37 protein-coding genes and 2 pseudogenes (1 of these 39 only partly in view) are annotated in these 57671 nt (G+C 64.0%); 30 read left to right on the top strand and 9 right to left on the bottom strand.

The genetic code is table 11. The annotated features are described in order from the left end of the window. Positions 1-166: 166 nt before the first annotated feature. From AC1Y2B_RS06120 to AC1Y2B_RS06105, 4 genes and pseudogenes are all read left to right on the top strand, one after another. Positions 167-1168 carry an IS110 family RNA-guided transposase gene (locus AC1Y2B_RS06120; RefSeq protein WP_482252179.1) on the top strand — a complete coding sequence of 334 codons (1002 nt, stop codon included), beginning with the start codon at positions 167-169 and terminating at the stop codon, positions 1166-1168. Positions 1169-1507: 339 nt separating this feature from the next. Next, positions 1508-2793, top strand: a pseudogene (locus tag AC1Y2B_RS06115) (IS3 family transposase). Positions 2794-2914: 121 nt separating this feature from the next. Beyond that, complete coding sequence (locus AC1Y2B_RS06110; protein ID WP_482252178.1) at positions 2915-3841, top strand: aldo/keto reductase; 927 nt, start codon at positions 2915-2917, stop codon at positions 3839-3841. 11 nt (positions 3842-3852) lie between these two features. After that, entirely contained in the window at positions 3853-4683 is an 831-nt protein-coding gene (locus tag AC1Y2B_RS06105; RefSeq protein ID WP_482252177.1) for an SDR family NAD(P)-dependent oxidoreductase, read from the top strand. Positions 4684-5074: 391 nt separating this feature from the next. Here the strand turns inward: AC1Y2B_RS06105 and AC1Y2B_RS06100 are convergent. Next, positions 5075-5290, bottom strand: a pseudogene (locus AC1Y2B_RS06100) (ATP-binding protein); the annotation flags it as partial. A gap of 313 nt (positions 5291-5603) precedes the next feature. On the opposite strand from AC1Y2B_RS06100, the gene AC1Y2B_RS06095 reads away from it, so the two are divergent. From AC1Y2B_RS06095 to AC1Y2B_RS06085, 3 genes are all read left to right on the top strand, one after another. Then, positions 5604-6257 (top strand): hypothetical protein, encoded by a 654-nt coding sequence (locus AC1Y2B_RS06095; protein WP_482252176.1) that lies wholly within the window; start codon positions 5604-5606, stop codon positions 6255-6257. Between the two features lie 42 nt (positions 6258-6299). Then, complete coding sequence (locus AC1Y2B_RS06090; RefSeq protein ID WP_482252175.1) at positions 6300-6494, top strand: hypothetical protein; 195 nt, start codon at positions 6300-6302, stop codon at positions 6492-6494. Positions 6495-7221: 727 nt separating this feature from the next. Further along, entirely contained in the window at positions 7222-7860 is a 639-nt protein-coding gene (locus AC1Y2B_RS06085) for a response regulator (RefSeq protein ID WP_482252174.1), read from the top strand. A 172-nt stretch (positions 7861-8032) separates the two neighbouring features. Here AC1Y2B_RS06085 and AC1Y2B_RS06080 read toward each other — a convergent pair whose 3' ends face one another. Continuing rightward, positions 8033-8197, bottom strand: a complete 165-nt coding sequence (locus AC1Y2B_RS06080) for a hypothetical protein (protein WP_482252173.1) — start codon at positions 8195-8197, stop codon at positions 8033-8035. A 302-nt stretch (positions 8198-8499) separates the two neighbouring features. Here AC1Y2B_RS06080 and AC1Y2B_RS06075 point away from each other — a divergent pair, with 302 nt between their 5' ends. From AC1Y2B_RS06075 to AC1Y2B_RS06065, 3 genes are all read left to right on the top strand, one after another. Next, the gene (locus AC1Y2B_RS06075) at positions 8500-10278 is read left to right on the top strand and encodes a ShlB/FhaC/HecB family hemolysin secretion/activation protein (protein WP_482252172.1); all 1779 of its coding nucleotides are present in this window, start codon (positions 8500-8502) and stop codon (positions 10276-10278) included. Positions 10279-10285: 7 nt separating this feature from the next. After that, the gene (locus tag AC1Y2B_RS06070; protein ID WP_482252171.1) at positions 10286-10858 is read left to right on the top strand and encodes an invasion associated locus B family protein; all 573 of its coding nucleotides are present in this window, start codon (positions 10286-10288) and stop codon (positions 10856-10858) included. An 85-nt stretch (positions 10859-10943) separates the two neighbouring features. Beyond that, entirely contained in the window at positions 10944-16016 is a 5073-nt protein-coding gene (locus tag AC1Y2B_RS06065; RefSeq protein WP_482252170.1) for a beta strand repeat-containing protein, read from the top strand. 33 nt (positions 16017-16049) lie between these two features. Here AC1Y2B_RS06065 and AC1Y2B_RS06060 read toward each other — a convergent pair whose 3' ends face one another. After that, on the bottom strand, positions 16050-16625 hold the full coding sequence (locus AC1Y2B_RS06060) for an alpha-L-arabinofuranosidase C-terminal domain-containing protein (RefSeq protein WP_482252169.1): 576 nt from the start codon (positions 16623-16625) through the stop codon (positions 16050-16052). A gap of 184 nt (positions 16626-16809) precedes the next feature. Here AC1Y2B_RS06060 and AC1Y2B_RS06055 point away from each other — a divergent pair, with 184 nt between their 5' ends. The 5 genes from AC1Y2B_RS06055 (at position 16810) to AC1Y2B_RS06035 (ending at position 21972) form a co-directional block, all read left to right on the top strand. Then, a complete protein-coding gene (locus AC1Y2B_RS06055; protein WP_482252168.1) occupies positions 16810-17109 on the top strand; it encodes a hypothetical protein in 300 nt (99 codons plus the stop codon). Between the two features lie 173 nt (positions 17110-17282). After that, complete coding sequence (locus AC1Y2B_RS06050) at positions 17283-17510, top strand: hypothetical protein (protein WP_482252167.1); 228 nt, start codon at positions 17283-17285, stop codon at positions 17508-17510. 345 nt (positions 17511-17855) lie between these two features. Next, complete coding sequence (locus tag AC1Y2B_RS06045) at positions 17856-20024, top strand: peptidase domain-containing ABC transporter (protein ID WP_482252166.1); 2169 nt, start codon at positions 17856-17858, stop codon at positions 20022-20024. Between the two features lies 1 nt (position 20025). Further along, on the top strand, positions 20026-21324 hold the full coding sequence (locus AC1Y2B_RS06040; protein WP_482252165.1) for an HlyD family type I secretion periplasmic adaptor subunit: 1299 nt from the start codon (positions 20026-20028) through the stop codon (positions 21322-21324). Between the two features lie 27 nt (positions 21325-21351). Next, on the top strand, positions 21352-21972 hold the full coding sequence (locus tag AC1Y2B_RS06035; RefSeq protein ID WP_482252164.1) for a class I SAM-dependent methyltransferase: 621 nt from the start codon (positions 21352-21354) through the stop codon (positions 21970-21972). A gap of 732 nt (positions 21973-22704) precedes the next feature. Here the strand turns inward: AC1Y2B_RS06035 and AC1Y2B_RS06030 are convergent. Next, a complete protein-coding gene (locus AC1Y2B_RS06030; RefSeq protein WP_482252163.1) occupies positions 22705-24564 on the bottom strand; it encodes an O-linked N-acetylglucosamine transferase, SPINDLY family protein in 1860 nt (619 codons plus the stop codon). Between the two features lie 274 nt (positions 24565-24838). Between AC1Y2B_RS06030 and AC1Y2B_RS06025 the strand changes: the two genes are divergently transcribed. Then, positions 24839-35812 carry a beta strand repeat-containing protein gene (locus AC1Y2B_RS06025; protein ID WP_482252162.1) on the top strand — a complete coding sequence of 3658 codons (10974 nt, stop codon included), beginning with the start codon at positions 24839-24841 and terminating at the stop codon, positions 35810-35812. Between the two features lie 102 nt (positions 35813-35914). On the opposite strand, the gene AC1Y2B_RS06020 is transcribed toward AC1Y2B_RS06025, so the two are convergent. Then, the gene (locus tag AC1Y2B_RS06020; protein ID WP_482252161.1) at positions 35915-36862 is read right to left on the bottom strand and encodes a calcium-binding protein; all 948 of its coding nucleotides are present in this window, start codon (positions 36860-36862) and stop codon (positions 35915-35917) included. A 419-nt stretch (positions 36863-37281) separates the two neighbouring features. On the opposite strand from AC1Y2B_RS06020, the gene AC1Y2B_RS06015 reads away from it, so the two are divergent. From AC1Y2B_RS06015 to AC1Y2B_RS05985, 7 genes are all read left to right on the top strand, one after another. Next, positions 37282-38625 carry an NAD(P)-binding domain-containing protein gene (locus AC1Y2B_RS06015; protein ID WP_482252160.1) on the top strand — a complete coding sequence of 448 codons (1344 nt, stop codon included), beginning with the start codon at positions 37282-37284 and terminating at the stop codon, positions 38623-38625. A gap of 242 nt (positions 38626-38867) precedes the next feature. After that, complete coding sequence (locus tag AC1Y2B_RS06010) at positions 38868-40643, top strand: trimethylamine N-oxide permease (protein ID WP_482252159.1); 1776 nt, start codon at positions 38868-38870, stop codon at positions 40641-40643. Between the two features lie 168 nt (positions 40644-40811). Further along, a complete protein-coding gene (locus AC1Y2B_RS06005) occupies positions 40812-41948 on the top strand; it encodes an aminomethyl transferase family protein (RefSeq protein ID WP_482252158.1) in 1137 nt (378 codons plus the stop codon). 59 nt (positions 41949-42007) lie between these two features. Then, a complete protein-coding gene (locus AC1Y2B_RS06000) occupies positions 42008-42625 on the top strand; it encodes a dimethylamine monooxygenase subunit DmmA family protein (RefSeq protein ID WP_482252157.1) in 618 nt (205 codons plus the stop codon). Continuing rightward, complete coding sequence (locus AC1Y2B_RS05995) at positions 42622-43584, top strand: PDR/VanB family oxidoreductase (protein WP_482252156.1); 963 nt, start codon at positions 42622-42624, stop codon at positions 43582-43584. Before AC1Y2B_RS06000 ends, AC1Y2B_RS05995 begins: the two co-directional genes overlap by 4 nt. 9 nt (positions 43585-43593) lie before the next feature. Beyond that, positions 43594-44658: a heme-dependent oxidative N-demethylase family protein gene (locus AC1Y2B_RS05990; RefSeq protein ID WP_482252155.1), complete on the top strand. Its 1065-nt coding sequence runs from the start codon at positions 43594-43596 to the stop codon at positions 44656-44658. 16 nt (positions 44659-44674) lie between these two features. Further along, a complete protein-coding gene (locus tag AC1Y2B_RS05985; RefSeq protein ID WP_482252154.1) occupies positions 44675-45688 on the top strand; it encodes a GlxA family transcriptional regulator in 1014 nt (337 codons plus the stop codon). Here the strand turns inward: AC1Y2B_RS05985 and AC1Y2B_RS05980 are convergent. Next, positions 45685-46515: a DMT family transporter gene (locus AC1Y2B_RS05980; RefSeq protein WP_482252153.1), complete on the bottom strand. Its 831-nt coding sequence runs from the start codon at positions 46513-46515 to the stop codon at positions 45685-45687. The genes AC1Y2B_RS05985 and AC1Y2B_RS05980 overlap by 4 nt on opposite strands. 94 nt (positions 46516-46609) lie before the next feature. Here AC1Y2B_RS05980 and AC1Y2B_RS05975 point away from each other — a divergent pair, with 94 nt between their 5' ends. The 7 genes from AC1Y2B_RS05975 (at position 46610) to AC1Y2B_RS05945 (ending at position 55234) form a co-directional block, all read left to right on the top strand. Next, positions 46610-48979, top strand: a complete 2370-nt coding sequence (locus AC1Y2B_RS05975; RefSeq protein WP_482252152.1) for a trimethylamine N-oxide demethylase — start codon at positions 46610-46612, stop codon at positions 48977-48979. An 8-nt stretch (positions 48980-48987) separates the two neighbouring features. Next, complete coding sequence (locus tag AC1Y2B_RS05970) at positions 48988-49362, top strand: group II truncated hemoglobin (protein WP_482252151.1); 375 nt, start codon at positions 48988-48990, stop codon at positions 49360-49362. An 88-nt stretch (positions 49363-49450) separates the two neighbouring features. Continuing rightward, complete coding sequence (locus tag AC1Y2B_RS05965) at positions 49451-50701, top strand: sarcosine oxidase subunit beta family protein (protein ID WP_482252150.1); 1251 nt, start codon at positions 49451-49453, stop codon at positions 50699-50701. Positions 50702-50710: 9 nt separating this feature from the next. Then, complete coding sequence (locus AC1Y2B_RS05960; RefSeq protein ID WP_482252149.1) at positions 50711-50995, top strand: sarcosine oxidase subunit delta; 285 nt, start codon at positions 50711-50713, stop codon at positions 50993-50995. Continuing rightward, positions 50992-53937 carry a sarcosine oxidase subunit alpha family protein gene (locus AC1Y2B_RS05955; protein ID WP_482252148.1) on the top strand — a complete coding sequence of 982 codons (2946 nt, stop codon included), beginning with the start codon at positions 50992-50994 and terminating at the stop codon, positions 53935-53937. Before AC1Y2B_RS05960 ends, AC1Y2B_RS05955 begins: the two co-directional genes overlap by 4 nt. Beyond that, positions 53930-54493 carry a sarcosine oxidase subunit gamma gene (locus AC1Y2B_RS05950; protein WP_482252147.1) on the top strand — a complete coding sequence of 188 codons (564 nt, stop codon included), beginning with the start codon at positions 53930-53932 and terminating at the stop codon, positions 54491-54493. The genes AC1Y2B_RS05955 and AC1Y2B_RS05950 overlap by 8 nt, the downstream gene beginning before the upstream one ends. A gap of 84 nt (positions 54494-54577) precedes the next feature. Next, entirely contained in the window at positions 54578-55234 is a 657-nt protein-coding gene (locus tag AC1Y2B_RS05945) for a helix-turn-helix domain-containing protein (RefSeq protein ID WP_482252146.1), read from the top strand. A gap of 184 nt (positions 55235-55418) precedes the next feature. Here the strand turns inward: AC1Y2B_RS05945 and AC1Y2B_RS05940 are convergent, their stop codons facing one another. The 3 genes in view from AC1Y2B_RS05940 to AC1Y2B_RS05930 are tightly spaced (at most 56 nt apart) and all read right to left on the bottom strand, a layout consistent with a single transcriptional unit that may run on beyond the window. Further along, entirely contained in the window at positions 55419-55697 is a 279-nt protein-coding gene (locus tag AC1Y2B_RS05940; protein WP_482252145.1) for a hypothetical protein, read from the bottom strand. Then, positions 55694-56389 (bottom strand): hypothetical protein, encoded by a 696-nt coding sequence (locus AC1Y2B_RS05935; RefSeq protein ID WP_482252144.1) that lies wholly within the window; start codon positions 56387-56389, stop codon positions 55694-55696. The genes AC1Y2B_RS05940 and AC1Y2B_RS05935 overlap by 4 nt, the downstream gene beginning before the upstream one ends. Before the next feature lie 56 nt (positions 56390-56445). Then, positions 56446-57671: the 3' portion of an APC family permease gene (locus AC1Y2B_RS05930; RefSeq protein ID WP_482252143.1), read on the bottom strand. It continues 214 nt past the right edge of the window; the window shows 1226 of its 1440 coding nt (coding positions 215-1440); its start codon lies off the right edge, out of view; the stop codon is at positions 56446-56448.

Raw genomic sequence — 57671 nt, 5'->3', positions numbered from 1 at the left:
GCAGGTCGTCAGGCCGCAAGTGGCATTGAGTTGTCGGTCCCGAAGTCAGTGTCATCAACTCACATGCGGTGAAGGATCACTGCGCTTGACCTAATGGGATGAACTGCCTTCCCGCCCAACCGCATCTATAGTTGCGGTCATCGGTAGTACAGTAAGGAGGATTCCGATGGAAATCGCGGTTCTTGGAATTGACTTGGGCAAGACGATCTGCAGCTTGGCGGGAGTGGACGGCACTGGTGCTGTCGTGATACGCAAACGTCTTCAACGCTTTCGGCTTTTGGAGTTTCTTGGGCGGTTGGCGCCTTGTGTTGTGGCCATGGAAGCCTGTGGCGGCGCCCATCACGTTGGGCGGTTTTGTTTGCAGTTCGGTCAAAAGCCTCGCTTGATGTCGCCACTTTATGTTCGGCCCTACGTGAAAGTGCAGAAGAACGATGACCGTGACGCCGAGGGCATCGCAGAGGCCGCAACTCGCCCGACAATGAGCTTCGTGCCGATCAAGTCGGAAGAGCAACTTGATTTGCAAGCCCTCCATAGGGCGCGAGAGCGGCTTGTGCAGGATCGGACCCGACTGATCAATCAGGCCCGTGGTTTTCTGATGGAGCGCGGTATTCGTCCGGCACAGGGGCGGCATGTGTTCCAGAAATTTCTGACAAGGCTCGCCGAAGATCACAAGGACGACCTGACGCCGAGGATGATGGCGCTGCTGGCGGACATGGCTGCCGAGTTGGGCACGATCAACGATAAGGTCGCCGCACTGGATAGCGAGATAAAATCGGTTGCAGGAGCTGATCAGGACATGCGCCGGCTGATGGAAATCCCTGGCGTCGGGCCTACGATCGCGACTGCACTGGTGGCGGCCGTCGGCAATGGGAAGACTTTTGGCAAGGGGCGAGATCTTGCGGCTTGGCTCGGCCTCGTTCCCCGGCAAGTTACGACAGGAGGCAAAGCCAAGCTGATCGGCATATCCAAACACGGCAACACGTATTTGCGAAAGCTGTTTATTCACGGGGCCAGAACCGTGCTGCACCTGGTCAAGGACAGGTCGACCCCACTCGCCAGCTGGGTCGACAGCTTGAAAACCAGGATGCATGTCAACGTCGCTGCTGTTGCGATGGCCAACAAGTTGGCGCGCATCGCATGGGCAGTGCTGACAACGGGCGAGCGATAGCGTTCAGTCGCCGCGGTCAGCATCTAGCAGCGCGCTTTAGCGGGGAGAAACACAAGAATCTGCAAGTGAAACGGAGATGGACCAACGACCTGATCGGCGTCCTGCAAGTCTGACGGGGGGCATGGCATTTGAAGGCCGATGAGCTAACGAGACACAGGGCGCGCGACTTCCCATCTTGGTCAGGGGCAAACAGAAGGGCCCCAACATAGACCGAATACATAGGAGCAGGGTTAGCGGCGCATCAACAAATCACTTGCAGGGGAAGGCAGTTCATACCTGCCCCCCGAAAGTTCCCTCGGTCTGATGTAGAGTCTACCCAACTCTGAAGGAGCAGACGACATGAGGAGACGCCGTTTTACGGAAGCGCAGATTATCGGGATGATCAAAGAGCAGGAGGCAGGCTTGCCGACGGCTGAGCTCTGCCGCAAGCATGGCCTCAGCCCAGCGACGTTCTTCAAGCTGAAGGCCAAGTATGGCGGGATGGACCTGTCGGACACCAAACGCCTGAAGCAGCTTGAGAAGGAGAACGCCAAGCTGAAGCGCCTGGTGGCGGGTGTCATGCTCGACAACGTGGTCCTGAAAGACCTGCTGGGAAAGTCCTGACGACGCCGATGCAACGGCGGGACGCGATGCTGCGGGCGATGAAGGGTCATCCGATCTCTCAACGCCGGGCCTGCGTCCTGATCGGTGCGGGTCCGAAGACCGTGCGGCGCGAGCATCCGCCTGATACCCCGGAGATCCGTCTGGAAATGAACAAGATCGCCGAGAAGCGCCGCCGGATTGGCTATCGGCGCATCTGTGTCATGCTGGAGCGCAAGGGCATGGTAATGAACGAAAAGAAGCTTTACCGGATATACCGTGAAGACGGAGGAGGATCAGAAAACAGTCCGGGGGACTGTTTTCCCGACGACGCTGTCGGTGCGGCGCAGGCGTGGCCGCAAACGGGCGAGAGGCAGCCGCAGACCGATGCCAATGCCACTTCGCCCGAACCAGCGCTGGTCTTTGGACTTTCTGTCCGACCCCTTCGGGGCCTGCCGGAGGTTCCGCATTCTGGCTGTGAACGATGATTGCTGCCGTGAAAACCTCTGCCTGATCGCCGACACCAGCATCTCGGGGGCCAGGGTCGCACGAGAATTGGACGCTCTCGTCCGGATCTATGGAAAACCCGCCTGCATCGTCAGTGACAATAGGACCGAGTTCACCAGCAAGGCGATCCTCAAATGGGCGAACGACAACAAGGTCGAATGGCATTACATCGACCCCGGCAAACCGCAGCAAAACGGATACATCTTGCGTCGGGGGAATTGATCCACTGGATCAATTTCTGATCCCTCCTCACATTCAACGGAAGCCTGCGCGACGAATGCCTCAACGAGGAGATATTCGACAGCCTGACCCAATCGTCGGGAAAACAGCGCCCCGCGCTGTTTTCTGATCCTCCTCATACCCGCCGCACGTTGGCCCTCTGGCGCTATGACTACAACACCGTCAGGCCGCATTCCTCGCTGGGCAACAAGACCCCGACAGAAGCGCGCCGGACGCTTGAGCTGCTTGATGGCACCGCGCCCGGCGCGCTTGCCAGACCTGAAACCAATGCCTATCAACCCCAAGGACTCTCGTTATGAACGAGGGACGACCGGGGAGCAGGTCAATGCAAATGCTGCAAACAGGGATCTGATCGCTACATTCCGTTTGAAAGATCAACGGCAAGACCTCATCCTGACCCCAAATCAACGGAGACAAGAGTTGAAACAGACGAAAGTGACCGAGGGCTTGGCCCCTTCTGCCGTTATCCTTGGCTTGATGCGCATCGCCAAGATGGACGATGCGGATATACGCAGTCTTTACGACACCGCGCGCGAGGTCGGGATCACCATGTTCGACCACGCCGATATCTATGGCGGCACCCCGCATTTGTGCGAGGCGCGCTTCGGCACGGCGCTTGGCCTGAGCCAGTCCGAGCGGGAGGGCATCATCCTCCAAAGCAAGGCGGGCATCCGCAATGGATTTTTCGACTTTTCCAAAGAGCATATCCTGACTGCAGTCGATGGCTCGCTGGCTGCCCTGAAGACGGACTATCTGGATGTCCTGTTGCTGCACCGCCCTGATACCTTGGTCGAACCCGATGAAGTGGCCGCCGCCTTCGATGCGCTGGAAGCTGCGGGCAAGGTGCGCCATTTTGGCGTATCGAACCAGACACCCGGCCAGATCGAACTCTTGAAGACGGCGGTGCGCCAGCCCTTGCGCTTCAACCAAGTGCAATTGTCGATCACCCACGCCAACCTGATCGCGCAGGGTGTGGCCGTCAACATGGATGGGCTGGATCAGTCGATCAGCCGGGACATCGGTCTTCTGGATTATTCCCGGGTGAAAGGGATGACCCTGCAGGCATGGTCCCCCTTCCAGAAGCGTTTCTTCGACGGAGTCTTTCTCGGCGACCGCGAGGCCTATCCCGAGTTGAACGACGTGCTGGACGAACTGGCCGAGACCCATGGCGTGACGCCCACCGGTATCGCCGTGGCCTGGATCACCCGCCATCCCGCCGACATTCAGGTGGTTCTGGGCACGACCACCCCCTCCCGCGTGCGCGAAAGTGCGGCGGGTGCCGAGGTCAGGCTATCGCGCGAGGCGTGGTATCGGCTCTTCCGCGCCGCCGGGCACAAAGTGCCGTGATGGAGCACGTCTTGTACGGACAAACCGCCGTCGTGACCGGGGCGGGGCGCGGCATCGGTCGCGAAATCGCCCGGGAACTCGCGCGGCGCGGGGCCAAGGTTGCGGTCCTCGCCCGAACAGCGTCCGAGATTGACGAAACCGCCGCGCTGATCGCCGCCGATGGAGGCCAAGCCATTGCCCTGCCGGTCGATCTGGTCGATTTGGCGGCGGTGGAGGTCGCCCTTAGACGCGTGGTTCGCGATTTGGGACCGGTTGATCTTCTCGTCAACAACCACGGCTCTTTTCGAGCGTTCGGTCCGGTCTGGGCTTGCGATCCGGAAGAATGGTGGGCTGATATCGAGATCAACCTGCGTGGCAGCTTTCACACGTGCCGGGTGCTCGCGCCCCAGATGCTGGCCCAAGGACGGGGCCGGATCGTCAATCTGGTCGGCGGTGGCACCGGTGGCAGCTTCCCGCACGGCTCTGGCTATGCCGCCAGCAAGGCCGGGCTGATGCGCTTTACCGAATGCCTGAACGACACCACCTTGTCCGGCGGTGTCCGCGCCTTTGCGCTGGACCCCGGGTTGGTGCGAACCGCGATGACCGAATTGCAATTGCAGTCCACTGCCGGGCAGACTTGGCTGCCGGGCATTGAAGCACTGTTCGAGCAGGGCATCAACGTACCCCCGACCTTTGCTGCCGGTGTCGTGGCGGCCATTGCCGAGGGGCGATTTGACGCGCTGGCAGGGCGGATGTTGCGGGGTGTGGACGATCTGGGCGACCTTCAGACGCAAATCCCCCGCATCCTTGCCGAAGACTTGCGCAGTTTGCGCCTGACCGGTGTCGACCTGCCCAAGCTGTAGGGCTAAGGCAAGTGCCATGATGCCGCGCCTTCAGCCAGTCCGTCGCTTTGGGACGTCATGGGCCCGGCCGGCACCGGCTTCTTGCCGATGACCAACTGACCCTTACAAGAAATCGCTCCCAGCGTGACTCTTTTCCGACCGCTCGGGCGTTCTTGAAGAGAAAGCCCCAAAAGATGGGTCGCATCCGGGAAAGACAGATGGACCTCGCAGGTGACCGTCGTGGCGCGGGGGGGCCAAGGCCCTCGCCGCCGCCAAGGAACGGTTTCTGTCAATCGGCGGGGAACACTGACCGCCACCGGCATGCAATTTCGCCCCCTTGGGGCTGTTTGGATCGGGGATTGAGCCTCCGGAGCTGATCAAGTTGTGAAGGCGGGTCAGGCCCTGATCGGGGTCAGGCACGGTTTTTGAAGCGCCATGACTTGTTGCCGGCTTCGATGATTTCGCAGTGGAGGGTAGGGCGGTCGAGCAAGGCCGTTGTCATTTTTGCGTTGCTGAAGACGGCGGGATCTTCGGGGAAGGCGAAGTCGAGGCCGGTGAGAAAGTCGGCCATGCGGCCTTGCTGGCCACCACGCATCTCGGTCTCTGGCAGGTTCACAAGATCGATGACCGGCGTGCCGCTGGTGCGAGAATAACGTGCCGCGCTGCAGGCCCTTCTGCTGGCCCGACCGCTGGCAATGCCACACGGCGGCCCGGCACCGGACTTCAAACTGAGGCGCGCCGCCCGGCACTGGGGTGTTCGGCGCAATTCGTGCCCTGACAGGGCGATGGGCCGCGCTATCGAAAGCCGCAACCCGCGCTGTGCGTCCGGCCACCTCCATGGACAATCCGGTATATCTTTTGCGCAAAGATTGCAGCGTAGGAGTGTTTGATCGGTTCCCCCAGTCAGAATAAGCATGGTTGGAAGATCAGGGGACGTGAATATGCATCAAACATGGCAGATCGATCGCCTCTCGGGACTTCCCAAGATTGCCGGGAGCTATATCCGATCCTGTTTTACATGGCCGTCTGATGTGACGGCGCAGCGGTCCGGTGGCGCAACAATCGATGCGCCGCTGCATTGGGCCATGAGCGCGCATTTCGACATCCTCAATGCCAAGGCGGACAAGCTTGATGCCAAATCGCTTGCCGTGATGGAAGGCTACGACATCAGGCCGATGCTGTTTGTAGGCGGCGCGAAGTCGTTTCGCGAATTGCGGAATTGGTTGGCGGATCAAGGTCAAAGGATTGATCACCATGCCTGTCTTGGCGAAGCCGTCGACGATTTGATATCCAATGGCGACCGTTGGTCCTTTGTAATCGTGGATGTCGATGACTTCGGCGGTATTGCTGCTGCTGTTGATGCGCTGCTGCTGTTGCGCAAGGCATCCGGTGATCGTCCGGTTATTCTGATCAGCGCCGAGGTCGCAGCTGATGATCTGACGGCCGAACGGCTGGTTCTTTGCGATGCGACATTGCGACTGCCGCTGACGGTCACGCGGTTTGAATTGGGCGTGGCGGAGGCGACCATCAACAATGGCGTCTGGCATGACAGAAGATTTCAACTCGGCCTGTCCGATTACGAACGCGCTCTCTGAAAAGATGGCGCGAGCAAGCAAAATTCGAATAACAGGTGCAAGATGTTGAGAACGATTCAGGTCGGTAATTACCAGTTCATTCAGGGTGAATACCTGAAGGATATTGGTGACGGTAAAATTGCCGTGCGGGTTTATGGGACCGTCCATGTCGGGCGTCCGGTCACTTCGTACCTGCGCGAAATATCGGGCCGCGGGGCAGCCAATCCCAATTGGAACGACGCAAAACTGGCGAGCTGAACGGCGCGTGGGTGGGGTGCTTGGCACCCCAGTCTTCCGGGATCGGCAAGGCCCGTCGAAGACCGCAAACACCCGCAGCGAATCACGGAGTGGCTGCCGGATCAGGGCGCGTTCGGCCGTGGGTTCGCGGGGAAAGTGCGTTTCGAATCCATAATTTGCCCGCGGCGCCCAAGGCGTTTTCCGAAAGCAGACGGTCGGATTTGGCGGGTTCCGGGCCGTCTGGTCGTCATAGCCGCGTCCGGTTGATGCCCATCAAACGGCAGCTCCGAACGCGGCAGGTTTCGGGCTGACTGACGCGCGCGTGTCGATTGCGCGATGGTTGCTTCACGCGGTCGAGTTGCCGCTAAACGGGCCAATTTCAACGTATATTTGCAGTTTCAGAATTTTCTGGCCGGTTTGAGTCGCGCCCTTTCGGGCGCCGTCGTGGCGGCACCGATCATCTTCTCACCCGGGGTTGATTTGTCCTTGCGCGTGCCCAGGTCCGAAGGGGAGAGATGTGCGATATGCTTTCGCGCAGACGACTTCAGGAACATATCCTAAAGCGTATCTTCAGATCCTGAAAGCCAAGTGTTAACCTATCCATCGAAGAATTGGCGCACCCGACTTTCTCGGTTTCATGGAGGAGGTATCTTATATCGTCTCTTCCTGCCTCTTGCAGGAGCGGTTCGGTACAGGGACCACGGTGCTTTCGTGCAGTGAACCGCAAGGTTTGATAATGGGAAGTAGAATGGAACTGTCAAAGAAGCCAAAGGTCTTGGTCATTGATGACCACAAAATGGTTGCAGAGTTGCTGTCTGAACTTCTGGCTGCGAACGACACCATTGAAGTGCACCACGCCTTCAGCCTGCCGTCCGCTTTGACGGAAATCACCAATGCGGGGCCTTATGACCTGATCCTGCTGGATTACCATCTTCCCGATGTCGTTGGTCTGAACGCATTCTACGCCATTCAGGCCGCGTCTCCGAAAAGCCGCATCGTGATCATTTCCGGTGTGATGCGGAAATCCATGATCACCGAGGCGATGAATGCCGGCGCCGCAGGGTTCCTGCCAAAGAGCTTTCCTGCCAAGGCGCTGGATCAGGCCATCAGCTTGATCATGTCCGGCGTGGATTTCATTCCCGCAGACATGAGCGATGTTCTCGATTCTGACGTGAAAGAGAAACCCGCTGGCATCAAGGGCCTGAACGAGATTGAGACTTCGGTCCTCAAGGGTCTGGTCAGTGGCTTGACCAACAAGACGATCGGCAACCAGCTGGGCCGCACGGAAGTGACGATCAAGATGTATGTGCGCAAGATTTGCAAGAAGTTGAACGTCGCCAACAGAACGCAAGCTGCGATGGTGGCGCGGGATATGACCTTCGAGTGACGCCTGTGCGTCGGCGCGGGTCTTGTTGACACGTTTTTGAGTTTGATAAGCTGCTGGCCTTCGTGGCCGGCAGGTTTTTGTTTTGGTCTCGTGGGGCCGTTCATGCACGCGGGGTTCGTCCGCTTCCGGGCCGCCCTTTGTTAAAAGGGCCGGCGCACCGGATGGCAGCAGGTCAGTCCTGCTTCTTCGCCTCGGCGGCGGCTTTCATGCGCGCCAGAAGTTCTGCCTTGGTTTCGCGGTGGAAGTAGGGGTTCTTGTCGGTGCCTTTGGCGTTGTGTTCGACATGGCGCGGGATGCCCTTGCCGAATTTCGCATTGCCGGATTTGGAATAGTCCATCGTCTTGCCCTTTTCTGCACGAGGCGCTCTGCCGCGCTCTTGCCGCAAAGTGGCCGCCGCCACAAGGCGCTGGCAGGGGAGCGATTATCCGGGCGCCCAGCTTTTGCGCAAGTCGTGCCCTTGTCGCACCGGCCGGGGCAGCGGTTCTGTGCCCAAAGCTCAGGGTGCCGCGTCAGGCGGGAAAATCGGTGTGTCAAAGTGGGTTGGATTGTCGAAACGAAAGAGTATGGTTAATACTTTAGAAGCACAGGCGGGGTGCTGCGCTGGGTCAGGTTTCAGGTAATTTCATCCGGGGAAAGCCCATGACAAAAAGGTCTGCTGCGACGTCGGCGCGCACCATCCTGTTTCGGCGGGTTTTGCTGGCGTCGGCGGTCCTGACCGGTGGCTTTGGTTCCGCCGGGGCGCAAACGGTCGAGCAGCATCCGGCACCTGTGTTGCAAGGGGCGCAGACGGCCGCGATCTCGACCGCAGCTTTGGAAAATCGGCTGACCGATCCGACACCCTTTGGCGTTACCTTGTCGGGTGTGATGCTGGTTGATACCCATGCCAATGGTGTGAAAGCACGGGCCAAATCCGGCAGCGTCATTGACACAAGTCTGGCCGGTGCCACGGCGCAGGAGCCCGCTTTTCGGGCCGTTTTGCAAAAATACATTGGCCAGCCGCTGTCCTATCAGGCGATTGGCGCGATGGAGGCCGAAATCACCAAGTTCTACCGCGACCATGGCCGCTCGCTGGTCTTGGTGACGGTGCCGCCGCAAGAGGTAACCTCAGGCCGGTTGCAGATCAACGTCAACACCTTCGTGCTGGAAGAGACGGCGGTGACGGGTGCCGTGCCGGGGGCCGCGGGCTATGTTGCCAGCCAGATCCGGGTGAAGCCGGGGCAAGAGGTCGATACCACCACGCTTCTGGCCGATGTGAACTGGCTGAACCTCAACCCGTTCCGCCATGTTTCGGTGGTCTTTGAACCGGGTGCCGCACCGGACAGCACCAAGCTGACCCTGCAGGTGCAGAATGGTCGGCCGTGGTCGGCCTATGCGGGCGCTTCGAACGCGGGCACCCGCGACACCGGGTTGGGCCGGATCTTTGCCGGCTTCAACATGTCGGCGCTGCCGTGGCAGGACCACCAATTGTCCTATCAGTTCAACGGCGCGCCCGGCAGTCTGGGCAAGGGCGATCTGTGGGACACGCACAAGGACAAGGGCTATCTCAGCCACGCGCTCAGTTATTTCATCCCGGTTACCCTGTCGGACGGCTTCCGCGTCAAGATCAAGCTGGGGCTCAGCCATATTTCCAGCTATTCGGTGCCGGGCAGCGGCTTCACCTCGTCCACCACCACCAATGGCGCCACGGCAGAGCTGGCCTTCCCGCTGGCCACCACCAGCGGCACCTGGAAGATGACGCCCGAGGTTTTCCTGGGATGGGCGGGCAACACCTATGACCGGGCGCAATTTCTGGGGCCGGTACAGTTTTCGGGCGAGAATACCCATCTTCAGCATGTCGAACTGGGCCTGCGTTCGGCCCTGAATGGCGAGATGTTCGGTAAGCCGACGCATGGTGATTTCGCGGTGTCGCTGGTGTCAGGGCATCTGGATCAGGATATTGACGGCACCAAAACCGCCGGGTCCTACAGCTATGCCAAGGCATCGATTGCGCAAGAGATCATGCTGGACCCCTCGCATTCGGTGGCATTGCGGGCGGGGGGGCAATATTCCGGCGATGCCCTGCACCCGTTGGAGCAGTTGTCTTTGGGCGGAGATGGCACCGTCCGCGGCTATCCGACCAATGGGGCCGCGGGGGATTCGGCGGCCTCTTTCAGTGTCGAATATCGCTCTGCGCCGATCAGCGTCCCCATTGCCAAGATGGTTGGCCAGTTCCGCCCGCATGTCTTCGCGGATTTCGGGGTGGCCGATGCCAAGGCCAGCGGCAAGGTCGAGCATCTGGCCGCGATCGGGCTGGGCGGCGATTTCACACTGGGGGACAATCTGGTGGCCAAGATCGACATTGCGCAGACCTTGACCGCGGCAGGCTCGACCAAGGCGCATGAAATGTCGGTGGCCTTCCAACTGACCGCGCGGTTCTGAGGTGGACATGTCAACATGGCTTGGAATGACCTTGGCTCTTGTCGCGGCAGTGCCCGGGCTGGCGCAAACCGCGCCCAGTGCCACCACGGCGACCTATGGCGCCTGGACGGTGGGCTGCAGCATGGTGGCGCAGGCCGATGGCACTCCCGCCCAGCAGATGTGCGAGATGACGACCCGACTGAACCTGAAGGGGCAGGACGGTCAGATGCGACCCTTACTGGCCTGGACCATCGGTACGCCGCCCGGGGCCAAGGTGAAACGGTTGGCGCTGCAGGTGCCGACCGGCGTGGCACTGCGCGATGGGATCAGCCTCAGCCTTGATCAGCCGGCACCGGCGGGCGCTGATCCTGCGGCGCCCAAGCCGCAGGATCAGATCGCTGCCCTGACCTACGTCACCTGCACGGCGCAGGGCTGCGTGGCCGATACGGACGCCGCGGACGACCTTCTGGCCCGATTGGGCGCGGTCAAGACGGCCAATGTCAGCTTTACGCTGATGCAGGATGGCAAGCGGATCGTGGTTCCCGTCTCGCTCGACGGGTTCGGGGCCGCCTTGGCGGCCCTGCAGGTGAATGGGAAGTGAACTTCGGGTCAGCAGGTTGTGACAAACTTGCTCGACCGTAGGGCGTGACGTCGCGAGAGACTGTACAGACGAAGCGAGGGGTATGATGGCGCACAATCGCGTTTTGGCGGCCTATCTTCTGGGGGTCAGTTTTCTGCCCAGCCTGCTGCCCGGGGCCGTCTTTGGCCAAAGTTTGCCCAGCGATCCCAAGGTGCTGGCGGGCGATGTTGCGATCAGTTCCCCCTCGGCCGCATCGCTTCTGCTGCAACAAAGCAGTCAGTACGGCATCGTGGATTGGGGTGCCTTCTCGATTGGTCAGGGCTTTGGGGTACAGGTCAACAATGGTACCGGGGTGACGCTGAACCGGGTGACGGGGGGGGATGCTTCGTCAATTCTGGGCAGTCTGACGGCGACCGGCTCTGTCTATCTGGTCAATCCCAACGGCATCGTGGTGGGCAGGACCGGGGTGGTCAACACCGGCGGGCGTTTTGTGGCGACCACGCTGGACCTGTCGAACGCGGATCTGTTGAACGGCGGAGATGCGATCTTTGCCGGGACCTCGGACGCCTATGTGGTCAATCTGGGGCAGGTCGCCTCTTTGGGCGGCGATGTTGCACTGCTGGCGCGCAACGTGGTGAACCAAGGCAGCCTGTCCGCCCCGAACGGCACGGTGGGCGTGATTGCGGGCCGCGAGATCCTGATGCGCGACGCGGCGGTGGCGGATGGGCTCTTCTCGGTCAAGGTGGGCGGCAGCGACACATCGGCCAGCGAGTCTGGCGCGATCCGGGCGGCGGCGGCAGAGTTGCGCGCCAAGGGTGGCAACGTCTATGCGCTGGCCGGCAACACCCAAGGCACCATCGAGGCTACCGGCGTGGCCAAGGTGGCGGGACGGGTCTTTCTGACGGCAGGCGATACTGGCAAGCTGACCATCGCCAAGACGGCGAAGGCGCAGAACGCCGATGGCAGCGGTGGCACCATTGTCGCGACAGGCGGCACGGTGGACATGGCCGGAACGCTGGACGCCTCGGGCACGGCGGGCGGCAGGGTCACGCTCAAGGCGCAGGGCGAAACTCAGTTTGACGGCCAGATCTTTGCCAAGGGGGGCGAGGGCGGCTTTGTCGAGGTTTCGGGCGGCCATATCTCTTTTGCGGGCGCGGTGGATTCCGGTGGCGGCACCTTGCTGATCGACCCCGACAACCTTGAGATTTCGGTCAACAACTCCGCCGTTTTGGTCGGCAACTCGGCCGATGCCACCCTGATGCTGCCCAGCGACATCACTGATCTTCTGGGGTCGCAGGATGTTGTCCTGATGTCCACCGACACGGCCGGCGAGGCCGGGTCGATCCTTGTTACCGACGCCGTCAGCTGGAGCACAAGCCACAGCCTGACCCTGCTGGCCAGCGGGGATATCATCTTCAACGCCGCTGTGCAGAACAACGATGCCACCGGGGGAGATCTGAACGTGGTGGCCGGTTGGGATGGCAGCACGTCGTTTGACGCCGCCACCTTCAATTCCGCCACTTTGGCAAGCCAGACCCTGTTTGGCGCGCAGAACGGCGTAACTTACACCATCGGCGGCGTGTCGCACGCGGCCAGCGGCTCGGTCCAGATTGCCGATCCGAATGGAGTGAATGCGGTGGCGGTCGGGGCCAGAACCGGGGCCACGCGGGTTTACGCCAACAACCTGACCCTTTCGGGCGGCACCGGATCCAGCTCGACCGGGGTTTCTGCCGAACTGGGCTTCAACATTGGCGGCACCGCAGATCAGGGCACCGTCAGCGGCGACATTTCCGTCAGGGCCACGGGCGACGTCACCCTGATGGCCGGCACGCTGGCCCAGACCGGGGCGCAGATCGGCCATATCGGCATCAATCACACCGTGGGGCTGGTTTCGCCCGCCACAGCCGTGGCCAGTGGTGCCATCTCGGTCGAGGCGGGTGGCTCGGTCGATCTGGAGGGCGCCACGACGGGGGCGCCGACCACGTCTTATGCCATGATCGGGCACGGGTCGCTGGACCTCAATTCCATCCTGCTGACGGGGGGGACCCGGTCTGGCAATATCGACGTCACGGCAGCCGGAAGCATTGTCCTGAAACAGGGCGACACCAACACCAACGCCGCCCTGATCGGACATTCCGGCGCCGCCGGGGCTGCGGCCACCACCTCGATGACGGCGGCCGGGTTCTATCAGTCGCAAGCGGATTTGTCGGGGGGCATTGCAACGGTTTCGGTCCCGATGCTGGTCAATGACACGGCCTTCGGCGATGTGCGGGTGACCACGACGGCCAGCGGATTGGACCTGATCGGCACCACGGACAACGGTGGGTGCGAGTGCAGCACCATCTCGACACCGGGCAGTCTGATCGTCCAGACCTCTGGCGATCTCACGTTGGGCACGTCGGCCGGCGGGGATTTCCTGTACTCCAATTCCGGTGGCGGCAGTTTGGTTCTGGCCAGCGGCGGCAATCTGATCAACCATGCCGGAGCGAGCGCCATTGGCGCGATGGGCCCCGGCCAATGGATCACCTATTCCGACCGGCCCGACCACGACACGGGCACTTTGGGTGTGCTGACCCCGGACGAGTTGTTCTTCGACACCACATATAACCCGGCCGATCCGCTGGACCCGGGGCAACTGACCGGCAATAACGCAATGGTCTATCGGCAAGCGCCTGTCGTGATCGTCTCGGGGGCCACGCTGACCTATGGCGACACCTATACGCCCGGCACGATCAGCATGACGGTCAAGAACAGCGGCGAGGTGATCTCGGATCCTGCCGCCTGGGGATTTTCGCTGAGTGCGGCTTATGTGGACGACAGCATCGCCAGCTTCTCTGGCGATGGCTTCGTCAATGCCGGGCATTATGTCGATGCCTTGAAGACCAATGTCACGGCGACGGCGTCTGGCTTTGTGAACAGCTATTCCGTGGGCTACGGCATTCTGGATGTCAGCCCGGCCACCATCACCGTCGGGTTGGCCGATCAGACCAAACCCTATGACGGCGTTGGCGGCTATACGCTGACACCAACCTACATCGGCTGGAAAGGCACTGATGGCACGGGGCTGATCAGCGCGGGCCCGACGCTGGCTTACAGCGGTGGCGATGGCTCGGCCGGGGTGAACGCCACCCGGCCGGCGAATCCCTATACCGTGACCGCCAGCGGACTGACCGAGACCAGCGGCAATTACGTCTTTGACACGACTGACACCGCAAGCCTTGCCATCACGCCGCTGGACCTGACGGTGGGCATTCCGGGGTCCATCGACAAGGCCTATGACGGCACCTCGGATGCCACGCTGACGGCGGCAGATTTCAACCTGACCGGGTTCATCAGCGGCGAGGGGGCGACGGTGACGCAAACCCTTGGCCGCTACAGCCAGACGAATGCCGGGAGTGGGCTGACGGTTTCTGCCAATCTGGCGTCAGGGGATTTCACGGCGAACTCCGGAACCTTGCTGTCAAACTATGTGCTGCCGCTGTCCGCCTCGGGCTTTGGCAACATCGACCGCCAGGCGCTGTCGGTTGACATCGTCGGGTCCATCGACAAGGCCTATGACGGCACGGCCAGTGCCACGCTGACGGCGGCGGATTTCACCGTGACCGGGTTCATCAGCGGCGAGGGGGCGACGATCACGCAGACCCTTGGCAGCTATGGCCAGACCAACGCCGGCAACGGGCTGACGGTTTCAGCCAATCTGTCGGCCAGCGACTTTGCGGCCAACGCGGGGACCCTGTTGACGAACTACATCCTGCCGGATTTCGCTGCGGGCCTGGGCAACATCGACCGGCAGCAGTTGTCCGCCGGACTTCTGGGCTCGATCGACAAGACCTATGACGGCACGGCTGATGCCACCCTGACGGCGGCGGATTTCAACCTGACCGGATTTGCCAGCGGTGAGGGGGCGACGATCACGCAGACCCTTGGCAGCTATAGCCAGACCGACGCGGGAAGCGGGCTGACCGTAACGGCAAATCTCGCAGATGGCGACTTTGCCGCGAACTCGGGCACCTTGCTGTCGAACTATATCCTGCCGGTGTCCGCCTTGGGCCTTGGTACGATTGACCGCCGCCAACTCTCGGTCGCCTTCACGGGGCGGATCAACAAGGTTTTTGACGGCACCGCGGATGCCACGTTGACGGCGGCAGATTTCAACCTGACCGGATTTGTCAGCGGACAGGGGGCAACGGTGACGCAAACCCTTGGCACCTATGGGCAAAGCCACGCCGGCGACGGGCTGGCGGTCAGCGCGACCTTGGCCGCTGGCGATTTTGCGGCGGGATCGGGGACGGCGCTGTCGAATTATGTCTTGCCCGTCATTGCCAGCGGCGAGGGGGCGATCGCGCGCAAGGCGCTTGATATCACCATCGTCGGCACGCCGACCAAGCTGTTTGATGGCACCACCCTTGCGACCCTGACCGAGGCCAATTTTGCCATCGACGGCTTTGTGCTGGGCGACAGTGGGGTGGTGACGCAGACCGCCGGCCTTTATGCGGCCGCCACCCTTGGGCCACATCAGGTCACGGCAAATCTGACCCCATCTGACATAAGTGCGGTCGGGGGAACCGACCTGACGAACTATAGCCTGCCCGACGTCGCCACAGGCCCCGGCCTGATTGCGCCGCAGCCCGTGGCCCCGCCGCCGGTCACGCGCAGCGTCGATCCCTTCTCGACGACGCCCCTGGGCAACCCGACCGGGCCAGCCGATGTGCTGCAGGTGATCAACACCGAGACGACGCAACAGATCCTTGACGAAATCACCGCCGGCGCGAATTTCTGCCGCGCCTTCGTGCAGCAGGAATATGCCATCGACTGCCTGAGTGACCGCTTGCAATCGGTGGCGGATGGCCTGTCCGGGGCGGGGGAATATTCCGAGGTGCGGGCCGCGCTGGAAAACGCTGCGCGCAAGCTGCACGCCTTGGCGATTGCCAATGCCTCCTCGGTCTTGTCGCAGGCGGTGGCACGGTCCACCAGCGGCCCCTTGCGGACCTCGTCCCGCCCGCTGACCGCGATTTCGGCTGATCAGCTGCTGACCGCCAATGCCGAGGCGCGGGCGATCATCGCCTCGACTGAAGTCGTGCTGCTGCGGTCGGGTGCGGATTCGGCACGGCGGCGGGTGGCGTTCCAGCAGGTTGGCCAGATCGTTGGATCGACAGCCACGCTGTTGCGATCATCGTGACAGAAAAGGCGCCGGGGCTACCGGCGCCTACCGTCAAGTGCAGGTCATCTTTGGATGATCCGCTACCACCCTGTCGGCAAATCGCAGAAGCGAGACCTCTGTCACCAGATCATCCGTCGCATAGCGGTTGACCAAAAAGAACGTGCCTAAGCCCGCCTTTGCATCATGGGTACCGGCGATGTCGATGCAAGGCACGGTGTCGGCCATTTCGGCACCATATCCGGGCCATTTCACCGACAACTTCAGCGCCGTACCGTGCCCGAAGGTCCAGTCGAAGCGATCAGGATAATAGATCGTCTGCCGCCGGGCAGCCCCACCCGGCTCTGTCATGATCGCGGCAATCACGTTCACCGGGTGCGCTCTGCAGGCGATCTTCACCACATTTGACGTGCGAATGAAGGTGACGAGGGTGGAAGCGCCCTGCAGGACATCTTCGAAGGTGTAGATACACTTCAGCAGCCGCGGCGCGGTCCTGCGCGTTGGAATGAAACCAGACGTTCCACTCAACAAAGCGAATGCTGATTGCGGGCATCGGCTTGGTGGCGACCCTTGTCGCACAAGCCGATGAACTCCTGCACGCCGACCGCGGTGCTGTCTGACGTGTGCCATGCAAGGTCCAGCCGTATCGGCCGGTCTTCCCGTCGTCAGACGCCGTTTTCCCATTTGCCGCCCTGATGGCGCCCGCCAGGAATGTCAGGCCGGCATTCTCAATCGCCTGAAGACTGGATGAGGGCGAAGATTGCAGCAGTGCCAGCCGCGAAGCGATGTCGCTGACGTTGAGGGCGCCGGCGTCATGCAGCACCTTCAGACTGGCGATCCTTGCGGGCGAAGCGAACGCCATGAGAATCTCGATCCCGCCATGGGGATTCACGATCAGGAATTGGCGGCGCGTGGTCAGGTCCTTGGACCGCGGATCCAGGGCCGCACGAATATCGGCCTGACCGAGGCCGCAAAGGCGCGGCTGAAGGGGGCGATGCTGGGGGTCTTGGCGCGTGACGGCAGCCATTCCTGGATCGTGATCCGGACCCTGACCAACCAGGGCTCGCGCACCCGGCTGTGCGATGACGCGGCGCATCGGGCTTGGCTGGAATAAAGCTTTGCCGAGCTGAAGGCGCGCGATCCCGCCCGACGGATCTGCGACAATTCTGCCTGTCAGGGCAATTTCCATGTGAGGGGCGATCTGGACGACTTTCATACCTACCGTTCGGTTCGCGAACGCTGCGAGGAATGGGACGCGCTGACGCGGGAATTCACGCTGAGGACGGCGTGGACCTGGCCGCCGTTGGGCGACGGCGTCCGGCGTGGGGACGCGTCAGCTTGGGGCGTGTCGTGGGCTGGTTCCACAAACCTGTCGCCCTGATTGGCGAAAGGCGCTTGGGGCAGGGCGGTCTTGTCGCTGCGACCTTTCGTCAGAGGGCGACGGATACCCCGCAGGCCCTTGCGCTGATCGACGCTTTGGTGGCGCAGGTGGCGGCCTTGCTGACAAAGCGCTGACCGGGTCCGCTGACAGGTCGGCGATCGCGTCTCGCGAGGGATTTTTGAAGGCAGACCGGTTTGGAAGCGGTCTGAAGGCCTTGAAGACCGGTCGGCGGGGCTGGCGAGGGCCAGATCGTGGCGTCTTGCGCCGCAACGCCCGGCGCACGCATCTTGATCCCATGACGCCCGTTCAGGCCCGGCTCATCGCCAGAAGATCCAGCTGTCCCGGCGGATCAAAGCGGCGCGCGCTTCGTTCAAATCCAAGACAAAAGCCTGATAGTCTTTCGCTGGGCGCTTGTGTTGCAGGCTTGCGGCCGGTGCGCCTTCACTGGACGTTAAGGACAAGCGGCCTAGGGTCCGGGCATGAGTGTTTCAGACCCCAAACTGGCCAGAGAACTGGCGCTGCGCCATCATCAGATGTCGGCCTTGCGGGCGACATTCCTGATCGCGGCGCATCATGGTGTGGCCCTGCGGCCCGAAGATCTGCCCCGCCTGGTTGAGGGGGATATCGCACCGACCGTGGCGGCGACGCTGACGGCCTCGGGCTTCAAGGTCAAGCTGGTGGAACGCGGGACCTGGGCGAAAATCTCGCGGCTTGGCACCGCATATCCCGCCATGGTCGGCGGCAAGGACGGGGCCTGGCTGATCGCCGTGGCCATCCTGCCCAGTGGCGACATCGCCATTCTTGACCCCGCAGAAGAGGCGAAGGGTGTGCAAACCCTGACCCGGGCCCGCTTTCTGGAAATTTGGGACGGACGTATCCTTCTGGCCCGCCCCGTCCCCAAGGTTGAGGATCAACCCTTTGGTCTGGCGTGGTTCTTGCCAGCGCTGTACGCGCAAAAGGGGCTTCTGGCAGGGGTTGCGCTGGCCGTCGTCACCGGCAACCTGATCGCCTTCGCACTGCCCTTGCTGTTTCAGGTGCTGATCGACCGGGTGATCGCGCATCAGGCATGGAACACACTGGCGGCGATTGTCTCGATCTTCATCCTGCTTGCGGCTTTTGATGCGGCCTTCACCTACACCCGCCAACGCCTGATGCTGATTGCGGGGGGCAAGATCGACGCCGTGATGGGCGCGCGCAGCTTCGCGCAGCTTCTGGCTCTGCCCCTGTCGGTGTTTGAAACGACACCGGCCGGCGTCATGGCACGCCACATGCAACAGACGGAAAAGATACGCAATTTCCTGACCGGGCGCCTGTTCCAGACCCTGCTGGACGCGGCCTTCCTGCCCTTGCTTCTGGGCATCCTCATGCTTCTTTGCGGCCCGCTGACGCTGGTGGTGCTGGGCTTTGCCACGGCCATCGCGGGGGTGATCGGTGCCCTGTTGCCGCTGTTTCGCCGCCGGCTGAATGCGCTCTATCAGGCTGAGGCGGGGCGGCAGGCGCAACTTGTCGAAACCCTGCACAACATGCGGGCGGTCAAGTCTCTGGTGCTGGAACCCTCGCGCCGGAAGGCCTGGGAGGACAGTCTGGCCGGAACCCTGCGGCGGCAATGGGATGTGGGGGCGATTGCGGCGCTGGCGGCGTCGGCGACTGGGTTTCTGGAAAAGCTGATGCAGATCAGTGTGATAGGCTATGGAGCTGCGCTGGTGCTGCAAGGGCGGCTGACGACCGGCGCCCTCGTGGCCTTTCTGATGCTGGCGGGCCGGGTCACCGGACCGTTGGTGCAGATCGTCGGCCTGATCAACGAATATCAAGAGGCAGCCCTGTCGGTCCGCATGCTGGCCGGCGTTCTGAACCAAAAGCCCGAACGCGGCACACAGGCCCGCCCGGCCCGGCATCCCATCGGCGGCCGCCTGCGGTTCGAAGCGGTCAGTTTCACCTATCCCGGCGCCGTGACCCCAGCCCTTGACCGGGTCAGTTTCGAGATAACGCCGGGTCAGGTGATTGGCGTTGTCGGGCGGTCGGGGTCTGGCAAGACCACGCTGACGCGCCTGATCCAGGGCATTGAAACGCCGCAGGCCGGGCTGATCCAGATCGACGGCGTGGACATCCGCCAGATCGACCTGGACCACCTGCGCCGCAGCCTGGGCGTCGTGCTGCAAGAAAACCTGCTGTTTCGCGGCACGATTCGCGACAATATCGCCATGTCGCGCCCCGACGCCGGTCTGGAAGAGGTGCTGATCGCCGCCAAACTCGCCGGGGCGGAAGAGTTCATCCGCCGCCTGCCGCTTGGCTTTGACACGCCAATCGAAGAAGGGGCGGCCAATCTGTCGGGGGGGCAACGCCAACGCCTGGCCATCGCCCGCGCCTTGATGAGCGCGCCCAAGATCCTGGTGTTTGACGAGGCAACCTCGGCGCTGGACCCGGAAAGTGAGGCCGTGGTGAACCGCAACCTTGCTGCCATTGCCAAGGGCCGCACGGTGATCGTGGTGTCGCACCGCCTGTCATCCTTGGTCAAGGCCGACCGGATTGTCGTTCTGGATCAAGGTCAGGTCGTCGATATCGGCCCCCATGCCGTACTTGTGTCTCGCTGCGAGATTTACCGACACCTTTGGCAGCAGCAGACCGAGCATCTGACAGGGGTGAACTGACGTGAGGCTTGCCCGCGAAGCGCTGGAGTTTCAGGCCGACCTTGACCGGCTGGTGGCCGAACCCGCGCCGCTGATCCTGCGGCTTTGGCCGGCGTTGGGACTGGCATTGATCCTGTCCCTCGTGACGCTGGCCAGCCTTGTGCAGTTGGACGTCGTGGTCACTGCCCGGGGCCGGATCGCCGCCGATGCGCCACCAGCCATCCTTGCCCCGATGAGTCCGGCGGTGCTGCGCGATCTTCTGGTCCATCCGGGAGACAAGGTCGTCAAGGGGCAGGTCGTTGCCCGACTTGACCCAACCTTGCCGGATGCCGACCGCGCAGCGCTTCAGGCCCAGTTGGCGTCGCTGAACGCTCAGGCCGCACGGCTGGATGCGGATCTGTCCGGTCAGCCGATGTCCGCAGATACCGCAGATATGGTTCTGCAAGCGCAGGTACAGGCACAACGGTCCAGCCTTGCTGCCGCCCAAAGGGCGCAACTGCAAACAGCCCGGGATGCCGCCGCGGATGCACTTCAGGCCGAAGATCGCGCCGGCGGTGGTCTGGCCGACCGCCTGTCGATTGCCCGTCAGGTCGAGGATATGCATGCCAGGCTGGCGGCCAGCCAGACCGGATCGCGCCTTGCCGCGCTGGAGGCGGAGCTGGCGCGCATCGACGCCGAAGCTGCGTTGAACCAGCACGAGGCGCGGTTGAAAGACCTGTCGGCCCGTCTTGCCGGGGCCGAGGCCGCGCTGTCGGCCTATGACAGCGACCGCCGCCGCGCCGATCTTGAGGCTTTGGCTGCCCTGCGCCCGCAGATCGCCGATCTGCAGGAAGCCCTGTCGAAGGCCCGTCGGCTGGCCGCCCTGTCGGATCTTGTTGCCCCCGGCCCCGGGGTGGTGATCTCGGTCGCCCAAGGCGGCCCCGGCTCGGTCTTGGCCGAGGGCACGCCGGTGGTGGTTCTGGTTCCTTCGGATGTGCCGCTGGTCGCGGAGATCAGCCTGCGATCCGCTGACGCGGGCGCAGTGGCGCCTGGTGACCCGGTGAATCTGAAGATTGACGCCTTCCCCTGGCGTCGCCACGGCGCGTTGACCGGTCGCTTGATTGACATCTCCAGCGCCTCTTTCACGCCCGATGGCGCAACCGAGGCGCAACATCCCGCCCGCGTCAGCCTGTCGGGCAATCTCCACGATTTGGCCGATGGCACCTCGCTGTTGCCGGGCATGACGCTGGAGGCTGATGTGAAAACCGGCACCCGCTCGGTGCTTGACTACTTCCTCGACCCGCTGTTGCGCGGTCTGAACGAGGCTTTGCGCGAACCCTGAGTTTCCCTGATCCAGAAAGGACAGACCATGACCATCGTCACCACGCCGTCACTTGAAACCTCAGAGGTCGTCATGCCGCATTTCGGCCCGCCGGAGCCGAGCCGCGTGCTGCACGTGGGTTGCGGGATTGCTGACCCTTCCAAACTGCCGGCTGCCTTCTTTCCCGCCGGAGAATGGCGCGAGGTGCGGCTGGATATTGATCCCGGCGTGGCGCCCGACATCGTGGCCTCGATCACCGATATGGCCGTCGTGGCCACGGGCTCGGTGCAGGCCGTATGGTCAGCGCATAATCTGGAACATCTGGCTGCGCATGACGTGCCTTTTGCCCTGGCCGAGTTTCACCGGGTTCTGGCGCCGGGAGGGTTTGCCCTGGTCACGATGCCGGATCTGCAACAGGTCGCGGCCCTTGTGGCCGAGGGCAAGCTGGAGGATGCGGCCTATATGTCTGCCATGGGCCCGATTGCCGCCCTTGACATGCTGTACGGCCACCGTGCCTCGATCGCGTCGGGCAACCATTTCATGGGGCACCGCACCGGTTTTGTGGCCACGACCCTGGCCCGCCATCTGGAGGCCGCCGGCTTCCAGAATGTTCGCGTCCAGCGTGATGGCCATTTCGCGCTGTGGGCGTCCGGGGTTAAGGCCCTCTAGGGGCGCAAACCTCTGGGCTAGCGGGGGGTTATGCCCCTGCCGTCACGCGGTGTTGCCGCGATGAGGGTCGGCTTTCCGACCCTTGTCGATTGGGGCGAGGTTGACCGATGCCGGGCCGGTAAGGCGGCTGGTGTCGATGTATTTCACGTGTGCTGCCATGGAGGGCACCCTTGGCTTTCGCCCGGCCTTCGGGGCAAAGCTGTTCGGCGGCGTGCCCGTCGCCTGCCCGGTCCCCCGGGGTCCCTAGCTGGCGCTTCTCAAACGCGCGCCGGTCTTCTGACCGGCAGATGGCGCACGGCACGGCTGACCTTCGCTGCGTCGCAGGCGGGCAAGGCGCTGCGGTTTGCAACTGTCGCGGCCACTCCGCGTGCCGGTCGTTTACCTGCGGATGACACACGAGGCTTTTGAGATTGGATGGGGAGGCGATGGCCACCGGCGCCAAGATCTTCAGGGGGCACTGACAAAACGTGGGCAGGTCTTGCGAAGCGGTCATGACGGGCGACACGCCCGATATGGGTCAAGGTGATGACTGGCAATGCGTTGCGGTTTTCAACTGTCACAGCCGAAACGCAGATGGGGCTTTTGAGGGCAAGCTGACGATGGGTGTGTCGGACACCTCGCGCCAGTCGTCTGAAAATCCTCGGGTTGTGGATGCGATAGGGGCGGCCTTTGGGCTGAATTCGGGCCCGTGACGGCTGAAAGCCGCAAACCCTTCCGCCATGCGACCTGAGCTTAGGACCGCTTCCACACCGATTGCAGGGCCGCTTCGAAGCGGGCCGCGAAACCGGCGGCGTCGCCTAGCGTGCGGGCCCAGGCATCGCCGGACAGATGCGCCTTCATCCAGTGATGCGCGACACGGTTGCGGCACAACATGATGGCGCGGGCCTCGTATTCGGCCTGGGAGGTGGTGATCCCCTCGGTCAGCCCGACCGCCATCAGCAGGCTGGAGGCCATGCGGGCAGCGAAGGCCTTGCCCTGCAGCGTCACGATCGGCAAGCCCATGCGCAAGGCGTCCGAGGCGATTGTGCCGGCATTGTAGGGATGGGTGTCAAGGAACAGGTCGGCCAGCGCCAGCCGGGCGCGGTAGCGGTCGGGGTCGACGCGGGGGGCGAAAATCAGCCGCTCGGCCCGCAGCCCCTTGGCGTGCCAGCGGGCGGTCAAGGCGGCGCGGCTTTCGGGGTTGTCGTCGATCAGCCACAGGACCGAGCCTTCGGTGGCGGCGAGGATCCGGCACCAGCCCTCCCAGACCTCTTCCGTCAGTTTGTAATGATGGGAGACGCAGGTGTAGACGAAGGCCTCGTCGGGAAGGCCTTCGGCCGCGCGGGACACGGGCGGAAGGGTCGGGGCGCGGCTGTCGTTGGCTTGATAGCAGCCGGCAATGTGCAACGGGCGTGGGGCATAGTCAGCCGCCATGGCCTGCGGGATCGTCACCTCATCACACAGGATATAGTCAAGTTCTGGCAAGGGGATCGGGCCGATATAGCCCAGATAGGTCGCCAGCACCGGCGCAGGTTTCCAGCGCAGGATGCCAAGGCGGGCACCTTTGGTCAGACCGTTCAGGTCGATCAGAATGTCGATCTCATCGGCCACCATGGCGCGGGCGGCGGCCTCATCCGAAAGGCCGTGGATCGGGATGTGGTGATCGAGGCCGCCCAGCACGCGGGCGCGGATGTCACTGCCATCCTCAGGGGAGGCGTCGTAGCCATAGATCTCGAACCTTGAGCGGTCGTGCCGTTCCAGCAATTCGGCGATCAGGAAGCTCATCGCGTGCCTGCAGAAATCGGTCGAGAGATATGCCAGCCGAATTCGGTCATGGGCATAGCCCATGACCGGGGCCAGATGGTGCGGCGCAGGCGGCGCCTTGCGCGCTATCCAGTCGGCGGCGCTGGCCGCCTGCAGCCTGGGATCGTCATAAAGGGCCAGGGCGGCGAGGGGGCCGCAATGAAAGGCCGCTTCGGCATCGGTCAGCGCCGGCACCCCCAGCGCGGTTACCGGCCAGGCGGTGGTACGCTGGCGGATATGGACGAGGTGTTGCTGCACGTCCTCCTGATGCGGCGCAATCAGCAGCGAGGCGCGCAATTCCTCGGCGGCGGGGCCCAGGCGGCCCTGGGCTTCCAGCACGCGGCCAAGCTGGTTGTGCAGCATCTGACGCAAGTTGGCCGGCGGCAACGCGGCGCGCCAGGCGCCCAGCGCGGCCTCCGTCTGGCCGGCGGCTTCCAGCGCTGAGCCGAGGTTGATGGCGGCCTCTGTCATGTCTGGCTTCAGGCGCAGGGCGCTGCGATAGGCCTGCGCCGCACCCGAAGGATTGGCCGCCTTCATCCGCGCCACGCCAAGGTTGAACCAGGCCGCACAGGCCGGCAGTTCGGTGCCATGCGCGCCAAGCCAGAATTCATAAAGTGCCATGCCATCGTCGGCCGAAGCCTCTTCGGCCAGCCGCACGAGCGCCAGCAGGTCCAGCCCCGCCACCGCCCGGCCCAGATAGGCCAACTCTGCCACCGGTACGGCGGACAGCCCCCCCGGACGCTGCATGGCGCGGCGCAGGCTGGCGTCATCGCCGGGCAGGGGAAAGGGCAGAAGAACAGGCATCGACATCGGCAACCTCCGTGGCTTTGCGCAAGACTGGCGCGAAAAGGGTGAACGAGGGGTGAACAGCGTCGGCATAAAATCGGATCGCGCGGCACATTTTTCTAAAATCTTCGGTTCTTTTCCGGCGGCAAACGCGGCTCCATGCCCCGGTTTCACGTCTTGTTCACCGATTCATAAGGCTCGCCTGCCAGCCTGCCGGGGAGCATCGCGCCCAAAACGGGCAGCGTCGGGAAGGGGTAAGGCCGCCTCCCGCATTGTCCCTTGTCAGTCGGAGCATCCCATGACGACGATTTCCACGCTGTCCACCGCCCAGATCGCGGCGCTGTCCACCACAGCCATCGCGGCGCTGACCACGGCGGATATCCAGTCGTTGACGACGGTGCAGCTGCCGGCGCTGACCACGGCACAACTGGCGGTGTTGAGCACCGCACAGGTCGCGGCGCTGATGTCGACGCAGGTGGCAGCGCTGTCGACCGCGCAGGTGCATGGCTTGTCCAGTACGCAGGTGGGGGCCATCAGTTCAACGGCGATCGCGGGTCTGGGGTCAGCGGCGCTGGTGGCCCTGTCGACGGCGCAGGTCGCGGCGTTGGGGTCCCAGCAACTGGCGGCGATCAGCACGGCAGCGATTTCGCATATGGATCTGGCGGATGTCGCGGCCATCACCACGGCGGCAATCAAGGGCCTGACCACGGCGCAGATCGGTGCGATGGACGGCGCCCAGATTGCCGCTTTGACGACGGCACAGATTGCAGCCCTTCCGGTGGCCGATCTGGGCAAGCTGGCGTCAAGCGATATCGCGGGCCTGTCGACGGCGCAGATTGCCGCGCTGTCGACGGCGCAGATGGCGGCCCTGAGTTCGACGCAGATTGCCGGGCTGACCACGGACCAGACGGCGGCGCTGACCACGGTGCAGATTGCGGCCCTGTCGACGGCAGGGCTGAAGGGGCTTGGCGCGGCCGATGCAGCGGCGCTGACCACGGCGCAGGCGGCGTCCTTGACCTCGGCGCAGGTCGCGGCCCTGTCGACGGCGGCAGTGGCGCATCTAGACACAGCGGATGTGGCCGCGCTGACCACGGCCGCGATCAAGGGCTTGGGTTCGGCACAGCTCGGGGTGATGACCTCGGCCCAGATCGCCGCGATGGGCACCGGACAGATTGCCGCCCTGTCGACAGCGGCGGTGCCCAAGCTGACCACCTCGGCGATGGAGGCGCTGTCGACGGAACAAATCGTGGCGCTGACCACCGGGCAGATCAACGCGCTGACCTCTGGCCAGTTGGCGGTTCTGGGAACGGATCAGGTCGCGGCGCTGACCACCGCGCAGGTGGCCGCGCTGGCGACGGCGGCGCTGGGTGGCATCGGCTCGGCCGATATCGAGGCTTTGGGGACGGCGCAGGCGGCGGCCCTGACCTCGGCCCAGCTTGGGGCCCTCAGCACGGGGGCGATTTCGCATCTGGGCACGGCGGATGTGGCCGCATTGGGCGCGGGGGCGATCAAGGGTCTGACCTCGGTGCAGGCGGCGGTGCTGACAACTGCGCAGGTGGCAGCACTGACCACGGCGCAGGTGGCCAATCTGGCGGCAACCAGCGTGGCCAAATTGTCGAACGCCGCCGTCGGGGCAATGTCCACGGCGCAGGTCGCGGCCTTGACCACCGCGCAGTTGACCGGCCTGACCTCGGGTCAGGTTGCTGCCCTGACGACGGCACAGGTCGCGGGTCTGACAACTGTGCAGATTGCCGCCCTGCCGACGGCGGGGCTGATCGGCCTGACCACCACGGATGTGGTGGCGCTTGAAACCGCGCAGGTTGCGGCGCTGAGTTCGGGCCAGGTCTCTGCCCTGACCACCGCCGCGATTGCCAAGCTTGAGACGGCTGATATCGTGGCACTCGGCTCCACCGCGATCAAGGGTCTGACAACGCTGCAGATGGCCGCGCTGACCACGGCACAGGCGGCGGCACTGACCACAGCACAGATCGCCAGCCTGTCGGCGGCGCAGGTGGCCAAGCTTTCGACGGCGGATCTGGCCGGCATGTCGACCGCACAGATTGCCGCCTTGACGACGACGCAGGTGGCGGGGCTGACCTCGGCCCAAATGGGCGGGCTGACCACGGCGCAGATCGCCAACCTGACCACCGCGCAGGTCGCCGCCCTCGCCACTGCCACGCTGCAAGGGCTTGAGACGGCAGATATCGTTGCGCTGGGCACGGTGCAGGCGGCGGCCCTGACCTCGGGTCAGATTGCCGCGCTGGTCGCCACCACGCTCGCGAAGATGGAAACGGCGGATCTGGCCGCCGTGACCTCGAGCGCGATCAAGGGGCTGACCTCGGCGCAGATCGTGGCTCTGACCACGACGCAGGTCGCGGCCTTGACCACGGCGGATGTGCTGGCGCTGTCGACGGCGCAGATCTCGAAACTGACGACGGCGCAGGTTGCGGCGCTGACCACGGCGCAGGTGGCCGCCCTGACCACGGCGCAATTGGCGGGTCTGAGCACTGCGCAGGTGGCGGCACTTGGAGGCACCCAGGTTGCCGCCCTGACCACCGGTCAGGTCGCAACCCTGTCCACCGCCCAGCTGGGCCAGTTCGGGACTGAGGAGATGGCCGCGCTGACCACGGCACAGGCGTCGGCCCTGACAACGGGGCAGATCGCGCTCCTGACCTCGGCTCAACTGGGCGCGCTGGGATCGGATGACGTTGCGGTGTTGAGCACGGCGCAAGTCGCGGCGCTGACCCCGGGCGCGCTGGCCGGTCTGACCTCGGCCGAGGCGGCTGCGCTGACGACGGCAGAGGCGGCGGTCCTGACCTCGGCCCAGCTTGGCGTTCTGTCCACGGCAGCGGTGGCAGCCCTGCGGACGGCAGAGATGGCAGCCCTGACGACTGCCGCCCTGCGGGCGCTGACCACGGCGCAGCTGTCGGCACTTGGCGCGGCCCAGATCGCGGCGCTGACCAATTCGCAACTGGCGGCACTGAGCACGGCACAGTTCGTCAGCCTGCCGGCGGCGGGTATTGCGGCGTTGAGCACGGGCCAGATTGCGGCCCTTGGCACCGGGCAGGTGGCGGCGCTGACCACGGCGCAGGTTGGTGCGTTGACCACCGATCAGACAGCGGCGCTGACCACGGCGCAGATCGCGGCGCTGACGACGGCGGGCCTGCAGGGCCTGACCACGGCGGATACGGTGGCCCTGACCACCGGTCAGGCGGCGGTTCTGAGTTCGGCACAGATGGCGGCCCTGTCGACTGCCGACCTTGCCGCGATGGAGACGGCGGATGTGGCTGCGCTGACCACCACGGCTTTGCACGGCCTGTCGACAGGCCAGATGGCAGCCCTGACCCCCGATCAGGTGGCGGGCCTGACGACGGCTGAGCTCGCGTCGCTGACCACGGGGCAGGTGGCCGCAATCGGCTCTGCGGCGGTGGCGGCGATGAGCACGGGGCAGACGGCGGCTTTGACGACAGGTCAGATCGCGGCGCTGGGCACGGCACAGGTTGCAGCCCTGACCACGGCGCAGGCTGCGCATCTGACCATCGGCCAGATCGGCGCGCTGACCCCGGCGGCCTTGGCGGCGCTGACCACGGCCGATGTCGCGGCCCTGACGACGGCGCAGGTCAATGCCTTGACGACAGCGCAACTTCTGGCGCTTCCGACCGCGAGTTTTGCCGCCCTGACCACCGGGCAAGTGGTTGCGCTGAGCAGCGGGCAGGTTCAGGCCCTTGGCTCGACGCAGGTGGCGGCGCTGACGACGGCGCAGACCGCCGCGCTGACCACGGCAGAGATTGCCGCCTTGTCCACGGCAGCGCTGGTGGGTCTGACGACGGCGGATGCCGTGGCGCTGATCCCGGTGCAGACGGCGGCCCTGACCTCGGCACAGGTCGGCGCGCTGGCGACAGCAACGCTTGCGGCGCTGGAGACGGCGGATCTCGCCACATTGACGGCGGCGGCAATCAAGGGGCTGACCACGGCGCAAGTCGCGGCGCTGACCACCGGACAGGTGGCGGCGCTGACCAATCCGCAGCTTTCGGCCCTGAGCACGGCGCAGGTCCAGCAACTGACGACAGCGGATGTTCAGGGCCTGTCGACGGCACAGGTTGCCGCGATGACGACGCAGCAGGTGGCGGCGCTGACCTCGACGCAGGTTGCGGCGCTGACCACGGCGCAGGTCGCCCATATGACCATCCAGCAGATCGCGGCCTTGACCACGGCGGGGTTGCAGGGCCTGTCGACGGCGGATGCGGTGGCCTTGACCACCGGGCAGGCGGCAGCGCTGTCTTCGGGGCAAGTGGCCAACCTGTCGACGGCAGCGATTGCGGCGCTTGAGACGGCGGATCTGGTCGCCCTGACAACGACGGCGGTCAAGGGCTTGAACACCACGCAGATCACGGCTTTGGGCGCGGCGCAGGTGGCGGCGCTGACCACGGCGCAGGTCGCAGCCCTACCCACGGCCTCGGTCACGCGGATTGGCACGGCCGCGCTGGCCGCGATGTCGACCACGCAGGTGGCGGCCTTTACCAACGGTCAGATGGCGGCGCTGACCTCGGCACAGGTCGGGGCTTTGACCACGGCGCAGATGGCGGCGTTTTCGGCCGGGCAGGTCGGGGCCCTGACCGCGGCCAGCCTCGCCGGGCTGACGAGCGCCGATCTGGTGGCCATGACCACGGCGCAGGCCGCGGGCCTCGGCTCGGCGCAGGTGGCGGCACTGCCCGCCGCGATCATCGCGCAGATGGAAACGGCGGATCTGGCGGCCATCACCACCTCGGCGCTGCGAGGTTTGACCACGGCGGAGGCGGCGGCCCTGACCACAGATCAGATCGCCGCCCTGACCAATGGGCAGGTGGCGGCCCTGTCGACGGCGGCAGTCTCGCATCTGACGACGGACGAGCTTGGGGCCATGTCGACCGCGCAGGTTGCGGCGCTGACGGTGGGTCAGGTGGCGGGCCTGACCTCGGCACAGGTCGCCGCCTTGTCGACCGATCAGGTGGCAGGACTGACCACAAGTCAAGTGGCGGCCCTGTCTTCGGCCGGTTTGGCGGGTCTGGGCAGCGATGCTTTGGTGGCCTTGACCACGTCGCAGGCGGCCGCGCTGACCTCGGGCCAGATCGCGGCGCTGGATGCGGCGGTCCTCGCGCAGATTGAAACGGCTGATCTTGCCGCGCTGACGACGGGCGCGGTGCGGGGTCTGACCTCGGCCCAGGTGGCCGGTTTGTCGACGGATCAGATTGCGGCGGTGACCACAGGTCAGATCGTGGCGCTGTCAACGGCGGCGGTGGCGGGCTTGAGCACGGATGACGTGGCGGCCCTGTCGACCGACCAGATCGCGGCGCTGACCACGGCGCAGGTGGCGGCGCTGACCTCGGCGCAGGTTGCGGCCCTGACGACGGATGAGGTCGTGGCTTTGACCACGGGTCAAGTCGCGGCCTTTGCCACGGCGGCCCTGGCGGGTCTGGGCAGCGACGCAATCGTGGCGCTGTCGACCGATCAGGCGGCGGCGCTGACCTCGGCCGAGGTCAGCGCCCTTGCCCCCAATGTTCTGGCACAGATGGAGACGGCGGATCTGGCCGCCCTGACCACCGGCGCCCTGCGCGGCCTGACCACGGACGAGGTGTCCAGCCTCAGCACCGATCAAGTCGTGGCGCTGACAACCGGGCAGGTGGCCTCGCTGTCAACGGCGCAGATCGCGGCGATCGACACCTCGGGTGTGGCGGCGATGGGGACGGATCAGGTTGCCGCCCTGACATCGGCGCAGATCGCGGCCCTGACGGCGGACCAACTGGGTGCTCTGACGACGGATCAGGTGGCGGGATTGTCGACCGATCAGATCACAGCCTTGACCAGCATGGCCTTGGCGGGTCTGGGCAGTGACGATCTTGTGGCGCTGACCACGGCACAGGCGGCGGCGCTGAGCTCGGGCCAAGTCGGGGCGATTGCCGCGACAGTGATTTCGGCAATGGAGACGGCGGATCTGGCGGCGGTGACGGTGGCCGCGCTGGCCGGTCTGAGCAGCGATCAGGTGGCAAGCCTTGGCTCTGATCAGATCGCAGCGCTGACCACGGCGCAGGTCGCAGCGCTGAGCACCGATCAGGTGGCAGCCCTGTCGGTCGACGGCATCGCGGCGATGTCGACGGCACAGGTGGCCGCCCTGACCACGGTAGAGGTTGCGGCCCTGACCTATGATCAGGTGGGCGCGCTGACCACGGCGCAGGTTGCCCATATGACGACCGGCCAGATTGCCGCACTGACCACGGATGCCTTGCCGGGCTTGGGCACGGCGGATCTGGTGGCGCTGACCACGGCGCAGGCGGCGGCCCTGTCTTCCAGCCAGATCGGCGTGATCGACCCCACGGTTCTGGCGCAGATGGAGACGGCAGACCTTGCTGCGCTGGCCACCTCGGCCTTGGCCGGGCTGACCACCGATCAGATCGCAGGCCTTGCCATCATTCAGGTGGCGGCCTTGACCACCGATCAGGTGGCCGTGCTCAGCACCGATCAGGTGGCGGCGTTGACCTCGGATGGCGTGGCGGCCCTGTCAACCGATCAGATCGCGGCGCTGACCTCAGGTCAAGCGGCGGTTCTGACCGCGGATCAGGTGACGGCGCTGTCGACAGACCAGATCGCGGCGCTGACCACAGCAGATATCAACGTCCTGTCGACGGATGCCTTGGCCGGATTGACCACAGCGGATATCGTGGCCTTGACCACCGCACAGGCGCATGCCCTGACCTCGTCGCAAGTGGGCGCCTTGGACGCCAGCCTGATCGCCGCGTTTGAGCCGGCCGACCTTGCTGCCCTGCGCACCAATGCGCTGCGTGTTCTGGACCCGACCGAGATTGCGGCGTTTGGCACGGCGCAGATCGCCGCCTTGACGACGGTGCAACTGGCCAATCTGAAGACCCAGCAGGTTGCGGCGATATCAACGGCGGGCATTGCAGCGATGTCGACGGCGCAGGTTGCAGCGCTGACCACGGCAGAGGTGGCGGCGCTGGGGTCTGATCAGGTTGCGGCGCTGACCGCGGCGCAGGTCTCGCATCTTTCCACCGCGCAGGTGGCGGCAATGACAACGCAGGCGCTGGCGGGGATGACCTCGGCAGGTGTCGGTGCCCTGACCACGGCGCAGGCGGCGATCTTGACGTCGGCGCAGGTGGCGGCTTTGGATGCGGCCTCGATTGTGGCGCTGAGTTCGGCGGATGTGGCGGCGTTGACCACCAGCGCCCTGCGCGGCCTGACCACCGCAGAGGCGGCGGCCTTCGGTTCGGCCCAGGCCGCAGCCCTGACCACGGCGCAACTGGCGGCGATGACCACGGCGCAGGTCGGCAATCTGGGCACGGCGGCGGTGCGGGCGCTGTCGACGGCGCAGGTCGCTGCCCTGACCTCGGCGCAGGTGGCAGCTTTCGGGACGGCGCAGGTCGCGGCTTTGACGACGGCCCAGGTCTCCAAACTGAGCACGGCGCAAGAGGTGGCGCTGTCGACAGCGCAGATTGCGGCGCTGGGCACGGGCCAGATCGCCGCGCTGACGACGGCGCAGGTGGCGGCGCTGACGACAGCGCAGGTTGCCGCCCTGACCACGGTGGACGTGGCCGCGATGACGACGGCCCAGATCGCAGCCCTGACCACGGCACAGTTTGGCACCCTCAGCCTCGGCCAGTTCGGGGCGCTGACTGGCCCGCAACTGGCGGCCCTGACCACGACGCAGATCGCCAAGTTGACCACGGCGCAACTGGGCGTGCTGGGCACAGCGCAGATTGCCGGGCTGACCACGGCGCAGGTCTCTGTTCTGACCTCTGGGCAGATCGCCTCGCTGACCACGGCCGATGTCGGCGCCTTGACCACTGCGCAGGTTGCGGTGCTGAGTTCGGTGCAGGTGGCGGGCCTGTCGACGGCGCAGGTTGTGGCGCTGTCCACCGATCAGGTGGCGGCCCTGACCACCGCGCAGGTTGCGGGGTTGAGCACGGGACAGGTCGCGGCCCTGTCGGCAGGGCAGGTTGGCGCCCTGACTACAGCACAGGTCGCTGCCCTGTCGACCGGGCAAATCACCAAACTGTCGACGGCCGATATCGATGCGCTGACCACCGCGCAGGCGGCGGCGCTGACCTCGGGCCAGCTTGTGGCGTTGACGACCGGGCAGGTCGCCGCCCTTGGCGCGGCTGAGGTTGCCGCCTTGACCACCGGCCAGATCACGAAGCTGACGACGGCGCAGGTGGCTTCCCTGACCACCGCGCAGGCGGCGGCGCTGACCACGGCGCAGATTGCCGCGCTGTCCACGGCGCAGGTGGCCAAACTTGGCACGGCGGATGTGGCGGCCCTGTCAGGTCCGCAGGTTGCGGCCTTGACGACCGCGCAGGTGGCAGTTCTGACCTCGGGCCAGATCGCAGCACTGACCACGGATGAGGCGGCAGGTCTGACCACTGACCAGATCGTGGCCCTCACCTCTGCCGCGCTGGCGGGGCTGGGCGCGGACGCGCTGGTGGCGCTGACCACGGCACAGGCCCATGTTCTGACCTCCACCCAGATTGCAACGGTGGGCACCACGGCGATTGCCGCAATGGAAACGGCGGATCTGGCGGCGCTGACCACGGCTGCCGTCAAGGGCATGACCACGGCCCAGATTGCGGCGCTGACCTCGGATCAGATCGCGGGATTGACCAACGCACAACTTGCGGCGCTGAGCACGGCGCAGGTCGCCAGATTCTCCACCGCTGATGTCGCAGCGTTGAGTTCGGGGCAAGTCGCGGCTCTGACGACGGCACAGGTGGCGGCACTGACCACGGCGCAGGTCGCCGCGATTGGCAGCGACCAGATCGCCGCGATGACCACGAGCCAGGTGGCCAAGCTGACCACGGCGCAGGTTCAGGCGCTGTCCACGGCGCAGGTGGCGGCGCTGACCCCGGCGCAGATTGCAGCGCTGTCGGCGGCTCAGGTGGCCAAATTCACCACGGCCGATGTGGCGGCTTTGTCGATGGCGCAGGTGGCAAGCCTGACCACGGCACAGATCGCAGGCCTTGGCTCGGCCCAGGTCGGGGCGCTTGGCACGGATGCCGTCGGCAGCCTGACCAACGCCCAGATCGCCGCCCTGACCACGGCGGCGCTGGCGGGCTTTGGGACGGCGGATGTCGTGGCCCTGTCGGCCGGACAAGCCGGCGCGCTGTCCTCGGCCCAGGTTGCGGCCCTCGGCACGGCAGATGTTGCCGCGATGGAGGTGGGGGATTTTGCCAGCCTCACCTCGGCCGCGGTCAAAGGCCTGACAGCGGCGCAGGTGGCGGCTCTCAGCTCGGATCAGGTGGCTGCGATGAAGGCGGGGCAGCTGGCCGCGCTGTCGACCAGTCAGCTGGCGCAGTTCAGCCCCGATGACATCGCGGCGCTCTCGGCCACCCAGATCACCGGGCTGACCACGGCGCAACTGTCCGGACTGACCACGGCGCAGGTCGCGGCGATTGGCACGGATCCGATTGCGGGTCTGGGCACGGCACAGGTGGCAAGCCTGACCACGGCGCAGGTGGCGGCCTTGACCACGGCGCAGATCGCGGCGCTTGATCCGACGCGGATCGCGGCCCTGACCACGCTGCAACTGCCGACCTTGAGCACCGCGGACATTGCCGCCTTGACGGTGGATCAGGCCGCAGCCCTGACCACGGCGCAGGTAGCGGCCCTGTCCACGGCGCAGATCGCAGCCCTTGGGTCGGATCAGGTCGCCGGCCTGACCACAGCGCAGGTGGCCAAATTGACCACGGCGCAGATCGCCGCGTTGGCCACCGACCAGATCGCCGCCCTGACCACGGCACAGATTGCCGCCCTGACCACCGCCCAGATCGGCAGGTTCTCGACCGCGGATCTGGCAGCGTTGAGCGTGGATCAGATTGCCGGCCTGACCACGGCGCAGGCGGCAATCCTGACATCGGCGCAGGTCGGTGCCTTGTCGACCGATCAGATCGGCGCCTTGACCCCGGATCAGGTCGGCGTCCTGACCACCGCAGCGCTCGCGGGCTTGGGCACGGCGGATGTCGTGGCCTTGACGGCGGATCAGACCGGGGCGCTGACCTCTGCCCAGATCGCCGTCCTGACCACATCACAGATCGCAGCCATCGAGGCGGAGGATTTTGCCGCCCTGACCACCGATGCCATCCGGGCGCTGACCTCTGCTCAGGTTGCAGCCTTGACCACGGATCAGGTTGCCGCCCTGACGACGGATCAGGTCGCCGTCTTGACGACGGTGCAGGTCGGGCGTCTGACCACGGCGGATATCGGGGCCATGACGGCGGACCAGGTGGCGGCGATGGATACCGCTGCCGTGGCGATCCTGACCTCGGCGCAAGTCGGGGCCCTCACAACTGAACAGGTGGCGGCCCTGACAACGGGGCAGGTGGTGGCGCTGACCACCGCCAGCCTGGCCGGGCTTGGCAGCGACGATGTCGTGGCGCTGACCACAGCGCAGGCCGCGGCACTCGGCTCGGCCCAGCTTGCGGTCTTGTCGACGGCAATCCTGTCGCAGATGGAGGCGGAGGATCTTGCCGCCCTGACCACCACCGCGATCCGCGGCCTGACCACGTCGCAGGTGGCCGCCCTGACCACGGGGCAGGTCCAGTCGCTGACCACCGATCAGATCGGGGCACTGACGTCGGCGCAGGTCACCAAACTGTCCACGGCGGATATCGGGGCGCTGACCACCGATCAGGTGGCGGCGCTGGCCACCGCACAGGTGGCGGCACTGGCTTCGGGTCAGGTGGCGGCCTTGACCACCGATCAGGTCGCGGCCCTGACCACGGGCCAGGTCGCGGCCCTGACCACGGCCGGACTTTCGGGCCTGTCGAGTGACGATGTGGTGGCGCTGTCCAGCGGTCAGGTCCATGCGTTGAGTTCGGCGCAGGTGGCAGCGCTGACCACGGCAGTCCTGACGCAGATGGAGGTGGCGGATTTTGCCGCCCTCAGCAGCGGGGCGATCAAGGGGCTGACAGGTGGCCAGTTGCACGCCCTGACCTCGGATCAGGTGGCGGCGCTGACCACGGGGCAGGTGACCGCGCTGACGACCGGACAAATTGCCGCGCTGGGCACGGTGCAGGTGACGGCGCTGTCGACCGGGGCAATTGCCGCCTTGACCACCGATCAGATGGTGGGCTGGACGACCGCCCAGATCGCCTCGCTGACGACGGCGCAGATCACGGCGCTGGAAACGGCGGATATCGCCGCCCTGTCCAACAGCCAGACCAGCGCCTTCACGCTGGCCCAGACATCGGTGATGACAAACGACCAGATTTCCGCCCTGTTCCTGTGACCACTGGCCCCGCGCCGCACAGGCGCGGGGCCGCACCTTGCCACCAGACCGCATGAACCGGAGGCCGCGCGCCAGTGGATCGGCGCGCGTGACCGGGCCCGGTCAGATGAAGTCCGCACCGGTGATCTGACTGGCCTCGACGCCCAGCACCAGCACGTGATCTGCGCCAAAGCGGATCAGGGTGTCGGCTCCTTGCGCAATGATCTCGATCGGGACGGTGGTGGTGAGCCTGAAATGGTCTATGCCATCCTGAAAGTCGGTCACCACGTCCTGGCCCGACCCTTTCGCAAAGATGAAAAGGTCATGCCCGCTGCCACCGGTGACCTGATCGTCGCCCTGACCCGAGCGCAGCGTGTCATCGCCCGCGCCGCCTTGCAGGATATCGTTGCCCTCGTTCCCCATCAGGCTGTCGTTGCCTGCATCGCCGTGCAGCACATCATTGCCCGTGCCACCCGTCAGCACGTCGTTGCCGCTGCCGCCCAAAAGCCTGTCGTTGTCGGCCCCGCCGTCGAGCGTGTCGTTGCCCGTACCGCCCTTGACCGTGTCGTTGGCCGAGCCCGCGAACCAGGTGTCATTGCCGCCGTTGAGCAAGATCAGATCGTTGCCGCGCGGATCCAGCAACCCACGGTCGGCCAGGGCGGTCTGGGTGAAGGTGTCGGCCTGGTCGGTGCCGTGATAGGTCCAGCAATGACGTACCAGAAGCGTGGTCAGCGCTCCGGCATTGGTCCCGCTCGCCTCGTCCTGAAAGGCGGCCCAGACCGCGGCGCCGGTGGTTTGCAGGACCGAGAAGGTCACAAGGCTCTGACCGCCCTCGGCATAGCTCAGCGCCTGCGCGGTTCCGGCCAGGATCGCCATCTTGCCATCGCCAGCCTGTCCCCAGACCAGCCCGGTCCCACTGAGCGTGAAGCTGTGTCCGGCCTGATCGGAGAAGGTGATCGCCGTGGCACTGGCCGAGACGTCTGCGGCCCCGGCCGTCAGCGGGTTCATGTGGGTGTACAGCGTCTGAAAGTTGCCGGTGAAGCCGGGGTCCAGAACAATGTCGATCATCATGATTGCGCTGGCCTTTCGCATCCCGCCGTTCGCGCGAAAGCCTAGACGACGGACCACCGCAAGAGAACCCGCCCGCTCCGCATGAATGGTGATTGCCGTCAACTTTAGGCAGAATGTTGCCACGTTGGACTGTCTCAGGGCAAAAGAGGATCTTTGCCGGGGGCAGCCCGTCGCAGGCGCGGGTCATGCTGTGACATGGCCCCAAAATGGGCCCGCCGATCAGGCGGCAGGGCAGGGTGGGGAACGCCTTGGGGGCAGGACCCAACCGTATCGGTTGCCCATCTTCGGATAGCCCTGTTTGCAGGCGTGGCGCAGGATGTGACGTTTCATAGCAGGAAGAAAAATTGACACTCAGCATAGGGTCTGTCTAGGGTCTTTCCCAAGGGCCAGATTCGCAAGGCCCAAGCAGGGAGAGTTCCATGAACAAGAGAGTTGCCGTCATCGGCGCTGGCCCCTCGGGTTTGGCGCAGCTTCGCGCCTTCCAGTCGGCGCGTGCCAAGGGGGAAGAGATTCCCGAGGTTGTCTGCTTTGAAAAGCAAGGTGACTGGGGTGGGTTGTGGAACTACACATGGCGCACCGGTCTGGATGAATACGGCGAGCCGGTGCACTGCTCGATGTACCGCTATCTTTGGACCAACGGTCCGAAGGAAGGCCTTGAATTCGCAGACTACTCCTTTGAAGAGCACTTCGGCAAGCAGATCGCCAGCTATCCGCCGCGTGCTGTCATGGTCGACTATATCGAAGGCCGCGTGAAGAAAGCCGGGGTCCGTCCGTGGATCCGCTTCCGTCATCCGGTGCGCTTTGTGAAGTACAACGAGGCCAAGGGCAATTTCACCGTCACCGCCCATGATCTGGTGAACGACACGATGTACGAAGAAGAGTTCGACAACGTCATCGTCGCCTCGGGCCACTTCTCGACGCCGAATGTGCCGGAATATCCGGGCTTTGGCATCTATGGCGGTCGCGTTCTGCACGCCCATGATTTCCGCGACGCCGTGGAGTTCAAGGGCAAGGACATTCTCTTGCTGGGCTCGTCCTACTCGGCCGAGGATATCGGCAGCCAGTGCTGGAAATACGGCGCCAAGTCAGTGACCGTGGCCTATCGCAATGCGCCGATGGGCTTTGACTGGCCCGAGAATTTCAAGGAAGTGGCAGCCCTTGACCACGTCGACGAGACGACGGCCTATTTCAAGGATGGCACCTCCAAGAAGGTGGATGCGATCATCCTGTGCACCGGCTACAAGCACCACTTCCCCTTCCTGCCCGACGATCTGCGCCTGAAGACGGCCAACCGTCTGGCGACGAACGACCTGTACAAGGGCGTGGTCTACGTGAACAATCCCAAGTTGTTCTATCTGGGCATGCAGGACCAGTGGTTCACGTTCAACATGTTCGACGCGCAAGCCTGGTGGGTCCGGGATGTCATCCTTGGCAAGATCGCCATCCCGACCGACAAGGCCGTTCTGCTGAAGGATGTGGCGGACCGTGTGGCCGCCGAGGATGCCGGCAAGGATGCCCATGACGCCATCCACTATCAGGGCGACTATGTGAAAGAGCTGATCGCCGAGACTGACTATCCGTCCTTCGACGTCGACGGCGCCTGCGAGGCTTTCTTCGAGTGGAAGGACCACAAGAAGGCCGGGATCATGGAATTCCGCAACCATGCCTATCGTTCGGTGATCACCGGTACGATGGCGCCGATCCATCACACGCCGTGGAAAGACGCGCTGGAAGATTCGATCGAAAGCTATCTGAAGAACTGATCTGTCTCTGCACAGATTCTGGCCCGGCGCGTTCCCTCGCGCCGGGTTTTCTTTTGGCGCTGCGCTAAATTTAGGCTGCAGCCGCAGCAACCGGTAAACAAATTTTCCGGCAGTTAAAATTTTGTAGCGTTAATCGTCCCTTCATGATTTTGTTGCGACATCTGGGCGCAGGCCCGGTGCGAATGACCTTTGGCCATCCTCAGGCCGGGGGCGAGCAAAAACATGACGGGAGAGGGTTAGAGATGACGATGGAATCGAGTGCGGGGGGCGGCGAAGGCCAGCTTGTTCGCGCGTTGGACTGGAAGGGTGCGTTCTGGGTCGCGGCCGGTGTGCCGCCGCTTGTGTTGTTCTCGATCGGCGGGATCGCCGGTGTTGCGGGGAAGGTGGCCTTCCTCGTCTGGATCATTTCGATGATCATGGGCTTTCTGCAAAGCTTTACCTATGCCGAAATGGCGGGGATGTTCGGCAACAAGTCGGGCGGCACTTCGGTTTATGGGGCAACGGCTTGGCTGCGCTATTCCAAGCTGATCGCGCCCCTGTCGGTCTGGTGCAACTGGTTTGCCTGGAGCCCGGTTCTGTCCTTGGGTTGCGTCATCGCCTCGGGCTATATCCTCAATGCGTTGTTCCCCATTCCGGCAGCGGATGCGGCGAATGTGGTGGCTTGGATCGCGGCGCATACCGCCGATTACACCGCCACAACCCAGTCGGTGGTTGACTATATCGCCGCCCACGCTGGCACCGCGCCGGCCGATGCCATCACCGCGGTTGCCACCTCTGACGCCATCGCGGCGCTGACCCCGGCGATCCGCACCTGGGAAGCGCTGACGCTCCATATCCCGGGTCTGGGCGCCTTGCACTTCAACTCCACCTTCGTGGTCGGCGCCGTCCTGATGCTGATCATGTTCGCCATCCAGCACCGCGGCATCGCTTCGACCGCTTCGGCGCAAAAGTGGCTGGCGATCATCGTTCTGGTACCGCTGCTGCTGATCGGCGTCTATCCGATCCTGACCGGCTCCATCGCTTCGACCAACGTCACTGGCATCGTGCCGCCGACCGCCTCTTATTCCGGTGTGGACGGGTTGTGGAACATCGGTGGCTGGACGCTGTTTCTGGGTGGCATGTATATCGCGGCCTGGTCGACCTACGGCTTTGAGACCGCCGTTTGTTATACCAGCGAGCTGAAGAACCCCAAGACCGACACGTTCAAGGCAATCTTCTTCTCGGGCCTGCTCTGCTGCGTGTTTTATTTCATCATCCCGTTCACCTTTCAGGGTGTGCTGGGCCAGTCGGGCATGCTGGCGCCCGGAATCGTTGACGGCACCGGTGTCGCCGAAGCGCTTGGCAACATGGCCGGCGGCAACCGCGTGATCACTCAGATCTTCGTGATCCTGATGATCCTTGGGCTCTTCCTGGCGATCATGACAGCGATGGCCGGATCGTCGCGCACGCTCTACCAAGGCTCCAAGGACGGCTGGCTTCCGCGCTACCTGAGCCATGTCAACGACCATGGCGCGCCGACCGGGGCGATGTGGACAGACTTTTGCTTCAACCTGTTCCTGCTTGCACTGGCATCGGACTCGGGTGGGTACTTCTACGTTCTGGCAATCTCGAACGTTGGCTACATCCTGTTCAACTTCCTGAACCTGAACGCCGGCTGGATTCACCGCATCGACAGCGGCCATATTGCACGGCCGTGGAAAGCTCCTGCGCTGCTGATTGGCGTCAACACGCTGTTGGCGTTCGTGAACGCGCTGTTCCTTGGGGCGGGGGCGAAGGTTTGGGGCTATTCCAGCGCGCTTTGGGTTGGCCTGGTCTTTGCGGCGCTGATCATCCCGGTCTTTGCTTACCGGCACTATGTGCAGGATGGTGGCAGGTTCCCGGCGGCGGCCATGGCCGAACTGGGTCTGAAAGACGGGGAAATGGGCGAACGTAAGGCAGGCATGCTGCCCTACCTCGCGCTGATCGCCGGGGCCGCCGTGGTCCTGGTGGCGAATTGGTTCTTCGTTCTGCCGTCGTAAGCCGGGCGAATTGACCTGTTGAAAAGGGGCGTCCTTTGGGCGCTCCTTTTTTCATCGCATGCCGGCGCTTGTTTGCTGGCAAGAAAATATGTTGCACTTGAGTATTGCTTTTTCGCCAACCTGCCCTCAAGGTTTCGCCAAATCACCGAAAACACGGGGGGTATCTCTATGACGAATTCCTGGCGATTCTCGACCTTGGCGGACCGTCACCGCGCGCTTGGCTCCAACTTGGAAGACTGGTCCGGCATGGGAACGGCGTGGTCCTATGCCGGCGATCCGGACGCGGAATATCTGGCGATCCGCACCAAGGCGGGTCTTATGGATGTGTCGGGCTTGAAGAAGGTTCACATCACCGGACCGGCGGCTGCCCATGTGATCGAACGCGCCACCACCCGCAACATTGAGAAGCTGATGCCCGGCAAGGCGGTTTACGCCTGCATGCTGAACGACGCCGGCAAGTTCATCGACGACTGCGTGATCTATCGCTTCGGGCCGAACAGTTTCACCGTGGTCCACGGCTCCGGTCAGGCGCACGAGCAGTTGACGATGGCGGCAACCGGACGCGACGTCTCGATCCGCTTTGACGACAACCTGCATGACCTGTCGTTGCAGGGCCCGTTGGCGGTGGATTACCTGGAAAAGCACATTCCCGGCGTGCGCAATCTGGCCTATTTCAGCCATATGGGTACCAGCCTGTTCGGCAAGCCGATCACCCTCAGCCGCACCGGCTATACCGGAGAGCGCGGCTATGAAATCTTCTGCCGGGGTCAGGACGCCGGCATGATCTGGGACCGCATTCTGGAAGAGGGCGCGTCCATGGGGATCATCCCGTGCCGCTTCACCACGCTGGATCTGCTGCGCACCGAAAGCTACCTGCTGTTCTTCCCCTTCGACAATTCGGAAATGTATCCGTTTGAAAACGAGGGCCCGGGCGACACCCTGTGGGAACTTGGGCTTGATTTCACCGTCTCGCCCGGCAAGGTCGGATTCCGGGGCGCGGAAGAGCATTACCGGTTGAAGGGCCGCGAGCGCTTCAAGATCTGGGGTCTGAAGCTGGAGGGCAAGAATGCCCCCGGCAACGGCGCGCCGGTTCTGCGCGATGGCAAGCAGGTGGGCGTGGTCACCCAAGCCATGCATTCCAGCCTGAACAACCACACCGTCGCCATTGCCCGCATTCCGGTGGATTGCGCCAATGCGACCACCGATCTGGTGGTCAACTGCGGCACCCATGGGCCGATCAAGGCCAAGACCAGCCCGCTGCCGTTCTACGACATCGACAAGAAACGCCGCACGGTCCAAGGTTAAGACCCATCTCGCCCCCCGTTGCGCGGACCGGGGGGCGGGACTTGGTCCAAGGAAATCCCATGCCCAGAACCATCTTCCCCCCGTCCATCAAGACACGCCCGGTCTATGCCGAGCTTGAACCGCGCCAAGGCACCGCCCATTTCGTGATCGCCGACGGCGAAGGCGCCGAGGCTGTGGCAGAGCTCTTGGCCAAGGTGCCAGACCGCGCGGCTTTCCTTGCCAAGGCGCACATCCTCTACGCGCCCGGCCCGAACGGCACCGACCAATGGGCCGAAGTGCAGGCCTTGGGTGCGGCGCAAAGCTACCGTGCCCCCACCATCCCTGCCATGATGCCCCGCATGGGCAAGGTCGTCTACGAGGCGCATATGGGCACGCAGTTCTACCTTGCCGGCACCGAAGGTCTGATCGGTCTGGCCGAACGCGAGATCATGAACACCGGCTTCCCGCATGCTGCCATCCAGAAAGAGCATCGCGGTTCGACCGTGCGCCGCGTGCAATGCGTGCATTGCAAGGGCATCACAGAGAATGTGAAGACTGATCCTTTTGTCTGCAGCCATTGCGGTCTGAACCTGTTCGTGCGTGACCATTATTCGCGCCGGATCGCGGCCTTTCAGGGCGTGAACATTGATGCGGAAGACCCCGGCCTTGTCCCGGCAGCCGTGGAGCGTTTCAAATGAGCGGTGGTACGAAGCTTGAGGTGAAAGTCGCCGAAGTCGTGCAGGTCAACGACCTGATCAAGCGCTTCCGCTTTGTCAGCCGCGACGGCTCTGCCTTGCCGGCGTTTTCGGGCGGCAGCCATGTCGTGGTTGAGATGGATGACCACGGCACCCGCCGTCTGAACCCCTATTCGTTGATGTCGGACCCCGAAGAAACTTCGGGCTACGAAATCAGCGTCCGGCGCGATGAGGCGGGCCGTGGCGGTAGCATGTTCATGCATTCCCATGTCGTGCCGGGGATGGAGATGACGTTGAGCCAGCCCCTGAACTTCTTCGGGCTGGATGCGCGGGCCAAGAAACACCTGATGATTGCGGGCGGCATCGGCATCACGCCCTTCCTGTCGCAAATCAGGCAACTTGGCCATTTCGGTGGGAAATTCGAACTGCACTACGCCGCCCGCAACCGCGCGCTCTGTGCCTATGGCGACGCGCTCAAGGCGGCGCACGGCGACCGGGTGCACCTGTACTTCGACGACGACGGCATGGCGATCGACCTGACGGATCTGCTGAACCGCCAGCCGATTGGCACGCATCTTTATGTCTGCGGGCCGAAAGGCATGCTGAACTGGGTCCGCAAGACGGCCGAGTCGGCGGGTTGGCCGACCCAAGCCGTTCATTTCGAGGAATTCCTTGCTCCCGGCACCGGCCAAGTCTTCACGGCAGAGTTGAAAGCCTCGGGCAAGACCATCACCGTGGGCACTCACCAGTCCTTGCTGGAGGCGATGGAAGCGGCGGGTGTCGATGCCCCATACCTCTGCCGGGGTGGCGCCTGTGGCCAGTGCGAGACCAATGTCATCCGGTGCGATGGCATGATCTTGCACCGCGACCATTGGCTTTCCCCGCAAGAACAAGCCGAGGGCACGAAGATCATGCCCTGCGTTTCCCGGTTCGAGGGCAAAACCCTCGTCCTTGACCGATAAGAGGATCAGATGAGCCTGGATTTCAAACCCGAACTTGGTGCGTTCTTCAAGGACGAAACCTTCCGCGACGATTTCACCTTCAAGAACTCGCCCGCCGCCATCAAGCGCTTTCCGTTTCCGTTTGACCGCGACGACTACATGTATTCGGTCAACATGGAGCCGCATGTGTCGACCCGTCCGGGATCGGTGTTCGAGCATACCTTCGACGTGGATGAACACTACGTGTCCGAGATGATCGACCGCGCCAAGGTGCTGGCCGAGGACCCGCTGCGCTGCCAAAGCCTGCCGCACATGACTTTGGCGGGCTGGGACCTGCTGGAATTGATCATGGAAAGCAACGCGCGGGATTATCCGCAGTGGTTTTCCCTGTCGAAGAACGGCAATCACTGGCATTGGATCAACCGCCCGCTGGGCATCGACCAGAAGTTCACCTTCCTTGACGAATCCACGCTGCCCTATGGCCCGATGGAATACATCACGCGGCAAATGCAGGGCGACTTCACCCTGCAGGACGAACGCGACGGCAACCTTTGGGTCGATGCAGGGATGGTGACGACGCAAGCCGACTGGTCGTTGGATTTCGACGTCGGGATGAATTTCTTCGAATGGCACGCACCCGTGCCTTTGGCCCATGAAAAGATGGTCTTCGAACGGGCGCTGAAGTTCCTGCTGAAGTTGCAGCAGGGTTCCCCGGTGCGGCGCTTCAACTGGACGATGACGGTGAACCCGCTTCTGGACACCTCGCCCGAGAATTACCCGAAGTGGGGCCCGACCAAGACAACCCTGACTCCGGAAAACCTTGGCGCCAAGCAACACCTGCGGGTGGAACTGCAATCGCTGTTCCGCCTGCCGCGCTCCAACGCCATCTGCTTCTCGATCCGCGCCTATCTTGGCGCGTTCGAGGAACTGGTGACGGTGCCGAAATGGGGCCGCCGTCTGCACCGGGTGATCCGCGACCTGCATCCCGACCTTGCCACCTATAAAGGCTTCATCCGCAACCGTCCAATGATGGTGGAATGGCTGTCGAAATACGACGACGGCGCGCTCACCTCGCCGGGCGTCTGGGCGGATTGACGGGGTTGGGGGCATAATGTCGGTGTCGGGCAAGTCGGGGCCGATGAAACTGGGGTTCCTGATGTTCCCCGGCTTCCCGATGGCCTGCCTGACGTCGGCCATCGAGCCGCTTCGGGCGGCCAATGAAATCACCGGCACAAGGGCCTTTGCCTGGGTGCTGCTTGGGGAGACCACCGAAGCGGTGCGCTCCTCGGCCGAGGTGCGCTTTACGCCGGACGAGATTCTGGATCAGGCCCAGGGTCTCGACCAGTTGTACCTGATCTCGCCCCCCACCGGCAGCTATTCCGATCCCAAACATTCCCCCGCCGTGCTGCGCCGGCTGGATCGGGCCGGGGTAACGATGGGCGCGTTTTCCGGTGGCATCTTCCCCTTGGTCCGGGCCGGGTTGATGGAGGGCCACCGGTGCTCCGTCCACTGGTGCTATGAGTCCGCCTTCAAGGCCGAATTCCCCGAGATCGAGGCAGAGGAAACGGTGATCGTCCGCGACCGCCGCCGCATCACGGCCTCGGGCGCGGGGGCGGTGTTCGACCTGATGCTGCGCCTGATCGAGGAACGGTTGGGGCGCGATACCATGACCGAAGTCGCCTGCTGGTTCCAGCACCCCTTCGTGCGCGACGAAGACGCCCGCCAGAAGGTCCCCGTCCAGCGCGCCGGTGGCACCGCCGACGCCCTGCCGCAACCGATCCGCGAGGCGATCCGCCTCTTCGACGCCCATATCGAAGACCCCTTGCGCATCCCCGATGTCGCGGACGCCGTCGACATGTCGGAACGCAACTTTGAACGCCTGTTCAAGCGTGAGACGGGGCAAAGCCCGCTGCGCTACTACCGTCTGGTGCGCTTGGCAAAGGCGCGGCAAAGGGTGCTTTATTCTGACGACAGCCTGTCAGAGATTGCGGCCTCGGTCGGCTATCCCCGCTCTGGCCCGATGGCGCGGCATTATGCGCAGGCTTTCGGCGTCAGCCCGCAGAATGAACGTCGAGCGCTGGCGGGTCTGCGCGGCCTTTCCGGTGCACTGCCTCCGGAAGCCTAGCCCAAGGCCAATCGGCCAAGCCCCAGAAAGATCAGCACAATTCCGGCTCCCTGTGCCAGCCTGACCCTCTCGCCCAGCACCGCCCAAGCCAGCAGAATCGTCACCACGCCGAACAGCGAAGAGGCCACCGCCGCATAGCTGGCAAACGGCAAGGCCCCGGCGGCAATCACCGACGACAGCGCTACGCCGTCCAGACAGCCCATGCACAGCAAGATCGGCCAGCGCTTCAGCGCCGCCCTCGTGCCCAAGGGCCGCAAGGTCAGCAGCATCAGCCCCAAAACCGCACCCCCCGCCCGCGCAAGACTGGCCGCCTGCATCGGGTCGATGCGCGAGGCCGCTTCTTGCCCCAAGGCAAAGCTGGTCGCCATGCCGATGCAGGCGGCAAAAGCCAGGGGCAGGGCGGCCGGGTGCGGGCGCTTGTCCTCGGCCGCGCCCTGCGTCGCCACCACCGCCACGCCTGCCACGATCAACGCCGCCGCCAGCCACTCGGCCCCGCCAATCGGATGGCCCTGCAGCCAAGCAAATCCCAAGGCGGGCAGGGGATATGAGCCAATCACCGGCGCCACCAGCCGCGCCGGCGCCCGTGCAAAAGCAGCATACAGTGCCAGTGAGGCGCCGAAATAGGCGCAGCCCGAGGCCACGGCCAGCCCCAGCGGCACCCAATCGGGCATGCCCCGCCAGCCGAAGGGGGCTGTGACCAGCGCTGCCACCGTCATCACCACCACCAGTTGCGGCAGCACCGACGCCCCCGGAGCGATCCGCCGCACCAGAAGATCATGCGTGCCCCAGCCCAAAGCTGCCACCAGACCCAAGCCTAAAGCCAGCATGTTCATCCTTCCCGCTTGTGCCGGGCGCAGCCCGTGTTATTCTTCACAATGAACAAGTTTTACGAAGAATGAAATCGCCCGCAAGCGAGGCCCCATGCTCGACAGCCCATACCCCCGCGTAAACCCCGGCCCCCCGAAGCCCAGTCGTATCCTGACGCCCCGTGATCTGCAGCGCAAGTCGGGGATGGAACGGTACGAGGTGCCCGGCGGCGGCGCCCTGATGGTCGAGATTGACGCCGGCGACCGCATCACTGTCACCAACTTCGAAGGTGGCCAAGTGGCCGAGGTGCTGGCCGCAGATGCCTCGGGCGCCATTGACCCGACGATCCTCGGCCAAATGGGCGATTGCGCCGGTGAAGGCCTGAAGGCCCTGATCACCGCTGGTGGACCCGGCATGGGCCGGCTGCGGGCTGGCTTGACGCGCCGGGGGATCGACCTTGGCAAGGCCAAGGCAATCCGCCTGTTTGCCGCTGATACCCCCGCCAAGACCGATGCCGGCTTCACCGTGCAGCGTCCGGGCCACCTGATCCTCGCCGCTCCCGGGTCTGCGATGTCGCCGCACGACCAGACCACGCTGACGCCCCTGATCCTGACGATCCAGCGCGCCAATCCTGCTTGGGCCAAGCTGCATGACCTGCCCGAACCGCTCGCTGACCCCAATTTGGACCTGCGCGTCTCCTCCGGCACGGCACGGGCTTACCATGTCAAGGCGGGTGACTATATCCAGATCATCGACGTCGATGGCCGCCAATGCACCGATTTCCAATGCTTTTCGGCCCGGAAGCTGGACAAGGGCATACAGGCGCCGCTGGACGTCACCACCTCTCGCACGCTGATGGGCCATGCCTATTCGATGCCGGGCCTGCACGCGAAATACTACGATCAGGATTGGGAGCCTCTTGTCGAGGTCATTCAGGACACGGTGGGCCGCCATGACGCCTTCGCCATGGCCTGCGCTGCCAAATACTACGATGAGATCGGCTACCCCGGTCATGCCAACTGCTCGGACAATTTCAACGGCGCCTTGGCGCCGCATGGCATTGATGGACGCCCCGGCTGGATGGCCGTCAACCTGTTCTTCAACACCGCCATCGACGCCCATGGCGTGCTGATCTCTGACGAACCGTGGAGCCGCCCCGGCGACTATGTCCTGTTCCGCGCCCTGACCGATCTGGTCTGTGTGAATTCCGCCTGTCCGGATGACACTTCCCCGGCCAATGGATGGTACCTCAGCGATATCCACATCCGCACCTATCCCGGTGCCGAGAAATTCTCCCGCGCTGTCGCCTGGCGCGCTACCCCCGATGCGGAGCCCAAGATGACCAAAGAGACCGCCTTCCACCCGGCCACCTCGGCTCGCACCCGCAACATGGTGGAATATCGCGGCTACTGGCTGCCCAACGCCTATGCCGCCGCTGGTCCGATCGAGGAATACTGGGCCTGCCGCGAGAAGGCCGTGGCGATCGACCTGTCTCCGCTGCGCAAGTTCGAAGTCACCGGGCCGGATGCCGAAGCCCTGATGCAATACACCCTGACGCGGGATGTGAAGAAGCTGGCGGTGGGGCAGGTGGTCTATTCCGCCATGTGCTACGAACACGGCGGCATGATCGACGACGGCACCCTGTTCCGTCTGGGCAAGGACAACTTCCGCTGGATCGGTGGCGACGATTTCGGCGGCATCTGGCTGCGCGAACAGGCTGAAAAGCTGGGGCTGAAGGTGATGGTGCGGTCATCGACCGACCAGCTGCACAACCTCGCCGTCCAAGGCCCGAACAGCCGCGAGATCATGAAGCGCATCATCTGGACCGCGCCGACGCAGGCGACGGTCGAGGAACTCGGCTGGTTCCGCCACACCGTCGCCCGCCTGCATGACTTCACCGGCGCGCCGCTGGTGGTGTCGCGCACGGGCTATACCGGCGAACTCGGCTACGAAATCTTCTGCCACCCGAAGGACGCCGAAGCCGTCTACAAGGCGGTGATGGAGGCGGGGGCTGACCTTGGCATCCGCCCGATGGGCCTGCTGGGGTTGGACATGGTGCGCATCGAAGCGGGCCTGATCTTCGCCGGCTACGATTTCAGCGATGAAACTGACCCGTTCGAGGCTGGCATCGGCTTCACCGTGCCCCTGAAATCCAAGCCCGACGATTTCATCGGTCGCGACGCATTGATCCGCCGGAAAGAGCATCCCTCCCGAAAATTCGTCGGCCTCGAAATCGACGCCGCCGTCGATGTCGGCCATGGCGATTGCCTGCACATCGGCCGCGCGCAAATCGGCGTCGTCTGCTCGGCCATGCGCTCTCCGCTGCTGGGCAAGCAGATCGCCCTTGCCCGTGTCGACATCGCCCATTCTGAAGCGGGCACGCAGGTTGAGGTCGGCAAGCTTGACGGCCATCAGAAGCGATTGCCGGCCGTGATCACAACATTGTCGGCCTATGACCCGAAGAAGACGCGGCCCCAAAGCTGATGGAACCGATGATCGACAAGATCGGGGGCGAAGAGGGCGTTCACGCCCTCGTCAACCAGTTCTATGATCTGATCGAAAGCCTGCCGCAGGGCGAAACCATCATGGCGATGCACCAGCAGGGCCATGGTCTGTCCCATGTCCGCCCCGCGCAGTTCGAATTTCTCTGCGGCTTTTTCGGCGGCAGGCGGTATTATATGGAACGCAACGGCCACATGAACCTGCGCGAGATCCACACCCATGTCGAAATCCGCCAGCAGGATGCCGATGACTGGCTGTGGGTGATGGCCAAGGCGATGGAAGACACCGCCGTGGCAGAACCGATGCGGGGCCAGATCATGGCCACCTTCACCCGCGCCGCCAACATGTTGGTGAATGTGGCCTGATGGCCGGAAACAAGACTCGGATGGCGGAAATCGTGCAGCCCGGGGGCCTACCCCGCGCTAGGTTCGCGTCAAGCAAACGGAGATCACTATGCGCTATTCCGGCTTTCGGATCCTCAAAGAGGCGCTGACGGGGCACAAGGGGTGGGGCCATGCTTGGCGCGACCCGGTTCCGCAGGCATCCTACGATTACATCATCGTGGGCGGTGGCGGGCATGGGTTGGCCACGGCCTATTACCTCGCCAAGGAGTTCAAGCAGGCGCGGATTGCGGTGCTGGAAAAGGGCTATCTGGGTGGGGGCAACGTCGGGCGCAACACAACGATCATCCGGTCCAACTACCTGTTGGACGGCAACGAGCCGTTCTACGAATTCTCGCTGAAGCTGTGGGAGGGGTTGGAGCAGGACTTCAACTACAACGCGATGGTGTCGCAGCGCGGCATCATCAACCTGATCCACACCGACGCGGCGCGGGATGCGGCGACACGGCGCGGCAATGCGATGATCATGAACGGCGCGGATGCCGAGTTGCTCTCCAAAGAGCAGGTCAAGGCCATGTATCCTTTCCTGAATTTCGACAATAACCGCTTCCCGATCAAGGGCGCCCTGATGCAGCGCCGAGGCGGTACGGTGCGGCATGACGCGGTGGCTTGGGGCTATGCGCGGGGGGCTGACAGTCGCGGCGTGGACCTGATCCAGAACTGCGAAGTCACGGGTATGAGGATTGAAAACGGCAAGATTCTGGGGGTTGAGACCTCCAAAGGTTTCATCGGGGCCAAGAAGGTTGGCGTCGCGGTGGCAGGGTCGTCGTCCAAGGTGATGGCCCATGCCGGGATGCGCCTGCCGATGGAAAGCCACGTCCTGCAAGCCTTCGTGTCCGAGGGGCTGAAGCCCCTGATCGACGGCGTGATGACCTTCGGCGCGGGCCATTTCTACGTCAGCCAGTCCGACAAGGGCGGTCTGGTGTTCGGTGGCGACATCGACGGCTACAACTCTTACGCCCAACGCGGCAACCTGCCGGTGGTTGAAGACGTCATCGAGGGCGGCATGGCGCTGATGCCGATGATCGGCCGCGCCAGACTGCTGCGGACGTGGGGCGGGATCATGGATATGTCGATGGATGGCAGCCCGATCATCGACAAGACCCATATCGACGGGCTCTATTTCAACGGCGGCTGGTGCTATGGCGGCTTCAAGGCCACCCCCGCCAGCGGCTGGTGTTTTGCGCATCTGCTGGCGAAAGACGAACCCCATGTGACGGCCAAGGCCTATCGGTTTGATCGCTTCCTCAAAGGGTTGATGATCGACGAAAAGGGCCAGGGCGCGCAACCGAACCTGCACTAGGAGCTTCCCATGATCATCAATCACCCCATTCTCGGGCCAAGGGATGCGCAGGAATTCGTCTATCTGGGCGATGCCAGCCTGATCCACCGACCTGATGGCCTGACGGCCTCGATCGAGACCTTCCACGACTACGCTTACCTGCGCGACAACCCCGCCGGTCTGCACCGCGAACTGTGGTATCACGAACAGGGCGACCGGTCGTGGCTGGTGGTGACGCGCAATACCGTCACGCATGAAATCACGAAAGTGGAACTGGCCCGCGACGTGGCCCGGGCTGAGGGGCGTTCCAAATGAGCCAGACCAACCGCATCGCAGGCGGCCAGATCGACCGCAGCAAGACCCTGCGCTTCCATTTCGATGGCCTGCCATACTTGGGCCATCCGGGTGACACGCTGGCCTCTGCACTGCTCGCCAATGGCGTCCGCCTGATGGGCCGCAGCTTCAAGTATCACCGTCCGCGCGGGCCGATCTCGGCGGGGTCCGAAGAGCCGAACGCGCTGGTGGAACTGCGCACCGGCGCGCGGCAGGAACCCAACACGCGGGCGACAGTGGCCGAATTGTTCGACGGACTGACGGCGCAAAGCCAGAACCGCTGGCCCTCACTGAAGTTCGACGCGCTGGCGATCAACGACCGCTTCAACAGCTTCTTCACGGCGGGCTTCTACTACAAGACCTTCATGTGGCCGGCGTCTTTCTGGGAGAAGGTCTACGAACCGATCATCCGCCGTGCGGCGGGCCTTGGCAGCCTGACCAAGCTGGAGGACCCTGATGAGTACGACAAGGGCTTCCTGCACTGCGACCTCCTGATCATCGGCGCGGGGCCTGCGGGGCTTTCGGCGGCTTTGACGGCGGGTCGGGCGGGCGCAAGGATCATTCTGGCAGATGAAGACTTTCGCATGGGCGGGCGTCTGAACGCCGAGACGTTCACCTTGGGCGACCAGTCCGGGGCGGATTGGGCGCAAGCGGCGGTGGCGGAACTGGCCTCCCTGCCCAATGTCCGCCTGATGAACCGCACGACCGTTGTCGGCGCTTTCGACCACGGCATCTACGGCGCGGTGGAGCGGGTGTCTGATCACCTTGCGGTGCCGGAAGCCAACAAGCCCCGGCAGACCTTCTGGCGCATCTACTCCAAGCGGGCGATCCTCGCCGGGGGTGCCACCGAGCGGCCGATTGCCTTTGAGAACAACGACCGTCCGGGGATCATGCTGGCCGGGAGCCTGCGCGCCTATGCCAACCGCTGGGGCGTCGCGGTGGGCGACCGCACTGCGATTTTCACCAACAATGACGATGGTTTGCGGACCGCAGTTGATCTGCAAGCCAAGGGCGTTGACGTGGTGGCGGTGATTGACAGCCGCGAGGGCGGCGACCTGCTTGCCGGCATCCGCCACCTGCGCGGGGCGCAAGTGGTGAACTCGGACGGGCGGCTTGGGCTGTCGCAGGTCACCATCCGCAAGGCAAATGGTGCGACCGAGGTGATCAAGGCCAACGCGCTTGGCGTGTCGGGCGGTTGGAACCCGAACGTCAACATCACCTCGCACCACCGCTCGCGCCCGATCTGGCGCGAGGACATCGCGGCCTTCGTGCCGGGGTCCGGTGAGATTGCCAATCTTCTGGTCGCGGGCGCTGCTGGCGGCACCATGTCCACCCACGGCGCGCTGGTGACCGGGGACGAGATGGCCCGTAAGGCGCTGGAAAGCTTGGACCTGACGGCCAAGGTGTCCAACCTGCCCAAGGCCGAAGATGCCCCGGTGCGCATCCAGCCGCTTTGGTATGTCGAAGGATCCAGCCGGGCGTGGATCGACCCGCAGAATGATGTGACCGTCAAGGACATCAAGCTGGCGCATCAGGAGAACTTCACGAGCGTTGAGCATCTCAAGCGCTATACGACGCTTGGCATGGCGACCGATCAGGGCAAGACCGGGAATGTGCTGGGTCTGGCCGTGATGGCGGGGCTGACCGGCAAATCGATCCCCGAGACGGGCACGACGATCTACCGACCGCCCTATACGCCTGTGGCCTTGGGCGCGCTTGGTGGGCGCGGACGCGGCAAGGAATTCAAGCCCTTCCGCCTGACCCCCAGCCATAAATGGGCCGAGGAGCAGGGGGCGACTTTTGTCGAAGTGGGCTACTGGCTGCGCACCCAGTGGGTGCCGAAGGCGGGTGAGACCGAATGGCGGCAGTCGGTCGACCGTGAGGTTCTGGCGACGAGGAAGTCGGTGGGCATCTGCGATGTGACCACCTTGGGCAAGATCGACATTCAGGGCACCGATGCTGGCGCTTTCCTCGACAAGGTCTATGCCAATACCTTCAGCACCTTGGGCGTCGGCAAATGCCGCTATGGCCTGATGCTGCGCGAAGATGGCATCGTTTATGACGATGGCACCACCGCCCGCATGGGGCCGAATGAATATGTCATGACCACCACCACCGCCAACGCAGTTCTGGTCTTCCGCAATCTGGAATTTGCCCGCCAAGTGCTGTGGCCGGATCTGGACGTGCAGATCATCTCCACCACCGAGGCTTGGGCGCAATTCTCGGTTGCGGGGCCGAATGCTCGGAAGTTGCTGCAAAAGGTGGTGGATCAGGACATCTCTGACGCCGCTTTCCCCTACATGGGGGCGGCAGAGATCACCGTGGGCGGGCTGCGCGCGCGTCTGTTCCGCATCAGCTTCTCGGGCGAGTTGGCTTATGAGATCGCCGTGCCGACGCGCTATGGCGACGGCCTGATCCGCAAGCTGATGGAAGCGGGGCGGGAGTTTGATGCCGTGGTATACGGCACCGAAGCCTTGGGCGTGATGCGCGTTGAAAAAGGCCATGTGGCGGGGAACGAGCTGAACGGCACCTCAACCGCGCTGAACATGGGGCTCGGCAAGATGGTCAGCCGCAAGAAGGACTCGATCGGCATGGTGTTGAGCCAGCGCGATGGCATGACGCAGGCTGATGGGTTGCGGCTGGTCGGGGTGAAGCCGGTCAACCCGGCGGACGCCTTGAAGGCGGGCAGCCACTTCGTCCGCACCGGGGCGGAACCCAAGATCGAGAACGACGATGGCTGGTTAACCTCGCTGGTCTATTCGCCGCACCTTGGGCATTACATCGCTCTTGGATACCTCAAGAACGGGTCCAACCGCATCGGCGAGAAGATGCGCGCCGTGAACCTGTTGGCCGGGACTGACACCGAAATCGAAATCGTCAGCCCGCATTTCATCGACCCGGAAGGGGAGCGTCTCCGTGCCTGATTTCATCCTGAAACCGATCACCGCCCTCGGCCACGACCGGCCAGAGGTCGACACCATCGGCCCTTGGGTCATCACCGAACGGGCCGATGTGGCGCTGGCCTCTTTGGCCGTGCGACGCGGTCGGTTGGCCGAAGTGCAAGCGGCCGCGGCGGGGGCGGGCGTGCCGTTGCCCGGCCCCGGAAGCGCGGCCCAAAGCGCCGTCTACGGCGCTTTCTGGATGACGCCAGAAATGTGGATGGTCGAGGCACCGCTGGCCAGCCACGAAGACATTCGCCCGATCCTGCTGAAGGTGTTCGGCGATGCCGCCTCGATCACCGAACAGACCGACGCCTGGGTGCGCTTCGATCTTGCCGGCGAAGGGCTGGCCCGGGTGTTGGAGCGGCTGTCGAATTTCGACTTCAGCAAATCGTCGGGGGCCGCGACCCGGACAGTGATGGAACATCTGGGCTGCTATCTGATCAAGCGTTCGGACGCATTGGTCACGGTCTATGGCCCGCGCTCGTCGGCGCAAAGCCTGCATCACGCGCTGGTTGTGGCGGCGCAATCGGTGCTGTGACCCCGGGTCCGTGTCAGTTTCGCTTGTCGCGGGGTCACTTTTTTCCCTATAGTGAAAAAAGTGACCCTTTTTCCAGCGGTAGACATGACCGACGAAGCCATTCCCTTTGTTCCGCGCGGCAAGCCCGCCCTCAGTCAGGACCCGCACAAGGTTCGTGACATTTCCGAACGCAACCTAGAGGCCGCGATTGGCCGCGAGGTGCGGGCATTCCGGCGGCAGCAAGGCCTGACGGTGGCGGATCTGGCGCAGGTGACCGGGCTGTCGATCGGCATGTTGTCGAAGATCGAGAACGGCATCACCTCGCCGTCTTTGACCACGCTGCAGGTCTTGAGCCATGCGTTTTCGGTGCCGGTGACCTCGTTCTTCAAATCCTATGAAGAGCGGCGAGAGGTCCAGCATGTGCAGGCCGGCGACCATATCGAGGTGGAGCGGCGCGGAACGCGGTCGGGGCACCAATACAACCTTTTGGGCCATATCGGGTCGAACAATTCAGGCGTGGTGGTGGAACCCTACCTGATCACCCTGTCAACCGAGGCTGACATTTTTCCGACCTTCCAGCATGAAGGGCTGGAACTGCTGTACATGCTGGAGGGCGAGGTGACCTATCGGCATGGTGACAAGCTGTTCCACCTGAAGCCGGGTGACAGTCTGTTCTTTGATGCTGACGCGCGGCACGGGCCGGAAATTCTGAACAAGCTGCCGGCAAAATACCTGTCGGTGATTGCTTACCCGCAGGGCTAAGGCCCGGTTGCTGGATTGGGGCTGATGGAGCGGAACTGTGCCGGGGCGGGGAAGCGCGCCTCGGAACGCTCCCACCCACCCACCCCGCGCTCCGAGGCGCGGGACAGGGTGTGCTTTTGGCTGGCCCCGGAGGGTTTCACACCCTCCGGACCTCCTGTGGAGTATTTTTTCAAAGAGAAAAGTCTCAGGGAGCGGTGTTTTGCGCCCTTGTCGACAGCGTCCAGCGCAGGCGGGCGGTACGGTAGGCATCCGGGATCGACAGCGCATAGACGAAGAGACCGCCGGCGAGGTGGCCAACCAGCGAGGCCTGCGCCGGGGCGGTGAGGAAGGTGATCGTGCCGAGGATCAGCATGAAGAACAGGAACATCAGCCCGCGGGTCGGTTGGCGGTTCAGCACTTGCCCGCAGCCCGGAAGCAGCAGCGCTGTGGCAAGGACAAGGTAGGGGTGGGGCGGCTGTTTCATGCGGAGGCTTTCAGCGGGTCATGACGTTTGGGGGCCAGCGCAGTGTGCAGGTCGGCAAGGCTGTCCAACAGGTCCAGCAGGCGTGCTGCGGGAAAGGGCGTGCGGCCGAGTTCGGCGTCGCGGAAGATCAGATAATTCGTCCGGTCGGCCTCTTCCGCCAGCACGACGAGGCGCAGCCCTTTGGGAGACATGACGACCTCTTTGACCTTCGGGTCGCCGAAAATCCCTGCGATGCCGGACATCTGGACCGGGGGTGGCAGATCCTTGACGGCGGTGCAGCGCAGCGTGCAGTCGGGCGGGAAGCCCGCGGGCAGTAGCGCCTCCAGCGGCATTTGCGCGTAGGTCGAGAAGCTTTCCTGGCCGGTGGCGCGGGCCATGACATGGGTCTCGCCCGAGAGGGGTTGCGGTTCGGTGACGGTGACCATCACCCAAAGCGCGGGAAGTTTGCGGAAGGTCAGGCTGTCGGGAATGGCTTGCAGATCGACGCTGAGCCCGCGGTAGCGGCCAGCGACCCGGGCAAAGCCGGTGGGCTGGATCAGGCTGCGCAGGTCCTCCATCAGGCCGACGCAGGCCGCGAAATACCCGGCCCGGGCGATCTTGCGGGCCGGGGCGGCCGTGCGCAGATGGCGGAAGGTCTGGACGATCCAGATGCCAAGGCCGGCCGCAAGCAGGATTAGGATCAGCCGGGACATCCAAGGGCGCCTTTCAGGAAGACCGGCCCGCCTTTGTCAGCGGGCCGGGGTTGGGGTCAATAGCCCTTCGGGCGTGGCCAGGGCATGGTGAACTGCGCTGCACGGCTGACGAAGCGATAGCGCCAGAAGTGGAACCACAGCGAGGCCACGATGTAGAAAGCGATCATCGCCACCAGTTGCGTGCCATAGCCAAGGAACACCGCAAAGAAGGTGATGGCGCACAAGGACAGCAGCACGATGGAGGGCAGCGGGTGGAACGGATGTTCATAGCCGCGCTTGATGCTTCCCATCGGCCATTTCTTGCGGAACAGGATCATGTTGAGCGGCATGAACGTATATTCCAGCAACCCCGACAGGATCGAGAAGGTCACCACTTGGTCAAGCGGCGCCTTGAGCGCGAAGGCAAGGGCGATCGGCACAAGAAAAATGATCGAGCGGTACGGCGTACGAAACTTCGGATGCACCGCCCCGAACCAGCCGGGCAAGTACTTGTCACGCCCCAGCGCGAACCAGGCGCGGGAGGCATCGTTGATGCAGCCATTGGCGCTTGCCAGCGTGGCGAACAGGGTGCCCACGCCCAGCAGCCAGATCAGCGGTTGCGATTGGGTCAGGCGGGCTGCGTCGAACAGCGGAGCGACCGAGCCGTTGACGCCATCCCCCAAGAACTCCCACGGGATCAGGCCGGTGCAGATGTACCACGTCAGCGTCGCGGCAATCAGCAGGGTCATGATGCCCGCCAACGTCCCGAAGGGCAGAGCGCGGGCCGGCGAGCGGACTTCTTCGGCGGCCTGGGTCGTGCCCTCGATGCCAAGATAGTACCACAGGCCGAAGTGCATCGCGGCCAGAACGCCGATCCAGCCATAGGGCAGGGCGGCAGGACCTGCGAAAAGGTCGGCATGATGCATCATCGACGCGCCGGTGATCCCCGAGGTGGACAGGAACAGCACGATGATTGCGGCAAAGGCAATGGCGGTGATGACCAGATTGAAGGTCAGCGTCGCCAGAACCCCGCGATAGTTCAGCCAGGCGAGGAACATGATCGACAGCACAATGAAGGGCCGTTGATCTAGATCCGTGATGCCGGACGACAGCCGTGCCACCTCGGAAATCAGATAGCCCGCCGTGATGGCGTTGGCGGCTTCCAGCATCGTATAGGCGAAGACGAGATAGAGCCCGACGTTGAAGGCCATCAGCGGTCCGACGATGTGCTTGGCCTGCGTATATTGGCCCCCGGCGGCGGCGACGGTCGAGGTGACCTCGGAATCGATCATGGCCACGCAGG

The organism is Stagnihabitans sp. (assembly GCF_964946895.1).
The sequence above is the reverse complement of the archived record's forward strand: the minus strand, read 5'-3'. Positions and strand labels throughout refer to the sequence as shown.

Coding starts and splice junctions, on each gene's coding strand:
- AC1Y2B_RS06020 (WP_482252161.1), bottom strand. CDS start 36,862: ATGATGATCGACATTGTTCTGGACCCCGGCTTCACCGGCAACTTTCAG.
- AC1Y2B_RS06070 (WP_482252171.1), top strand. CDS start 10,286: ATGTCAACATGGCTTGGAATGACCTTGGCTCTTGTCGCGGCAGTGCCC.
- AC1Y2B_RS05935 (WP_482252144.1), bottom strand. CDS start 56,389: ATGTCCCGGCTGATCCTAATCCTGCTTGCGGCCGGCCTTGGCATCTGG.
- AC1Y2B_RS06080 (WP_482252173.1), bottom strand. CDS start 8,197: ATGGACTATTCCAAATCCGGCAATGCGAAATTCGGCAAGGGCATCCCG.
- AC1Y2B_RS05960 (WP_482252149.1), top strand. CDS start 50,711: ATGATCATCAATCACCCCATTCTCGGGCCAAGGGATGCGCAGGAATTC.
- AC1Y2B_RS05970 (WP_482252151.1), top strand. CDS start 48,988: ATGATCGACAAGATCGGGGGCGAAGAGGGCGTTCACGCCCTCGTCAAC.
- AC1Y2B_RS06025 (WP_482252162.1), top strand. CDS start 24,839: ATGACGACGATTTCCACGCTGTCCACCGCCCAGATCGCGGCGCTGTCC.
- AC1Y2B_RS06030 (WP_482252163.1), bottom strand. CDS start 24,564: ATGTCGATGCCTGTTCTTCTGCCCTTTCCCCTGCCCGGCGATGACGCC.
- AC1Y2B_RS05995 (WP_482252156.1), top strand. CDS start 42,622: ATGAGCGGTGGTACGAAGCTTGAGGTGAAAGTCGCCGAAGTCGTGCAG.
- AC1Y2B_RS05940 (WP_482252145.1), bottom strand. CDS start 55,697: ATGAAACAGCCGCCCCACCCCTACCTTGTCCTTGCCACAGCGCTGCTG.
- AC1Y2B_RS06060 (WP_482252169.1), bottom strand. CDS start 16,625: ATGGCACACGTCAGACAGCACCGCGGTCGGCGTGCAGGAGTTCATCGG.
- AC1Y2B_RS05945 (WP_482252146.1), top strand. CDS start 54,578: ATGACCGACGAAGCCATTCCCTTTGTTCCGCGCGGCAAGCCCGCCCTC.
- AC1Y2B_RS06090 (WP_482252175.1), top strand. CDS start 6,300: ATGTTGAGAACGATTCAGGTCGGTAATTACCAGTTCATTCAGGGTGAA.
- AC1Y2B_RS06095 (WP_482252176.1), top strand. CDS start 5,604: ATGCATCAAACATGGCAGATCGATCGCCTCTCGGGACTTCCCAAGATT.
- AC1Y2B_RS05980 (WP_482252153.1), bottom strand. CDS start 46,515: ATGCTGGCTTTAGGCTTGGGTCTGGTGGCAGCTTTGGGCTGGGGCACG.
- AC1Y2B_RS05990 (WP_482252155.1), top strand. CDS start 43,594: ATGAGCCTGGATTTCAAACCCGAACTTGGTGCGTTCTTCAAGGACGAA.
- AC1Y2B_RS06120 (WP_482252179.1), top strand. CDS start 167: ATGGAAATCGCGGTTCTTGGAATTGACTTGGGCAAGACGATCTGCAGC.
- AC1Y2B_RS06005 (WP_482252158.1), top strand. CDS start 40,812: ATGACGAATTCCTGGCGATTCTCGACCTTGGCGGACCGTCACCGCGCG.
- AC1Y2B_RS06000 (WP_482252157.1), top strand. CDS start 42,008: ATGCCCAGAACCATCTTCCCCCCGTCCATCAAGACACGCCCGGTCTAT.
- AC1Y2B_RS06075 (WP_482252172.1), top strand. CDS start 8,500: ATGACAAAAAGGTCTGCTGCGACGTCGGCGCGCACCATCCTGTTTCGG.
- AC1Y2B_RS06065 (WP_482252170.1), top strand. CDS start 10,944: ATGGCGCACAATCGCGTTTTGGCGGCCTATCTTCTGGGGGTCAGTTTT.
- AC1Y2B_RS06055 (WP_482252168.1), top strand. CDS start 16,810: ATGCAGCACCTTCAGACTGGCGATCCTTGCGGGCGAAGCGAACGCCAT.
- AC1Y2B_RS05955 (WP_482252148.1), top strand. CDS start 50,992: ATGAGCCAGACCAACCGCATCGCAGGCGGCCAGATCGACCGCAGCAAG.
- AC1Y2B_RS05975 (WP_482252152.1), top strand. CDS start 46,610: ATGCTCGACAGCCCATACCCCCGCGTAAACCCCGGCCCCCCGAAGCCC.
- AC1Y2B_RS05965 (WP_482252150.1), top strand. CDS start 49,451: ATGCGCTATTCCGGCTTTCGGATCCTCAAAGAGGCGCTGACGGGGCAC.
- AC1Y2B_RS06045 (WP_482252166.1), top strand. CDS start 17,856: ATGAGTGTTTCAGACCCCAAACTGGCCAGAGAACTGGCGCTGCGCCAT.
- AC1Y2B_RS06010 (WP_482252159.1), top strand. CDS start 38,868: ATGACGATGGAATCGAGTGCGGGGGGCGGCGAAGGCCAGCTTGTTCGC.
- AC1Y2B_RS06085 (WP_482252174.1), top strand. CDS start 7,222: ATGGAACTGTCAAAGAAGCCAAAGGTCTTGGTCATTGATGACCACAAA.
- AC1Y2B_RS05985 (WP_482252154.1), top strand. CDS start 44,675: ATGTCGGTGTCGGGCAAGTCGGGGCCGATGAAACTGGGGTTCCTGATG.
- AC1Y2B_RS06035 (WP_482252164.1), top strand. CDS start 21,352: ATGACCATCGTCACCACGCCGTCACTTGAAACCTCAGAGGTCGTCATG.
- AC1Y2B_RS06015 (WP_482252160.1), top strand. CDS start 37,282: ATGAACAAGAGAGTTGCCGTCATCGGCGCTGGCCCCTCGGGTTTGGCG.